This window comes from Phenylobacterium sp. LjRoot225, from assembly GCF_964252855.1.
In the GTDB taxonomy this organism is placed as follows: domain Bacteria; phylum Pseudomonadota; class Alphaproteobacteria; order Caulobacterales; family Caulobacteraceae; genus Phenylobacterium.
This window is the reverse complement of the sequence record NZ_CAXUPL020000001.1, coordinates 2,179,713-2,221,136: the sequence shown is the minus strand read 5'-3', so window position 1 is coordinate 2,221,136 and position 41,424 is coordinate 2,179,713. Positions and strand designations below refer to the sequence as shown.

General features: G+C 69.2%; 36 protein-coding genes and 1 pseudogene (1 of these 37 cut by a window edge). 23 read left to right on the top strand and 14 right to left on the bottom strand.

Annotated elements, in window-relative coordinates; genetic code table 11:
• From ACSQ2B_RS10335 to ACSQ2B_RS10320, 4 genes and pseudogenes are all read left to right on the top strand, one after another.
• A pseudogene (locus tag ACSQ2B_RS10335) lies at window positions 1-795 on the top strand (ice nucleation protein); the annotation flags it as partial.
• 177 nt (window positions 796-972) lie between these two features.
• The gene (locus ACSQ2B_RS10330; RefSeq protein WP_436049537.1) at window positions 973-3,054 is read left to right on the top strand and encodes an O-linked N-acetylglucosamine transferase family protein; all 2,082 of its coding nucleotides are present in this window, start codon (window positions 973-975) and stop codon (window positions 3,052-3,054) included.
• An 11-nt stretch (window positions 3,055-3,065) separates the two neighbouring features.
• Entirely contained in the window at window positions 3,066-4,013 is a 948-nt protein-coding gene (locus tag ACSQ2B_RS10325) for a UDP-glucuronic acid decarboxylase family protein (protein ID WP_436049535.1), read from the top strand.
• An 83-nt stretch (window positions 4,014-4,096) separates the two neighbouring features.
• The gene (locus tag ACSQ2B_RS10320) at window positions 4,097-4,552 is read left to right on the top strand and encodes a hypothetical protein (protein WP_436049533.1); all 456 of its coding nucleotides are present in this window, start codon (window positions 4,097-4,099) and stop codon (window positions 4,550-4,552) included.
• Between the two features lie 35 nt (window positions 4,553-4,587).
• Here ACSQ2B_RS10320 and lon read toward each other — a convergent pair whose 3' ends face one another.
• Window positions 4,588-7,020 carry an endopeptidase La gene (gene lon / locus ACSQ2B_RS10315; protein WP_436049532.1) on the bottom strand — a complete coding sequence of 811 codons (2,433 nt, stop codon included), beginning with the start codon at window positions 7,018-7,020 and terminating at the stop codon, window positions 4,588-4,590.
• A gap of 16 nt (window positions 7,021-7,036) precedes the next feature.
• The gene (locus ACSQ2B_RS10310) at window positions 7,037-7,444 is read right to left on the bottom strand and encodes an Hsp20/alpha crystallin family protein (protein WP_436049530.1); all 408 of its coding nucleotides are present in this window, start codon (window positions 7,442-7,444) and stop codon (window positions 7,037-7,039) included.
• A 222-nt stretch (window positions 7,445-7,666) separates the two neighbouring features.
• On the opposite strand from ACSQ2B_RS10310, the gene pstS reads away from it, so the two are divergent.
• The gene (gene pstS, locus ACSQ2B_RS10305; protein WP_436049528.1) at window positions 7,667-8,755 is read left to right on the top strand and encodes a phosphate ABC transporter substrate-binding protein PstS; all 1,089 of its coding nucleotides are present in this window, start codon (window positions 7,667-7,669) and stop codon (window positions 8,753-8,755) included.
• Window positions 8,756-8,982: 227 nt separating this feature from the next.
• Here pstS and ACSQ2B_RS10300 read toward each other — a convergent pair whose 3' ends face one another.
• Window positions 8,983-9,723, bottom strand: a complete 741-nt coding sequence (locus ACSQ2B_RS10300; RefSeq protein ID WP_436049527.1) for an SDR family NAD(P)-dependent oxidoreductase — start codon at window positions 9,721-9,723, stop codon at window positions 8,983-8,985.
• A 71-nt stretch (window positions 9,724-9,794) separates the two neighbouring features.
• Window positions 9,795-10,550 carry an SDR family oxidoreductase gene (locus ACSQ2B_RS10295; RefSeq protein WP_436049526.1) on the bottom strand — a complete coding sequence of 252 codons (756 nt, stop codon included), beginning with the start codon at window positions 10,548-10,550 and terminating at the stop codon, window positions 9,795-9,797.
• Window positions 10,551-10,920: 370 nt separating this feature from the next.
• Here ACSQ2B_RS10295 and ACSQ2B_RS10290 point away from each other — a divergent pair, with 370 nt between their 5' ends.
• Window positions 10,921-12,480, top strand: coding sequence for a TetR family transcriptional regulator (locus ACSQ2B_RS10290; protein ID WP_436049525.1), 1,560 nt, complete (start codon window positions 10,921-10,923; stop codon window positions 12,478-12,480).
• On the opposite strand, the gene arsH is transcribed toward ACSQ2B_RS10290, so the two are convergent.
• Complete coding sequence (gene arsH, locus ACSQ2B_RS10285) at window positions 12,477-13,163, bottom strand: arsenical resistance protein ArsH (RefSeq protein WP_436049523.1); 687 nt, start codon at window positions 13,161-13,163, stop codon at window positions 12,477-12,479. The two genes, ACSQ2B_RS10290 and arsH, sit on opposite strands and share 4 nt — an antisense overlap.
• Before the next feature lie 70 nt (window positions 13,164-13,233).
• Between arsH and ACSQ2B_RS10280 the strand changes: the two genes are divergently transcribed.
• From ACSQ2B_RS10280 to ACSQ2B_RS10260, 5 genes are all read left to right on the top strand, one after another.
• The gene (locus tag ACSQ2B_RS10280) at window positions 13,234-13,587 is read left to right on the top strand and encodes an ArsR/SmtB family transcription factor (RefSeq protein WP_436049521.1); all 354 of its coding nucleotides are present in this window, start codon (window positions 13,234-13,236) and stop codon (window positions 13,585-13,587) included.
• A 14-nt stretch (window positions 13,588-13,601) separates the two neighbouring features.
• Window positions 13,602-14,144, top strand: coding sequence for an arsenate reductase ArsC (locus ACSQ2B_RS10275; protein WP_436049519.1), 543 nt, complete (start codon window positions 13,602-13,604; stop codon window positions 14,142-14,144).
• Window positions 14,141-14,881: an aquaporin gene (locus ACSQ2B_RS10270; RefSeq protein WP_436049518.1), complete on the top strand. Its 741-nt coding sequence runs from the start codon at window positions 14,141-14,143 to the stop codon at window positions 14,879-14,881. The genes ACSQ2B_RS10275 and ACSQ2B_RS10270 overlap by 4 nt, the downstream gene beginning before the upstream one ends.
• A complete protein-coding gene (gene arsC / locus ACSQ2B_RS10265) occupies window positions 14,878-15,285 on the top strand; it encodes an arsenate reductase (glutaredoxin) (protein WP_436049516.1) in 408 nt (135 codons plus the stop codon). Before ACSQ2B_RS10270 ends, arsC begins: the two co-directional genes overlap by 4 nt.
• Window positions 15,286-15,382: 97 nt before the next feature.
• Window positions 15,383-16,702, top strand: a complete 1,320-nt coding sequence (locus ACSQ2B_RS10260) for a hypothetical protein (protein ID WP_436049514.1) — start codon at window positions 15,383-15,385, stop codon at window positions 16,700-16,702.
• Here the strand turns inward: ACSQ2B_RS10260 and ACSQ2B_RS10255 are convergent.
• On the bottom strand, window positions 16,699-17,304 hold the full coding sequence (locus ACSQ2B_RS10255; protein ID WP_436049512.1) for a TetR/AcrR family transcriptional regulator: 606 nt from the start codon (window positions 17,302-17,304) through the stop codon (window positions 16,699-16,701). The two genes, ACSQ2B_RS10260 and ACSQ2B_RS10255, sit on opposite strands and share 4 nt — an antisense overlap.
• A gap of 216 nt (window positions 17,305-17,520) precedes the next feature.
• On the opposite strand from ACSQ2B_RS10255, the gene ACSQ2B_RS10250 reads away from it, so the two are divergent.
• Window positions 17,521-18,336 carry a TauD/TfdA dioxygenase family protein gene (locus ACSQ2B_RS10250; protein WP_436049510.1) on the top strand — a complete coding sequence of 272 codons (816 nt, stop codon included), beginning with the start codon at window positions 17,521-17,523 and terminating at the stop codon, window positions 18,334-18,336.
• 9 nt (window positions 18,337-18,345) lie between these two features.
• Here ACSQ2B_RS10250 and ACSQ2B_RS10245 read toward each other — a convergent pair whose 3' ends face one another.
• Window positions 18,346-19,446: a helix-turn-helix transcriptional regulator gene (locus tag ACSQ2B_RS10245; protein ID WP_436049508.1), complete on the bottom strand. Its 1,101-nt coding sequence runs from the start codon at window positions 19,444-19,446 to the stop codon at window positions 18,346-18,348.
• A 140-nt stretch (window positions 19,447-19,586) separates the two neighbouring features.
• On the opposite strand from ACSQ2B_RS10245, the gene ACSQ2B_RS10240 reads away from it, so the two are divergent.
• The 6 genes from ACSQ2B_RS10240 to ACSQ2B_RS10215 all read left to right on the top strand — a co-directional run bounded on the left by ACSQ2B_RS10240 (window position 19,587) and on the right by ACSQ2B_RS10215 (window position 27,781).
• Complete coding sequence (locus ACSQ2B_RS10240; protein WP_436049506.1) at window positions 19,587-20,711, top strand: LLM class flavin-dependent oxidoreductase; 1,125 nt, start codon at window positions 19,587-19,589, stop codon at window positions 20,709-20,711.
• Window positions 20,708-21,895: a sulfotransferase family protein gene (locus tag ACSQ2B_RS10235; protein WP_436049504.1), complete on the top strand. Its 1,188-nt coding sequence runs from the start codon at window positions 20,708-20,710 to the stop codon at window positions 21,893-21,895. Before ACSQ2B_RS10240 ends, ACSQ2B_RS10235 begins: the two co-directional genes overlap by 4 nt.
• A 20-nt stretch (window positions 21,896-21,915) precedes the next feature.
• Window positions 21,916-22,728 (top strand): sugar phosphate isomerase/epimerase family protein, encoded by an 813-nt coding sequence (locus ACSQ2B_RS10230; RefSeq protein ID WP_436049502.1) that lies wholly within the window; start codon window positions 21,916-21,918, stop codon window positions 22,726-22,728.
• Between the two features lie 161 nt (window positions 22,729-22,889).
• Window positions 22,890-24,113, top strand: a complete 1,224-nt coding sequence (locus tag ACSQ2B_RS10225) for a DUF1214 domain-containing protein (RefSeq protein ID WP_436049500.1) — start codon at window positions 22,890-22,892, stop codon at window positions 24,111-24,113.
• 435 nt (window positions 24,114-24,548) lie between these two features.
• Complete coding sequence (locus ACSQ2B_RS10220; RefSeq protein ID WP_436049498.1) at window positions 24,549-26,894, top strand: TonB-dependent receptor; 2,346 nt, start codon at window positions 24,549-24,551, stop codon at window positions 26,892-26,894.
• Between the two features lie 128 nt (window positions 26,895-27,022).
• Window positions 27,023-27,781, top strand: a complete 759-nt coding sequence (locus ACSQ2B_RS10215) for a FadR/GntR family transcriptional regulator (protein WP_436049496.1) — start codon at window positions 27,023-27,025, stop codon at window positions 27,779-27,781.
• Between the two features lie 86 nt (window positions 27,782-27,867).
• Here the strand turns inward: ACSQ2B_RS10215 and ACSQ2B_RS10210 are convergent, their stop codons facing one another.
• The 4 genes from ACSQ2B_RS10210 to npdG all read right to left on the bottom strand — a co-directional run bounded on the left by ACSQ2B_RS10210 (window position 27,868) and on the right by npdG (window position 31,281).
• Window positions 27,868-28,779, bottom strand: a complete 912-nt coding sequence (locus ACSQ2B_RS10210; protein WP_436049494.1) for an LLM class F420-dependent oxidoreductase — start codon at window positions 28,777-28,779, stop codon at window positions 27,868-27,870.
• A gap of 38 nt (window positions 28,780-28,817) precedes the next feature.
• On the bottom strand, window positions 28,818-29,681 hold the full coding sequence (locus ACSQ2B_RS10205) for an SDR family NAD(P)-dependent oxidoreductase (protein ID WP_436049493.1): 864 nt from the start codon (window positions 29,679-29,681) through the stop codon (window positions 28,818-28,820).
• 154 nt (window positions 29,682-29,835) lie between these two features.
• Window positions 29,836-30,414, bottom strand: a complete 579-nt coding sequence (gene cofC, locus ACSQ2B_RS10200; RefSeq protein WP_436049491.1) for a 2-phospho-L-lactate guanylyltransferase — start codon at window positions 30,412-30,414, stop codon at window positions 29,836-29,838.
• Window positions 30,415-30,627: 213 nt separating this feature from the next.
• Window positions 30,628-31,281, bottom strand: a complete 654-nt coding sequence (gene npdG, locus ACSQ2B_RS10195) for an NADPH-dependent F420 reductase (protein ID WP_436049489.1) — start codon at window positions 31,279-31,281, stop codon at window positions 30,628-30,630.
• A 211-nt stretch (window positions 31,282-31,492) separates the two neighbouring features.
• Between npdG and cofE the strand changes: the two genes are divergently transcribed.
• From cofE to cofH, 3 genes are all read left to right on the top strand, one after another.
• Entirely contained in the window at window positions 31,493-32,302 is an 810-nt protein-coding gene (gene cofE, locus ACSQ2B_RS10190) for a coenzyme F420-0:L-glutamate ligase (protein ID WP_436049487.1), read from the top strand.
• The gene (gene cofD, locus ACSQ2B_RS10185; RefSeq protein ID WP_436049485.1) at window positions 32,299-33,243 is read left to right on the top strand and encodes a 2-phospho-L-lactate transferase; all 945 of its coding nucleotides are present in this window, start codon (window positions 32,299-32,301) and stop codon (window positions 33,241-33,243) included. Before cofE ends, cofD begins: the two co-directional genes overlap by 4 nt.
• A 73-nt stretch (window positions 33,244-33,316) precedes the next feature.
• Window positions 33,317-35,638 carry a 5-amino-6-(D-ribitylamino)uracil--L-tyrosine 4-hydroxyphenyl transferase CofH gene (cofH, locus tag ACSQ2B_RS10180; protein WP_436049484.1) on the top strand — a complete coding sequence of 774 codons (2,322 nt, stop codon included), beginning with the start codon at window positions 33,317-33,319 and terminating at the stop codon, window positions 35,636-35,638.
• 161 nt (window positions 35,639-35,799) lie between these two features.
• Here the strand turns inward: cofH and ACSQ2B_RS10175 are convergent, their stop codons facing one another.
• From ACSQ2B_RS10175 to ACSQ2B_RS10165, 3 genes are read right to left on the bottom strand one after another with little or no spacing between them, the layout of a single operon-like run.
• Window positions 35,800-37,338 (bottom strand): DHA2 family efflux MFS transporter permease subunit, encoded by a 1,539-nt coding sequence (locus tag ACSQ2B_RS10175; protein ID WP_436049482.1) that lies wholly within the window; start codon window positions 37,336-37,338, stop codon window positions 35,800-35,802.
• A gap of 12 nt (window positions 37,339-37,350) precedes the next feature.
• Window positions 37,351-38,511, bottom strand: coding sequence for an HlyD family secretion protein (locus tag ACSQ2B_RS10170; protein ID WP_436049480.1), 1,161 nt, complete (start codon window positions 38,509-38,511; stop codon window positions 37,351-37,353).
• A 28-nt stretch (window positions 38,512-38,539) separates the two neighbouring features.
• A complete protein-coding gene (locus tag ACSQ2B_RS10165) occupies window positions 38,540-40,036 on the bottom strand; it encodes an efflux transporter outer membrane subunit (protein ID WP_436049478.1) in 1,497 nt (498 codons plus the stop codon).
• Window positions 40,037-40,146: 110 nt separating this feature from the next.
• On the opposite strand from ACSQ2B_RS10165, the gene ACSQ2B_RS10160 reads away from it, so the two are divergent.
• Window positions 40,147-40,776 carry a TetR/AcrR family transcriptional regulator gene (locus ACSQ2B_RS10160; RefSeq protein WP_436049477.1) on the top strand — a complete coding sequence of 210 codons (630 nt, stop codon included), beginning with the start codon at window positions 40,147-40,149 and terminating at the stop codon, window positions 40,774-40,776.
• 367 nt (window positions 40,777-41,143) lie between these two features.
• A protein-coding gene (locus ACSQ2B_RS10155; RefSeq protein ID WP_436049475.1) for a PQQ-dependent sugar dehydrogenase crosses the window boundary here: on the top strand, window positions 41,144-41,424 show its 5' portion. Its footprint extends 1,534 nt past the window's final position; 281 of the gene's 1,815 nt are visible here — the first part of the coding sequence; its start codon is at window positions 41,144-41,146; the stop codon falls past the right edge of the window.

The window sequence follows — 41,424 nt, the reverse complement described above, 5'->3', positions numbered from 1 at the left end:
GCTGGGATCTCTTCGGCCGACCTCGGCGAGCTGAGCTCGACGCAGATCACCTCGCTGAGCGCGACGCAGATCGGCGCCGTGAGCACGGTCGCCCTGGCCTCTCTCAGCTCGGAGGCGATCAGTGCGCTCACCACCACCCAGCTCAAGGGCGTGACGACGGCCCAGCTCGCCAGCCTGAGCACGGAAGTGGCAGCTGCGCTGACCGCGACCCAGATCGCCAGCCTGAACACCTCTCAGATCCGCGGCCTGGGCACGGCGAACTTCTCGGCGCTGAACAGCACCCAGATGGCCGCGCTCACGACGACGCAACTCGGCGGCATCTCGACCACTCAGCTGACCGCCCTGACCGCCACTGACATGGGCGAGATCTCTGCGACCATGCTGGGCGCCCTGAGCAGCACCCAGATCGGCGCCCTGACGTCGACGAACTTCGCGGGGCTGACGGCCGATCAGATCGACGGGCTGCAGACCACCCAGCTGAAGGGCCTGACCACCGGCCAGCTCGGCGCGGTCGACATCACCTTGTTCCGCGAGCTGAGCACGAGCCAGGTGCAAGCCCTGACTGCGACGCAGATCGGGAAGCTGGCGAGCAGCGTCATCGGCGACCTCACGACCACAGACGTGGGAATGTTGACGGCGACCCAGATCGGCGGCCTGACCTCGTCCCAGATCGACGCGCTGACCACGACCAACATCACTGCGATGACCACGACTCAGCTCGACGGGTTCACCACCACTCAGGTCCAGACGATGATGGACGCGGACCAGGTGGAAGCCTACGTCCTGGCGCACTAGTCCGATGGACGCCGGCCGCTCCCGCGGCCGGCGTCACCCCTGCGGCGTGATGGCCCTGAGACCGAAGATCCAGTGCAGCTTGGTGGTCCCGGCCTGAATCGCATGCGATGATTTCTCGAACCGAATCATTGCTTAGGCTCGTCGCAGGACGGGCGGGCGCAGGATGGCCGAGAGCTCATGCCGGACACCGTCTTCCTTGACGCACTCCAGAAGATCACTGCGGGTCCGTTCCTGCTTCGAGACCTGATCGAGGCGGCGAACGCGCTCAACGCGTCTGGGCAGTCGCAGCTGTCGCGTCAGCTCTACAAGGTCTGGATCCGGATCAATTCCACCGATCCGCACCTGTACATCGCCGAGTTCAACTGCGCGGTGCTGGACAGCGATGCCGGCGACGTCGCCAGCGCGGCTGAGCTGCTGAAGGCCTCGATCGGCCGGAAGCCGGACTTCCTGCAGGCCTATATCAATCTCGGCGGCGTGCTCGAGCGGGCCGGGGCGCCGGTCAAGGGCATCGAGACCTGGAAGGCGATGCTGGCCCGCGTCGAGCCGGTCACAAGCACGGCCCTAGAGATGAAGCTCACCGCGCTCAAGCAAATGGGGCGGGTCTTCTCGGACCACCACCAGCCCCCTCTCGCCGAGTCCGCCCTGCAGGAGGCGCTCGAGCTGGTTCCGGCCCAGCGGGACGTCATCGAGCAGTACGTCGCCCTGCGCATGGGGCAATGCGAGTGGCCGGTGATGGCGACCACGGAACGGGTCGACCGCAAGACCCTGATGATGGGGATCAGCCCGCTCTCGGCGACGGCTTATGCGGACGATCCGATCCTGCACCTGGGCACCGCGGTGCGGTTCGTCGAGCAGGCGGTTCCGGATGTGCTGGTCAATCCCTACGACCGTCGGAATGCCGAGATCGACCTGACCGACCGGCGGCTGCGGGTAGGCTATGTCTCGTCAGACCTGCGCGACCACGCCATCGGCTATCTGATGGCCGAGCTGTTCGAGCTGCACGACCGCAGCCAGGTCGAGGTCTTCGCCTACTACTGCGGCAAGAAGGACGAGGGCGCGCTGAACGCCCGCATCAAGGCCGCCGTCGAGCATTGGATCGACATCCGCGACATGAGCGACGACGCCGCGGCCGAGCGGATCGGCGCCGACGGCATCGATATCCTGGTCGACGTCAACGGCCATACGCGTGACGGCCGCAGCAACCTGTTCGCGCGCCGGCCCGCGCCGATCCTGGTGAACTGGCTGGGCTATCCGGGCACCATCGGCACGCCCTACCACCACTACGTCATCGCCGACGAGTGGATCATCCCGCCGGGCAGCGAGCACTACTACACGGAGAAGGTGCTCCGGCTGCCCTGCTACCAGCCGAACGACCGCAAGCGGGGCGTGGCGCCGAACCGGCCGAGCCGGAGCGAGTTCGGCCTGCCGGACGACGCCTTCGTCTTCTGCAGCTTCAACGGCGTCCAGAAGCTGACCCGCTTCACCTACGACCGCTGGCTGGAGATCCTGCGCGCGACGCCGAACAGCGTGCTTTGGCTGCTGGATCCGGGCGCGGAGACGGTTCAGCGCCTGGGCGACTACGCCGAGCAGCGGGGGATCGATCGTGCGCGGCTGATCATCGCGCCGAAGCTGGCCAATCCGTTCCACCTGGCCCGCTATCCGCTGGCCGACCTGTTCCTCGACAGCTTCCCGTACGGCGCCCACACCACCGCCTCGGACGCACTGTGGATGGGCGTGCCGCTGCTCACCATCTCGGGCCGCAGCTTCGCCTCGCGGGTCTGCGGCAGCCTGGTGCGCGCCGCCGGCCTGCCGGAACTGGTGTGCGACAATCCGCAGGCCTTCGTGCAACGGGCGATCGAGCTGGCCGGAGAGCCGGCGACGGTGGCGGCGCTCAAGGCGAAGCTGGAGCTGAACCGCGCGACCTGCGACCTGTTCAACATGGACAAGCTCGTCCGCAGCCTCGAGGGACTCTACGCCGGCATGTGCGCCGACTATCTGCAGGGCGAACTGCCGATCCCGGACCTCGCTAATCTCGACGTCTATCTCAAGGCCGCGATCGAGTTCGACCACGACAGCCAGGAGATGCTCGGCGCCGCCCCGGACTTCGACGAGGTCTATCGCGCGAAGCTCGCGGTCCGGAACCTGGCGCGGCCGCTGCGCCCCGACCACCGGCTCTGGCGGCCGGCGGAAGCCGCGGGCGAGGCCGAACTCGTGGAGGTGGAGCCGCGGGCTCGCCAGCGTCGAGCCGGCGGCCGCTGAGCCGCGCCGAGATGAAACGCATCCTCGTCACCGGCGGCGCCGGCTTCATCGGCTCGCACCTTTGCGAACGTCTCCTCGACCAGGGCCATGAAGTGCTCTGCGTCGACAACTTCTACACGGGCGCCCGGCGCAACGTGGCCCACCTGCTCGACAATTCGAACTTCGAGCTGATGCGGCACGACGTGACCTTCCCGCTCTTCGTGGAGATCGACGAGATCTACAACCTGGCCTGCCCGGCCTCGCCGATCCACTATCAGTACGATCCCGTCCAGACGACCAAGACCTCGGTGCACGGGGCGATCAACATGCTGGGCCTGGCCAAGCGCCGGCGCGCCAAGATCTTCCAGGCCTCGACCAGCGAGGTCTACGGCGACCCCACCGTTCATCCGCAGCCGGAAGAATACTGGGGCAACGTCAATCCGATCGGCTTTCGCTCCTGCTACGACGAGGGCAAGCGCTGCGCCGAGACCCTGTTCTTCGACTACCACCGGCAGAACAGGCTGCGGATCAAGGTCGCGCGGATCTTCAACACCTATGGCCCGCGGATGCATCCGAACGACGGCCGGGTGGTCTCCAACTTCATCGTCCAGGCGCTGAAGGGCGAGCCGATCACCCTCTACGGGGAGGGGCTGCAGACCCGCTCCTTCTGCTACGTCGACGACCTGGTGGAAGGCTTCCTGCGCCTGATGGACACCGGCGACGAGGTCACCGGACCGATCAACCTCGGCAATCCCGGGGAGTTCACCATCCGCGCTCTGGCCGAGAAGGTGGTCGAGATGACGGGCGCGGCCTCGCTGATCGAATTCCGCCCTCTGCCGCAGGACGATCCGCAGCAGCGCCAGCCGAACATCGACAAGGCCAGGGCGATCCTCAATTGGGAGCCGACGGTTCATCTCGAGGAAGGGCTGCGCCGCACCATCGCCTATTTCGATAAACTGCTGAGCAGCGGCGCGGCCTAGAAGAACGCGGGTTCGTCAAAAACTTGCCCGGCGCCACTTTGAGGCGCAACATCCCCAAAATAACAACCATGGGGAGATGATTCGTGCGTACGATCCTGATCCTGGCCGCCGTCTCGTCCTGTCTCGGACTCGCGGCCTGCCAGCAGTCCCAGAGCCAAGCGACCGAGACGGCGCCGGCCCCCAAGTCGCTGTCGCGTCCGGCCCAGCTCTACGCCGGCCAGGCGGTGATCCTCTCGGTGGACGCGGCGAGCGTCGCCCCCGGCGAGGCCGACGGCGGCCTGACCCTCAAGGCCAGCGGCAAGACCGAGACCGCGGGCTACTACGAGCTGGCCTTCCTGCCACGGATCAACGCCGCGCCGCCGCCGGACGGCGTCTATGACGTGGACGTGATCGGCTATCAGCCGCAAGGCCCCGCCGCCCAGGTCGTGACGCCGGTGGAGGTGTCGGGACAGTGGACCAACTATCCCAAGGCCCGGCTGAAGGGCGTGCGCTTCAACACCAAGACCAACGCCGTGGTGGCCATGCTGCCGACGGGGTGATGGCGGCGCTTCCCTTCATCGGGGAGCCGCGAGCCTCAGTGCGCCAGAGGCCTCGCCCGGCCACTGGCGGCGAGCGGTCGTGAACCGTCGCCGCGCGCCGAGACGGCGGCGCCGTCGCCTGACGGCTCCAGCGCGGCGGCCATGGCGTCGTCCACGGTCTCCAGCCAGACGAACGCCAGCTTCTGCCGGGTCTCCTCGGGGATGTCCTCGAAGTCCCGACGGTTGCGGGCCGGCAGCAGGACGCGGGTCAGGCCGGCGGCCTCGGCGGCCAGCACCTTCTCCTTGATCCCGCCGACCGGCAGCACCAGGCCGCGCAGGCTGATCTCGCCGGTCATGGCGGTGTCGCTGCGCACGTTGCGGTCGGTGAGCAGTGAGGAGAGGGCGGTGAACATCGCCACGCCGGCCGAAGGGCCGTCCTTGGGCGTCGCCCCGGCCGGGACGTGGACGTGGATGTCCTGCTTCTCGAAGACCTCGGGCGCGATTCCGAGAGCCGCGGCGCGGCTTTTCACCAGGCTCATGGCGGCCTGGGCGCTCTCGCGCATGACATCGCCCAGCTGGCCGGTCAGGATCAGCTGGCCGCGGCCGGGAATTCGCGTCGCCTCGATGAACAGGATGTCGCCGCCGACCGGGGTCCAGGCGAGGCCGGTGGCGACGCCGGGCACGCTCGTGCGCATGCCGACCTCGTTCTCGAAGCGCGCCGGACCGAGGATCTGGCCGACCTCGTCCGGGCCGATGCGGATCGGGCCGGATTCGCCGCTGGCGACGCGCACCGCGGCGTTGCGCAGCAGCCGGCCGAGCTCGCGCTCCAGCCATCGCACCCCAGCCTCGCGGGTGTAGTCGCCGATCACCTGGGCGATCGCCGCATCGTCCACCACGACCTGTTCGGGCGGCAGGCCGTTGGCCTCCAGCTGCCGCTGCAGCAGGTAGCGTTTGGCGATCTCCAGCTTCTCGCGCGCCGTGTAGCCGGCGAGCTGGATGATCTCCATCCGATCGCGCAGCGGGCCGGGAACGCCCTCCAGCATGTTGGCGGTGGCGATGAAGACCACGCGGCTGAGGTCGTAGGGCACGGCGAGGTAGTTGTCGCGGAAGGTCCCGTTCTGCTCCGGATCGAGCACCTCCAGCATGGCGGAGGCGGGATCGCCGTGGGCGCCTGCGCCCATCTTGTCGATCTCGTCCAGCATCATCACGCAGTCGCGCGAGCCGGCCTTGCGGATCGCCTGGATGATGTCGCCAGGCAGGGCGCCGACATAGGTGCGGCGATGGCCGCGGATCTCGGCCTCGTCATGCACGCCGCCCAGGCTGACGCGGACGAACTTGCGCTGCATGGCGCGGGCGATCGACTGGCCCAACGAGGTCTTGCCGACGCCGGGGGGGCCTACGAAGCACAGGATCGGCGCCTTGCCGCCCGGCGCAAGCTTGCGCACCGCCAGGTATTCGACGATCCGCTGCTTGATCTTCTCCAGGCCGTAGTGGTCGGCGTCGAGGATGCGCCGCGCCTCGATGATGTCGAGCGGGGCGGGGTCCGGCAGCTTCCACGGCAGCTCGGCCAGCCACTCCAGATAGGTGCGGATCATGCCGTACTCAGCGCTGGCGTCCGGCGTTCGCTCCAGTCGGCGGAGCTCCTTGAGCGCCTGGGTCTGCACCTCTTCCGGCATCCCGGCGTCGGCGATCGCCTTCCTCAAATCATCGAGATCGGCGTCGGGCTCATCCTCGCCCAGCTCGCGCTGGATCGCGGCCATCTGTTCGCGCAGCACCGCCTGGCGCTGGCGCTCGTCGAAGGTCGCGCGGGTCTGCTGGTTGATCTCCTGGCTGAGCTTCAGCACTTCGATCCTGTGGGCCAGGAGGCGCGAGACCTTGTCCAGCCGCTCGACGAGATCGAGCGTTTCGAGGATGTCCTGTTTTTCTTCGGGCTTGAGGTCCATGTGGGCCGCGGCGAGATCGGCGAGGGCGCCCGGCGCGGTCACCGCCTCGACGGCCTCGCGCAGGGGCGCCGGGGCGGCTGGCAGAAGCTGCAGGGCTTCCAGCGCGCGCTGCTTCAGGCCGACGAAATGGGCCTCGATCTCAGCGCCTTCGGCGAGCGGCTCGGGCAGGTGCAGGCCGCGCGCCGCCAGAAACGGCCAGCCCTCGAGGAATTCCGTGATGTGGAAGCGCTGCACGCCCTGGCAGATCACATGATGCCCGCCGTCGGGGGTGGTGATGTAGCGCAAGAGGTTCGCGACCGTCCCCATGCCGTGCATCTCGGCGGGCGCGGGATGTTCCGCCGCCAGATCCTCCTGCAAGACGATGGCGAACTGGCGCTGCGCGCGGACCGCTTGCTGCGCCGCAGCGATCGCCTCGGGGCTGCTGAGCGCGACGGGCAGGACGATCTCCGGGAAGAGCACCGTGTCGCGCACTGGGACGATGATCACGGCGTCGGCTGGAAGCGGCGGAAAGGCGGCCGCATCCGTGACGCTTTGGCTTTCCGACATGGGTCTCAGCCTCCGGTCAGCGAAGCTTGCGCAGGCTGACCTGCAGGCAGCCATTGGTGACGATGCGGCGCACGCTGTCGTAGCGTCCGGCGGGCAGGGGGATCCGCCGTTCGAAACAGCCCTGCGGCAGCTCCAGCCGGTGAATGACCGCGGTTTGCAGCTGCGGCGGGAGCACGCGTCGTCCGGAGAGGACCAGAACGCCGCCCTCGATCACGGTCTCCACCGCGTCGGAATCCACGCCAGGGAGGGCGGCGAAGATCAGGACCTCGCGATCGGTCTCCAGAACGTCCACCGGCGGTTCCCAGCAGGCCGCGCCGGGGCGGCGACCTCCGGGATTGAAGAACTCGTGTTGGAGGCGTTCGGCCTGTGACAGCATCTGCAAGGCCTCGGCCCACATCCAGGCCGCCGGATCCTCTCGGCGCATTGATATGCCTCCTCGCCTGTCGTTCCTAACGAGCGGGACGCCTGCCCGGGTTCCCGCGAGCGCAGGCAAAGATTAGCACACGGCTGCGCCGCACGCCTTGACAGGGCGCGCGCGGCGGCCGGAATTCGGTCGCCGCCGGACTCAGTCCGCCTACGGAGCATGTGTCACGCGACTGTCATGCGGCCTCGGCATAAGCCAGGTCGAACCTTGGAAGGTGACCCTATGACGACGAAGCTCGGCGTCTCAACGACGCTCGCCCTGGCCGCCAGCGCCCTGCTGCTGTTCGGCTGCGGCAAGTCCTCGCAACAGTCGCAAGGCCAGCCCCCCTCGGCCGGCGGCGGCGCCGTGATCGCCGGCGCCGGAGCGACATTCCCCGCGCCGCTCTACGCCCGCTGGGCGGAGACCTATAAGGCCGACAGCGGTCTCACGCTGAACTACCAGCCGATCGGCTCTGGTGGCGGCATCAAGCAGATCCAGGCGAACACCGTCGACTTCGGCGCCTCAGACAAGCCGCTGAAGCCGGAGGACCTGGACAAGGCGGGCCTCTACCAGTTCCCGACCGTGGTCGGCGGCGTGGTGCCCGTGGTCAACCTGCCGGGCGTGCAGCCGGGCCAGGTCAAGCTGACCGGCGCGCTGCTGGGCGACATCTACCTGGGGACCGTGAAGAACTGGAACGATCCGAAGATCGTCCAGGCCAACGCCGGGGTGAAGCTGCCCAACCTGCCGATCACCGTGGTCCATCGCTCTGACGGCTCGGGCACCAGCTTCCTCTACACCACCTATCTCACCGCCAAGAGCCCGGCCTGGGCCGAGAAGGTCGGGGCGAGCGACGCGGTGGAATGGCCGACCGGCATCGGCGGCAAGGGCAACGACGGCGTGGCCGCCTTCGTCAAGCAGACGCCGGGCGCGATCGGCTATGTCGAATACGCCTTCGCCACCCAGAACAAGATGTCCTTCACCTCCCTGCAGAACAAGGACGGGGCCTTCGTCTCGCCGACCGCCGCGGCCTTCGCCGCCTCGGCCGGCGGCGCCGACTGGGCGAACGCGCCCGGCAACTATCTGGTGCTGATCGACCAGCCCGGCGCGGCCGCCTGGCCGATCACCGGGGCGACCTTCATCCTGGTGCACAAGCAGCAGGCCGACGCCGCCAAGGCCAAGGCCGTGCTGGCCTTCTTCGACTGGGCCTACAAGAGCGGCGACGCCGCCGCCAGCCAGCTCGACTACGTCCCGCTGCCCGCCGCGGTGAAGGACCAGGTCCGCAAGCAGTGGGCCGACATCAAGACCGCCGACGGCAAGGCCGTCTATCCGTAAGGCCCCCCTACGATTGTCATCCCGGTTTTTCGCACAGCGAAAAGACCGGGACCAGTGAACACGGCGGTGCAGGGCAGGACGCGGCCGCGCCCCGCGAACTCTCGCTCTTCGGTGTGCATGGGTCCCGGATATCCGCTGCGCGGATTCCGGGATGACACGCGTGGATGAGCAAGCGCCCCAAGAAAGGCGACGTCCCGACGACAAACCGCCGGGACGCCGCCCGCCGGCTAGTTCATGTAGCGGCCGCCGTTGACGCTCAGCGTGTGGCCGGTCACGTAGCCGGCTTCCTCGGAGGCGAAATAGGCGACGGCTCCGGCGATGTCGGACGGCTTGCCCGGACGCTTCATCGGCATGGTGGCGGCGTAGGCGTCGACGTCGACCGGCGAGGCCCGCAGCATCGGCGTGTCGATGAAGCCCGGCGGCACGTTGTTCACGGTGATGCCCTTGTCGGCGTACTCGACGGCAAGCGCCTTGGTCAGCCCGATCAACCCGCTCTTGGACGAGACGTAGTGCGCCATCATCGGGGCGCCGGTCTCGGTCGAGGAGGAGGAGATGTTGATGATGCGGCCCCAGCCGGCGGCCAGCATGTCCGGGATGATGGCCTGGATGCAGAGGAAGGGGCCGGTCAGGTTGACGCGCAGCACCTTCTCGAAGTGCTCCTGGGTGATGGTCTGGAAGGCGTCGAAGCCGGTCATGCCGGCGTTGTTCACCAGGATGCTGATCGGGCCGAGTTCGGCGTGGGTGCGCGCGACCGCGGCGGCGATCGGCTCTTTCGCGGCGGCGTCGCCCGCACAGACGATGGCCTTGCCGCCGGCGGCCCGGATCAGCTCGGCGGTCTCTTCCGCCCCGGCGGCGTTGAGGTCCCACACCGAGATCGCCGCGCCGTCGGCGGCGAGCCGAATGGCGATCCCGCGGCCGATCCCGCTGGCGGCTCCGGTCACCACCGCCACCTTGCCGTTCAAAGACATAGAATTCTCCACAATGGGGCCGGCCCAGGGTTGAGGCGGCCGGGGTCTGCAAGATCGTGCCCGGCGTGCGCCTACATCGGCGCAGTGTCGATCGTCGGGCGGATGAGGATTTCCGAGATGTTGGCGCGCGGCGGCAGGCTGGTGACGAAGACGATGGCGGAGGCGACGTCCTCGGCCTTCATCGCGCCTTCCTTGCCGACATGCTGGCGCATCGCTTCCTTCAGCTTCGGATTGGTCATGCCTTCGGCCACCTCGGTGGTCGTCGCGCCCGGCTCGACGATGCAGACGCGGATGCCGTAGCCGCCGACCTCCTGGCGCATCCCCTCGGTCAGGGCGGTCAGGCCGAACTTGCTGGTGGAATAGGGGCCGAAGACGCCGGCGGCTCTGCGGCCCGCCGTCGAGGAGATGTTGACGATGTCGCCGCCGCCTTGCGCCCTCATCGGCCCAATGGCCGCCTTACAAGTGTAGAGCGTGGCCATCAGGTTGATGTCGATGACGCGGCGCCATTCGGCGGTGTCGGCGTTTTCGACGCCGCCGGCCTGGATGACGCCGGCCGAGTTAACCAGGATGTCGAGCTTGCCCAGCCGGGCCACCGTCTCCTCCACCACGCGGGTGGCGACGGCCTCGTCAGAGACGTCGCCGGGCAGGGCGATGGCCTTGCCGCCGGCGGCCTCGATGCGGCGCACCAGATCCTCCAGGCGTTCGGCGCGGCGCGCCGAGACGGCGACCACGGCGCCGGCCTCGGCCAGCGCTGCCGCAGCAGCCTCGCCGATGCCCGATGAGGCCCCGGTGACCAGCGCCACGCGTCCGGCGAGTGCTCCTGCCATGTCGATCTCCCTCTATCGCCCAGTCCGGCGGACTGGGCGTCCGCTCGGGCGGCGGCCATGCTCAACGAATGGCGCCTGTTGGGTTTCATTGTGGCGCCGGCGCAGCCCTCCGCGCCCGCGAAGGTTCCCATGCCCGCCGTGCTGGTTTCATAGGCGTTTCCTCGCCTGAAGGTCACAGTGCAACTCCATGCATATGCAACAGACCTGTTCATTTTTGGCGCGGGAAAGCCATCTGCGATACCGGCGGCTCCTCGGCAGCAGCCGAACCAACCCATGGCAGGATGAGACACGAATCTGTGGGTCGGGCCGCCGCTCATGGGAAAGGGATCGCGCTATTGCATGGTACAGGGCGGCTTGAGGAGTTGCAGGCATGAGCGACGAGACCCTGGAGGCGGGCCTGCGCGGGGCCCGGACGACGGCGGCGATCCGCCGGGCGATCCAGGAAAGCCCGGACAGCATCCGCACGCTGGCCGAACGCTACGGGGTCAATCCGAAGACGATCGCCAAGTGGCGCAGCCGCGCCTCCGTCGAGGATCGCAAGACCGGCCCGCAGAACCCGAAATCAACCGTGCTGACGCTGGAGCAGGAGGCGATCATCGTCGCCTTCCGGCGCTACAGCTTCCTGCCGCTGGACGATTGCTTCTATGCGCTGGGCAGTTTCATTCCGCAGCTGACCCGGTCGTCGCTGCACCGCTGCCTGCGCCGGCACGGCGTCTCGCGGCTGCAGGGCGGCGAGGGCGCGCCGAGCGAGGCGGGCTGTTTCGACCTCCACCTGCTGACGCCGGAGCGCGAGGGCGGCTTCAACCTCTTTCTGGCCGTCGACCGCGCCAGCAAGTTCGCCTTCGGCGATCTGCACGCCCAGCCCACGCCGGCCGCCGCTGCGGAGACCCTGCGCGCCCTGGTGGCGGCGGCGCCGAACCGGGTTCACGCCGTCGTCGTCGAAGCCGAGACGCCGTTCGCCCAAGGTCAGGAATTTGGCGAAGCCTGCGCCGCGGCGGGCGTCGAGCTGCGGACCGCCGAGGCGCGCTGGACGCCCGTCCAGATCGAGCTGATGACCCGCACCATGCAGGCGGCGGCGCGGCGGCGCGCCGCCGGCGACCGCGATGCGCACCTGCGCCAGCTCGCCCAGGTCATGCAGGCCTATAACGGTCGATGCCGGTTGAAGACCCTGGGCGGCTTGACCCCCTCGGCCCACCTGGCCCGAATGTCGATGGAAGCCGACCCGCTGGCCTGCGCCGCCGCCACGCCTCGGAACCCGCCGGCGGCGAGGGCGCGGGGCGCTGCGGTCCGCCGCGGCCGCGATCCGGCGAACACTCGTGAGGTCATTCTGCGGGCCGCGCGCAGCTGCCTGGCCAAGGACGGGCCGGAGGGGCTGAGCCTGTCCGAGGTCGCCCGGGTGGCCGGGGTCAGCCGGGGCGCCGCCTACCAGCATTTCGAGACCCGCGAGAAACTGGTCACGGCCACCGCCGAATGGGTCTCCGACAAGCTGTTCCGGGCGGTGTTCGGCGACTCGGCGCGCGAGCGCTCGCTCGATCAGGTCGACATCGCCGGGATCACCGACCGCCTCGCCAACTACGCCATGGACAATCCCGAGCTCTGCCGCGCCTGGCTGCTGCAGGTCCTGTCCTCGCCCGATCCCGCCGCCGACAGCTTCTGGCGCGAATACGCCGGCTCCCAGGCGCGGTTCGCCCGAACCGAGCTGTCGCAGGCGGACCTCGACGCCGAGGTGCAGTCGGTGATCATGCTGGCGGGAGCCTTCCTCTGGCCGGTCTGGGCGCGGTCCCAGTCCACCGCCCCAGAGGACCTGCGCCGCTTCGCCCGCCGCTTCTCCCAGGAGTGCCTGCGGATCTCGATGTACGGCAAGCTCAAGAGCGAGCGCTATCCGGAGATCGCCGCGCGCCTGAAACGGGAGGCGGCCAATTCCGCCTAGGTGGGCGCCCGTCCCTCGGCCTTCCGCTCGCTGTAGCGGTCGACGAGGTATTCGGCGCGGTCCCGGGTCAGGAGGGTGAATTTCACCAGCTCCTCCATCACATCCACGACCCGGTCGTAATAGGCCGACGGCTTCATCCGGCCCTCGTCGTCAAATTCCTGGAAGGCCTTGGCCACCGACGACTGATTGGGGATGGTGATCATCCGCATCCAGCGCCCGAGCAGGCGCAGGGTGTTGACCGCGTTGAACGACTGCGAGCCCCCGCTCACCTGCATGACGGCCAGCGTTCGGCCCTGCGTCGGCCGCACGCTGCCGACCTCCAGCGGGATCCAGTCGATCTGCGCCTTCATGATCCCGGAGATGGCGCCGTGCCGCTCGGGGCTGCACCAGACCTGCCCCTCCGACCAGAGGGACAGGGCGCGCAGTTCCTGCACCTTCGGGTGGTCGGGCGAGACCGCGTCCGGCAGCGGCAGCTCCCGCGGGTCGAAGATCCGGGTTTCGGCCCCGAGCCGCTCAAGGATGCGGGCCGCCTCCTCGACGAGAAGCCGGCTGTAGGAGCGTTCGCGCAGCGACCCGTAGAGCAGCAGGATGCGAGGCGGATGGGTCGAGACTGCGGGGGCGTTCAGCTTCTCCGGCGTCGGCCTGTCGAGGAACTGCGGCTGCAGCGCGGGGAGCTCGGTCATGAACGGCCTCGGAGGGGGAAGGTGGCGAATACGACTTCAAACTGTCTCATAATTCTGGTATTGTCGAAATATGGAAATGAAGTCCGCCGTCTCGAGCCTCGCGGCGCTGGCCCATGAGGGGCGGCTCTCCGCCTTTCGCCTGCTCGTGCAGGCCGGCGCCGACGGCCTGGCGGCCGGCGAGATCGCCCGTCGGCTCGAGGTGCTGCCGAACACGCTTTCCGCCAGCCTGACCATCCTCAGCCATGCAGGACTGGTCGCCTCGCGCCGTGACGGCCGGTCGATCGTCTACACCGCCAACTATGACGGCATGCGCCAGCTGCTCGCCTTCCTGATGGAGGACTGCTGCGGCGGCGCGCCTGAAATCTGCGCTCCGCTGGTCGCCATCGTCAGCCAAGGCTGCGAGGCCGAGGGGCGCTGCGCGTGAGGGAGGAAAGCCACATGACCAACGCGACCGCCGACAAGGTCTACAACGTCCTGTTCCTGTGCACGGGCAACTCGTGCCGCTCGATCATGGCCGAGGCCATCATGAACCGCATCGGCCGGGGACGGTTCAAGGCCTACTCGGCCGGCTCGATGCCGACGGGCACGGTCAACCCGCACGCCCTCGATCTCCTCCAGAGCCTGCATCATGACACGAGCGGCATGAGGTCGAAGTCGTGGGAGGAGTTCACCCGCGACCAGAACCCGGACGCTCCGGAGCTCGATTTCGTGTTCACGGTCTGTGACAACGCCGCGGGCGAAGTCTGCCCGATCTGGCCAGGCCAGCCGATGACGGCCCACTGGGGAATGCCGGATCCTGCGCTGGCGCACGGCTCCCAGGCCGAGATCGCGATCGCCTTCGCCGACACCTATCGCATGCTCAACAATCGGATTTCCCTGTTCATGAACCTGCCGATGGCGTCGCTCGATCGGCTTGCGCTGCAGAAGCGGCTCGAGGACATCGGCAAGCCGCAGGACGCGCCGGCGCCGACCGCGGAATGAACAGTTCCGTCGAGACGTCGTCGCGGACGCCCCGCCCGCTGGACGCCAGCCTGGAGCCGCCGCTCGAGGCGTTCGGGCCGCAGCAGCGCCTGGCGGCCGAAGCGCTCGGGACGACGCTGCTGCTCGCCGTCGTCGTGGGCTCCGGCATCATGGGCGAGCGTCTGGCGGCCGGGAACGACGCGGTCGCCCTGCTGGGCAACACCTTGGCGACCGGCGCGGCCCTGGTGGTTCTGATCACCGTTTTCGGGCCGATCTCCGGCGCGCACTTCAATCCCGTGGTGACGGCGATGTTCGCCGCCAGGCGCGAGCTGAGCTGGCGCCTCGCCTTCGGGTACATGGCGGTCCAGGCGGTGGCGGCGATCGCCGGGGTCTGGGCGGCCCACCTGATGTTCGCCGAACCGGTCTTGCAGGTCTCCACGAAGGCGCGCGACGGCCTTCCGCAGGGCTTCGCCGAAGCGGTGGCGACCTTCGGATTGGTCGCGACCATTCTCGGCTCGCTGCGTTTCAAGCCGGACGCGACGCCGACGCTCGTGGGCCTCTACATCACCGCGGCCTACTGGTTCACGGCCTCGACCTCGTTCGCGAACCCCGCCGTGACGATCGCGCGAAGCCTCACAAACACCTTCGCCGGCATCTCCCCGGCCTCCGCGCCGCTGTTCATCGCCGGCCAGGTGGTCGGCGCGGTCGTGGCGGTGACCACCTTCAACTGGCTTCTGGGCCGGAGATCCACGACATGACCGGCTTCCCGATCACCATCTTCCACAATCCGGCCTGCGGCACGTCCCGCAACACCGTGGCCATGGTCGAGGCCGCCGGCTACCAGCCCGAGATTGTCGAGTATCTGCAGGCCGGCTGGACCAAGCCCCAGCTGCAGGCGCTGCTGGCCGCCATGGGCGCCAGGCCGCGGGACATCCTGCGCGACAAGGGAACGCCAGCCGCCGAGCTGGGCCTGCTGGACCCGAAGGTCAGCGACGAGGCGATCCTGGACGCCATGGTCGAGCACCCGATCCTGGTGAACCGGCCGATCGTCGTCACCCCCAAGGGCGTCAAGCTCAGCCGGCCCTCCGAGGTCGTCCTCGATCTGCTGGATCGCAAGCCGGCGAGCTTCACCAAGGAGGACGGCGAGATCGTGCGGCGGTAGCGGCTTGGTCCCGGATGCGGGCCGGGCTTTACAAGACAATCGGCGAACGTGATGAGGTGCGCCCGCCCTTTCGACCGCAGCTCAAGGCCCGCGCGAGATGATGGTCTACGACGAACCGGTCCGCCTGGACTTCGTGCGCGGCGACGCGAGCGGCCTCGACATTCCGGCGCATGACGCGGCGCTGCGCGCCGCCGGCGAGACCTTCCTCACCGACGCCTTCCGGGCGTTCGGTTCGCTTTCCGCGGACAATCGGGTTGTCCGGATCACCGGTTGCGAGTCCTTCCCCGGCGGCAACTCGGGCCACAAGCTGTTCCTGTCGGTCGAATATGAGCGCCCGGAACCGGGCCTGCACAGCGACCTCTTCGTGAAGTTCTCCCGCGACTTCGCCGACGCGTTTCGTGACCGTCGCCGGTACGAACTGGAGGCCGAGGTTCGCCTGGCCGCCCTGTCGCGCCACCCCGGCTTCCCGATCGAGGTTCCAGCCGCCTACTTCGCGGACTTTCATCGCGACTCCGGCACCGGCCTGCTCATCACCCAGAGGGTGGCCTTCGGTCGCGACGGCATCGAGCCGCTCCGCCCGAAATGCATGGACCATGAGCTCGCCGAGCCGCTCGCCTACTACCGGGCGACCGTGACGGCGCTGGCGCGCCTGGCCGCCGCGCACCAGTCGGGGCGGCTGTCGCCGCAGGTCGAGACGCTCTTCCCCTTCGACGCGGACGCGGCGGCGGCCGAAAATCCAATTCCTTGGACCGAGGCGCAGCTGCGCGAGCGCGTGGCGGCCTACGCCGCCTTCGCCGAACGATGTCCCCAGCTGCTGCCGGCCAGGATCGCCACGCCGCAGTTCATCGCCCAGCTGGAAGCCGAGGCGGTCCGCCTGCTGCGTCACCAGGCGACCATCCGGCGCTTCCTGCACGCGGACCGCGACTTCATCGCGCTCTGCCACTGGAACACCAATATCGACAATGCCTGGTTCTGGCGCCTGCCGTCGGGCGGTCTCCAGTGCGGGCTGCTGGACTGGGGAATGGTCCGCCAGATGAACGTGGCCTGCGCCCTGTGGGGCGGCCTGTGCGGGGCGGGCCCGGATATCGTCGACGGTCGTCTCGAGGAGCTGCTGCCGCTCTTCGCCGCCACCCTGCACGAGCAGGGCGGTCCGCGGCTCGAGGCGGCGGAGCTCAGGCTCCACCTCGACCTGTCGGTGGCGATGCTTGGGCTCTCCATGATGATGGACGTCCCGGCCCTGGTGCTCTCGCGCCTGCCCGAGGCGGCCGACGCCGAGGGCCCGCTCGACCCCGTCCTCTTCAAGGACGAAGTCGCCCGCGGCTTCCTGCACGTCTTCACCGCCTTCCTGAGCCTCTGGCAGGCCCACGGCTTCGGGGCGAGCCTCGACGCGGTGCTGCGGCGGTCGCCTGCGGCTTAGGGCGGTGCGCTGTCCGGCGGCGGGCCTTCGCCAAATTGCCGAAGGGCGCGCTCCACCAGCATGACCGCTTCGGGATAGCCGTCCGAAACCCCCAGCGCGGTGTCGGTGACCAGGGCGCGCGCAAAGGCGGTGGTGATCGCCACGATGGCGGCGGCGGGATAGGCCTGCTGGTCCACGCCACGCCCCTCAAGCAGTCGCGACACCGCCTCGATCTGCAGGGCGCGGAAATGTCGGGCGGAGCGGATGATCTCGGCGCGGATGGTTTCGCGGTGGCTGGCGATCGCCTGCAGCTCGGACGAGATCACCGCCCCCGCTGGATCGCTGTGCAGCTCCCAAAGCGCCCTCAGCGGCTGAGGCGACGCCATGGCCTGCTCGAAGCGCGCCAGGCGATGGGTCGTGATCCTCTGAACGACCGCCAGGATCAGGTCGTCCATCGTCTGGAAGTAGTAGTAGATCAGCTGGGTCTTCAGCCCGGCCTTGGCGGCGACCTGCCGGGCGGTGAACGCCGAGTAGCCTTCCTCCCGGAGAAGCTGTTCCGCCGCCTCCACGAACAGCCCGCGGTTCTTCGCGCCGTCGACCCCCATCCTGCGAGGCGCTGCCATTCCTGGATCCATCCCCCTGCGAAGACCTCGGCGGTACTACAACAGTCGCCGCCGAGCCACTACGCCCGGCCCACCATAGGGCGTCGGACGGCGATGATGCGCTGTCGACGGTCGATTGACCCCTGCAAGCCGCGAATGCTAATGAAGCGTTCAGCAAAGCTTTTTTGAAGCCGCTCGCGCCGCCCCAGGCGAGGACGCCGGCAGGGAGATCGGCAGATGACGTTCGCCACCAGGGCGCTTACGCCGCGCATCGGAACCGAGATCATCGCCAGCAAGGAGACCTTGCTGGCGGGCGGCCATTCGCAGGAGATCCGCGATCTGCTCGAACAGCGCGGCGTGCTGCTGTTCCACAAGCTCGGCATGACCGACGAAGAGCAGGTCGAATTCGCCAAGACCCTGGGCCAGGTGATCCCGCAGGGCGAGAAGGGCATCTACAAGATCACCCTCGACACCCGGCTCAACGACACGGCGCACTATCTGAAGGGCACGCCCTACTGGCACATCGACGGCGTCCAGGATGACGTCCCAACGCGCGCGTCGCTGCTGACCGCCCGCGTGCTGTCGAAGGTGGGCGGCCAGACCGAATTCGCCAACACCTACGCCGCCTACGACGACCTGCCCGAGGACGAGAAGCGCGCCTATGAAAAGCTGCGCGTGGTCCACACCCAGAAGATGATCCAGAGCAAGGTCAATCTCCATCCCAGCAAGGAAGAGCTGGAAGCCTGGGATCGAACCTTCGCGCCGAAGACGCATCCCCTGGTCTGGACCCACCAGTCCGGCCGCAAGTCTCTTGTCGTCGGCATCCACGCCGCCTCGGTCGAGGGCATGGACGAAGCCGAGGGCCGCATCCTGATCGACCGGCTGCAAGCCTGGTCGACCCAGCCGCAGTTCGTCTACCGGCACGAATGGACCGTGGGCGACATGATCATCTGGGACAACACCGGCGTCATGCACCGGGTCGAACCCTATCCAGCCGACAGCGGCCGTCTCCTGAGCCGCACCACCCTGGTCGGCGAAGAGGCGCTGGCCTGAGGCTAGGCGTCAGACCAGGACGCTGCGCATCACGAAGCGGACGAGGTCGGGTTGGCCGCGGGCGCCGGTCTTCGAATAGATCTTCTTCGAATAGTTGCGCGCTGTTTCGAGCGTCAGGCCGAACTCCGCCGCGGCTTCGGCGATGGTCATGCCGCGGCTGAGCGCCAGCGCCAGCCGCGCCTCGCTGGGCGTCAGGGCAAAGAGCTTGGCGAGCTGGTCGCAGCGATGCGCCGAAGGCGCGTTGTCGCCGTGGACATAGGCGATCACCGCCGGGTTGGGGCCCGCTGAGATCGGCTGACCGTGGGTCGGGGCAAGCAGCATGTCGAACCACGGATCCTGGTTCAGGGTGATCGCCCGAGCCCGGCTTTTCGGGTTCGCCGCCAGTTCGCGGATCGCCATCACGATCTCGCGCTCCAGCTTCGCCGGGCGTGCGGCCAGGCGGCCGTCGGCGTTTCGCCGCAGGATCGAGGACTTCGCCAGGATGTCGGTCCCCAGGGCGTTTGACTCCAGGACCCGCCCTGTCGCGTCCAGGGTGAACCAGCCGAAGTGCAGCCGGCGGATGGCCTCCGCCGCCACCGAGGCGTTGAATCGTTCGTGCTCCAGGGCTGCGAAGTTGCGCAGCGCGCCGCGCAGGGCCGGCGCGATGGCGCTCAGGAGGTCGTCCTCGGCGGCGCCGAAGTCCGTTTCGCGCCGGGCGATCGTCAGCCAGGCGTTCACCCCGCTCGCCTCCTGCACCCGCATCATCCGCATGGCCGCCATGCCGCTCGGCACGACGACATCTCGATAGAAGTCGACATGGGCCGGATCGTCGAACCGAAGCAGTTCCGCAAGCGCGTAGGGGCGACCCTCCGCCAGCTGGTGATAGGGCAGGGGGTCCGTCTGGTAGAGGTCCTCGTGGTAGAGCCGCTCCACCAGCGGGGGCGACGGGGCGCCCGCGAACAGGTGGACCACGGCGTTGAGCGGACGGCCGGGCGGGCGAAAGATCAGGCTGGCGTAGTCCGCAGCGGTCTTACGGCGAAGGCCGTCGAGGAAGCTGGCCCAGAGCGGGGCCTCGAACGCTCCCTCGAGGATGGCGGTCAGGAGATCGGTCTCCAGATGAGCGTCAGGCATGGCGGCTCTCCAACCTCTTACGTCAATCCCCCCGTCATCTGCGATCGCACCTCCCAAATGGGAGGTTTCCTCCGCCGTGTCGTATGACAATCGTGGGTCACTGGCTAGCCGCGCAAGACGGAGAGCCAGGAGGAAACCGCATGACCTTTCAGCCCGCCGCCTTCCTGCGCTCGACACTTCCGCTCGGCCTCTCCGACCTCGAGACCCTGGACAGCGGCCGCTACCATTCGATCTGGGTGCCCGACCACATGGTGAGCTTCTGGCCGGATTCGATCTGGACGCCGGAGTTCACCGACCTCGCCATCTCCTCGCCGTCGCCGCACCGCCACCTCGACGGCCTGGCGGTCGCCGCCGCCGCGGCGGTGCTGACCAAGAACGTGCCGATCGCCACCTGCGTGGTCGACACGGTCCGCCGACACCCCTCTCTGCTGGCCCAGACGGCGCTGACCATCGACCACCTGTCCAAGGGCCGGTTCATCCTCGGCCTGGGCAGCGGCGAGACGGAGAACACGGTCCCCTATGGCTTCGACTTCTCCAAGCCGGTGGGGCGCTTCGAGGAGTCGCTGAAGGTCATCCGGCTGCTCTGGGAGAGCGACGGGCCGGTCGATTTCGAAGGCCAGTTCTACCACCTGCACCATGCCCGCCTGGACACCGAGCCCTACGAGGGCAGGTTCCCCAAGATCTGGATCGGCGCCAATGGCCCGCGGATGCTCGGCATCGCCGGCCGCTACGCCGACGGCTGGTGGCCGGCCGGCGCCTGGACCCCCGAGGAGTACGCGGACAAGCTCAAGGTGATCCGCCAGTCCGCCGAACAGGCCGGGCGCGACCCGATGGCCATCACGCCGGCCAACGTCAACTTCTGCCTGATCGGCGACGATGCCGAGCTGGCGGAAATCCTCCAGGCGCCGCTGGTGAAGGCGCTGGTCATGCAGATGCCGGCCGAGGTCCTGCGCCAGCGCGGCTTCGAGCATCCGCTCGGCGAGACCTGGCGCGGCATGCAGGACATCGACCCGGCCCTGTTCCCGCGGGAGCGGATCCTCGACATGCTGGACAAGGTCCAGTCGGAGGCGATCCTCTCGGTCGTCGAGCACGGTTCGCCCCAGCAGATCGCCCGCAAGTACAAGGCCTACGCCGACGCCGGCATGCGGGTGGCCAAGCTGCTCGACTACAGCGGCATGGCCGGCCTGAAGTTCGCCGCCACCTCCGCGGCCAAGGTGCGGCAGGCCGAGGACGAGCTGATGCGCCTGACGGGAGACGCAGCGTGAACGCGGTCGTCGAGATGAACACGCCCCCGCTGGATGCGGCCGCCATCCTGGCAGAGGCCAGGGCCCGCACGGGCCTGAACGACTTCGGCGACGACAGTCTGCCGGAGCGGTTCCGCCTGGCGGTGGAGTCGATCAAACAGGCCGGCATGGACGCGGCGGGCGAACGCGCCGCCGTCGAAAACTGCCTGTGGCTGCTGACGTCGCGGCTGGAGTTCTTCGAGGACCGGAAGCGCTACCCGATCGGCGAGGAGCAGATCACCGCCCCGGTGTTCGCCACCGGCGAGCCGCGCTGCGGCACGACCCTGCTGCACGCCCTGTTGTCGGTCGATCCGAACGGGCGGTCGCTGCGGTTCTGGGAGGTGATGTATCCCTCGCCGCCCCCGGGGCTGACGGGCGAGGATGATCCGCGGCGGGCGCGCGCCGACGAAGACTGGCGCGAGATCAACACCAAGCTCGCCTTCTGGCTGAGGAGCCATCCCTACAACGACATGCTGGGCGAGGGCCTGCCGGAGGACGAGCGCACCTGGGCCTTCGATTTCCGGGTGATGACGCCGACCGCCTGGTGGCGCGTGCCGATGGGCATGAAGGTCGCCGGCCTGCCGACCGACGCCTGGGCCCAGTACCGGCTGCACAAGATGATGCTGCAGCAGCTCCAGTACGCCCGGCCGAAGAAGTACTGGGTGCTGAAGGGCTTCCACAACGCCCGGCTAGACGCCTTCTTCGAGACCTATCCGGACGCGCGGATGATCTGGACCCACCGCGACCCGGTGCAGGTGATCGCCTCGCGCATCGCCATGGTCGCCGAGCTGATGGAAGGCCTGAGCGGCCACGTGGATTGGCCGGCGGTCGCCAAGCAGCAGCTGGCGATGGCGCGGGCGAGCTTCGAGGCGACGATGACCCACCCGCTGGTCAACGACCCGCGCATCCACCACGTCCGCTATCAGGACTTCGTCCGCGATCCCGTCTGCGTCATCCGCGGCTTCTACGAGACCTACGGCATGGCCTTCGGCGCGGACACCGAGGCGGCGATGCGCGACTATCTGGCGAACAACAAGGGCGATCGGTACGGAAAGTTCGTCTACTCGACGGACATGATCGGCGAGGACATCGAGGCTTTGAACGCTGAGTTCGCCCCCTATCGCGAGCGCTTCGGCATCGACATCGAGCACCGCAAGCCGGCCTAGGCCGCGCCAGGAACACCGACATGCACGAGCGGATCTCCGTCGGCGCCATCTGTTTTCCCGGCGAGCGCGCGCGCGATGTGGCGGCCCACCTGCGGGCGCTCTCGCCGCACCGGACGAGCGTGGTGAGCCCCATGCTGTTCGCCGAGGGCCTCCCCGCCGTCCACGATTTCGTGGCGGGCGGCCCCTGGACGCTTGAATACCTGATGCACCCCTTCCTGGCGCCGCGACAGCTGCCGGAGACGGAGGCCTGGGGCGAGGCGCGGGCTCAGCTCGACCAGGTGATCGCCGCGACCGAGGCCCTGGGCGGCCGCTCGATCTACATGCTGACCGGCGGCCGCGGAGGCCTCACCTGGGAGCAGGCGGCCGAGGCCTTCTGCGAGGCGATCGCCCCTTGCGTCGCCCGCGCCCGGGACGCCGGCGTGGCGCTGATGATCGAGCCCGCCTCCACGGTCTTCGTCGACATCCACATCGCCCATTCGCTGCGCGACGCGGTGCAGCTGGCGGAAATGGCTGGAATCGGCGTCTGCCTCGACGTCTTCACCTGCTGGACCGAGGCTGGACTGAAGCAGAGCATCGAGCGCGCCATGCCGCGCTGCCACCTGATCCAGGTCAGCGACTACGTGCTGGGCGACCGCGCCTCGCCCTGCCGCGCCGTGCCGGGCGACGGGGCCATCCCCCTGGCGCGCATTCTCGGCTGGGCGCTGGACGCCGGCTATGCGGGCGCTTTCGACCTGGAGCTTCTGGGGCCTAGGATCGACGCTGAGGGGCGGGTGGCGGCGTGTCGCCGGGCGGCGGCGTGGATCGGGGACTTCCTGGAGGGGCGGGGTGTTTGAGACCTGCATATGCGCCGAACGCCCCCTCAGTCGGCTGCGCCGACAGCTCCCCCGCTACGCGGTGGAGCATCTACGGCCCAGATCCTCCACCGCGCAGCGGGGGAGGTGGCTCGCGAAGCGAGACGGAGGGGGCGTTCGGCGGTGAGGATTGGAGAACTCTGATGGCGTTCCGCGACAGCCCCGACGACCAGGCCCTCAGCGAGGCCTGGAACGCCTTCTGCGAGCGATTGAAGGCGGCCGGCCAGCAGGTCTTCAAGGACTACAACCCGCCGAACGCGGTGCAGCGGGCGGACGCCTTCCGGTTCATGACGCAGAACCTCGGCCAGGCTTTCGACCTGGCGCTGGAGACCCGCAACACCCGCTATCCGGAGCTGCACACCTTCTGCAATCCGCACCGCAAGCTGGGCGGGGACTGCGCGGACTTCGTCTACCAGCAGGCCTGGATCGACGGGCAGTCGGTCTACAAGATCACCGGCAACCGCGGAACCTGCCGGTTCCTGAACATCACCGTCCAGGGCCCGCGGCCAGACAAGCAGCCGGGCACGGAGTTCCGCAGCCTGCACGAGCCTTTCGGCGACATCCCCGAGGCCAACCTGTTCGGCCAGCAGCTGCAGACCGCCTGGGACGGGAGCTTCGAGCTCTACATCGGCGGGCCCGAGCGTGGCCCCAACTGGCTGCCGACCACGCCCGGCTCGCGCAAGCTCTTCCTGCGCCAGGGGTTCGACCGCTGGGAGGAGCGGCCGGCGACCCTGCGCATCGAGCGGATCGGCATGAGCGAGCCCCGGCCCATGCCGACGCCCGGAGAGATGGTCGAGGCGATGGACTGGGCGGGCCGCTTCGTCGAGGCGGTGATGACCGACTGGCCGGACCACCCCTTCATGATCGGCGCGGTGAACCCCAAGACGCCGAACGTCTTCCCGGGCGCGCTCGGCGATCCGGGCGACAAGAAACGCGGGCGCGCGGCGGCCAACATGTACTGGGAGATTGCGCCCGACGAGGCCCTGGTCGTCGAGTTCGACAGCCACGACGGCTTCTGGATGCTGTCGAACATGGGGGTGTTCTTCAACAGCATGGACTATCTCTACCGGCCGGTGAGCTATACGCCCAGCCGCACCAAGGTCGACGCCGACGGCGTGATCCGCCTCGTCCTCAGCCACGACGATCCCGGCTACCACAACTGGCTGGACACCCAGGGCTTCGTGCGCGGCAACCTGACCTACCGCAACCTGCAGAGCGAGAACTCGGCGGACTTCCGCACCCGGCTCGTCAAGCGCGACGCCCTGGCCGAGGCCCTGCCGGCGGACAGCGCCAGGGTCACGCCCGAGGAACGCGCCCGCCTGCTGCACGCCCGTTTCGACGGCATCCGGCGGCGCTACAAGCTCTGATCCAAGGTCGGGCGCCGCGGCGCTCGACGATCGGTCGGTGAAGGTCGCCGGGGAGAGCCCGGCGTTCGAAGTTGCGTGTCTTCGCGGCGCCGCGCTCCAGTGCGAGCCGCAGGCGTTCACTCCCTCCTCGCGGCGGCCCTGTGCGGCCCCTCCAGTCGTCGCCTCGACGCTCGCGACCTGTTCGCGCGGCCGCTCCCTCCCCGTTCGCCCAAGCCGGCCTTTCGATCGCGTGCCCAGTCCGCTGCGTCAGTCAAATTAGTAAGACAGGTTTGGCGGGCGATCTCAGCCACTCGAAAATCTCCGGAATCTTTTGTGGCTCACAAATGACTGTGTCCTTTCGTTTTTTTAGACTCCGTAGTAGGGCTCGCTCAACACCGCTATCGTCCCAGAAGGGCGAAGATGTCAGGCAACAAGGGGGGATTGATGACAAGAGGTATGTCGCTCGTACTCGCGAGCGTGAGCGTCGCGGCGATTTCGACCGCGGCCATGGCCCAGCCGGCGGCCAGCTCTTCCGACGACGCCATGCTGAGCGAGATCGTCGTCACCGCACGGCGCAAGGCCGAGAGCCTGCAGACGGTGCCGCAGACGGTGAACGCCGTGACCGGCAACACGCTTCAGAAGCTGAACATCCAGAAGTTCGAAGACGTCCAGGCGATCGTGCCGGGCCTGAACCTGTCGTCCGGCAACACCGGCTACACCACGGCGGCTACCATCCGCGGCGCCTCGTTCCAGGTCGAATCCGGGGCAGCGCCGACCGTCGCCTTCTACCTCAACGAAGCCACTATTGGGTCGAGCTTCCTGTTCCAGTCGATGTTCGACGTCGGCCAGATCGAAGTGTTGCGCGGACCGCAGGGCACGCTGCGCGGCGCCTCGTCGCCCTCTGGCGCGATCACCGTCACGACGGCCCGGCCGAACCTCAGCGACGTCGGCGGCGTGGGTAACCTGGCGCTCAGCGACCAGGGCGGACGCAACCTTAACGGGGCGCTGAATCTGCCGATCATCAAGGAGGTCCTGGCCTTCCGGGTCGCCGGGATCATCGACGACAACCATTATGATCAGGTCCGCAGCATCAACAACGGCCTCAAGCCGTCGTCGAAGTCCTGGGGCGTGCGTCCGAGCCTGCGGTTCGAGCCGAACGACAACCTCGCCGTCAACCTGATGTACCAGCACTACAACCGTGATCTGATCGCCTTCGATCCCGTCGAATCGCTGTCGCTCGTCAATCCCGCCGCGCCGGTCGTCGGGCCGGTCATCCACGCCGGGGACCGGCTGGGCATCACCGACGGCGCGCGGACCAATCGCCAGAAGCAGGACATCGTCACCGGCAACGTCGACTATCGGTTCGCCGGCCAGAAGCTGAGCTACGTGGGCTCCTGGAGCAAACAGGACATCGTCGCCTTCTCGCCCAGCGACGCGGGGAACGCCTTCAAGGGCCGGGAATACGGTCAGACCCTGCATTCGCGGGCGAAGCAGACGACCAACGAAATCCGCCTGGCTTCGGACGAGCGGCTGTTCGGCCAGTTCGACTACACGGTCGGCGCCTATCTGAGCGACTTCAACCCGCCCAGCGACCTGGTCAGCCAGAGCGCCATCACCATCGGCAACAACCTGGTGTCGATCGTCAACACGCCGATCCAGCGGCGCGGCAAGTCCAAGGAACGGTCGGTCTTTGGCAATGCGACCTGGCATCTTGGCGACGCCACCGAACTGTCCGGCGGACTGCGGCACATCTGGTACCAGGACAGCGGATCCCTGGTCGTCAATGGCGCCGCCTTGCTCAATACGCACAGCAAGGACGAGGCGACGGTCTACAATGTCTCGCTGTCGCATAAATTCAGCCAGGACGTCCTGGTTTATGCGAACACCGGCAGCGCCTTCCGTCCGGGGCCGTTCTTCGTGGGCGTGTTCCGTCCGCTGACGCCGAGGCTGCAGAAGTACACGGACCTCGAGAACGAGAAGTCGAAGTCCTATGAGCTGGGCTTCAAATCGACGATGCTCGACAAACGGCTCCTGTTCAACGCCGCGGTCTACCACCAGGATTTCAAGAACTTCATCTATCGCGGCCCGGCGATCTGGTACGTCGACCTCAACGCGACCGGCGCGCGGCCGAACACCTTCAACTTCGGCTCGAGCGTCGACGCGAAGATCGACGGCGTTGACGTCGATGCGGCTTTCCAGGTGGCCCAGGGGTTCAACATCACCGCGGCGTTCAGCTACGCCAAGAGCAAGATGAAGAACCAGCTGATCCCCTGTACGGACCTCAACAGGGACGGCGTTCCGGACTCCAATGCGGTCACCCCGACGCTGGCGCAGCTGCAGGCGTCCAGCGGCGGCGAAGCCGTCGCCGAATGTCGGGTGAAGGATGCGATCTCGCAGACGCCGAAGTGGAGCCTGGTGCTGCAGTCGGAATACGCGAGGCCGCTCAACGACAGCATCGACGGCTATGTGCGCGGCCTGCTCTCCTATTATCCGAAGAACAAGCAGGATCCCTACAACCCCTACGACAACGTCAGCGACTACGGCCTGCTGAACGCCTACGCCGGCGTTCGCAGCAAGGACGGCGGCTGGGATGTGTCGCTCTACGCCAAGAACCTCACCAACACGCGAGAGGTCCTGAGCCGAAGCAACGGCGTCCTGACCACCGGGGTGCAGCAGCTGCAGCCGCCGACCTTCCGCACGGCGGTCGGCGGGACGATCTCCAGCTCCTACCTCGGCCCGATCCGGCTGACGCCGGTGCGCGAGGTGGGCGTGAACCTGCGCTACGCCTTCGGCTCGCGCTAGGCGACAGACTCCCTACTTGGCCGGACGGCGTGGGAGGTCGTCCGGCGCCTTTTCGCATGACCTGCCGCCATCTTGTTGCGAGGAGCGCGGCATGCGACCTAGCTTGAGAGCGGTCGCTGATCGTCGCCATGTCGGGATTGCCTGTGAAGCCAGCCATCGCCAGCGACTCCAGGGCGCTGCTGTCCGCAGCCCAGGGCGAGGAGCCCGGCGAACGCCTGGCCGACCGGGTCTACGGCCAGCTGCTCGCCTTCATCCTCGAACAGAACCTGGATCAGGGCGACCGCCTGCCGTCGGAGCACGAGCTCAGCAGGCTGACTGCGGTCTCGCGGCCGATCGTTCGAGAGGCGCTCACCCGGCTGCAGGGCGATGGCCTGATCGAGTCGCGGCGCGGCGCCGGGTCCTTCGTGCGCCAGCGGCCAGCGGAGCGCATGATCCAGCACCTGCTGCCGGCGCAGGTGCGGGCCAGGCTGGACACCTTCGAGATTCGCATCGCCGTAGAGCCGGTCGCCGCCCGGCTGGCGGCGCTGCATCGCACGGAAAGCGAGCTGCTGGCGATCAAGGCCGCGACGGCGGACCTGGTGGCCGCGCTCGCCGCGGGCGAGCCGGCCGGCGATCATGACCTTCACTTCCACCGGGCGATCGCCGAGGCGTCGCACAACCCGATGTTCCGCCTGACGCTCGACGCCCTCGACGCCCGTGTCGAAGGCCTGATCGTCCCCAGCCTCGCGCTGGCGGCCGACGGCGCGAAGGAGCGCGCCAAGCGCGTCGAGCTGGAGCATGTGGTCGTCGCCGAAGCGATCGAGCGCGGCGAGCCCGAGGTCGCCGAGGCCGCCATGCGTCTGCACCTGCTCCGCGCCCGCAGCCGCGCCATCGCGATGCGCTGGTGAGCGGCCCCCTGCCGGCCCCGAGCCCCCTCATCCGACCCGCTTGGCGGGCCACCTTCTCCTACATCGGGAGAAGGGCACCCGCGGCCTCAGCCCAGCTTGGAGATGACCTCGGCGCTGAACCTCTCGGCCCGATCGATCCATTCGGCCCGCGTGCTGACATGGAAGTTGGTCGCCGCCGTGCTCACGCCCAGCTCCGCATAGCCGCTGAGCTTGTCGATCAGGTACTGCGGGCTGGTGTCCTCGCCGGTCTGGTTGATGCTGGCGAGCACGATCTCCGGCGGCGTCTCGCGACCGATCTTTTCGCAATGGGCGCGCATGTAGTCGATGCCAGTCGCCAGATCCATTTCGTCGGTCATGGCGGTGGTGCGGCTGGTCGAGGAGATGGCGGCGGGCGTGAAGAAGGGGTTCCAGCCGTCGGCGAGCTCGACGGCCCGGCGGATCGCGCGCTTGGAGTTGCCGCCGATGTAGATCGGCGGGTGCGGCTTTTGCAGCGGCAGCGGCACGATGCGGTTGCCGAGCGCCTCGTAGCCGCTGCCCTTGAAGGTGAATTCCTCGTTGGTCCAGGCCGCCTTCATCGCGAGAATGTACTCGTCCATGATGTCGTTGCGGCTGTCGAAGTCGGCGCCGAGCGCCTTGTACTCGCCCTTCAGATAGCCCGCCCCGACGCTGAGCGTGACCCGGCCGCCGGAGAAGACGTCGAGGCTCGCGATCGAACGCGCGGTGATGAAGGGGTTGCGGTAGGGCAGGACCAGGATGCCGGTCTGCAGCCGCACCCGCTTGGTGTGGGCCGCGATCAGCGACAGCATGACGAAGGGGTCCTGGGCGTGGTGGCCGCCCGCCTCCAGCCAACGGCCGGTGGGGCAGGGGTGGTCGGTCACCAGGGCGGCGTTGAAGCCGGTGCGATCGAGGACCGCGCTGACCTCGGCGACCGCTTCCGGCCGGACAAACTCCTCAGGCGCGTCCGTCCGGTCGAACGGCATGGTGACGTTGATCTTCACAGGCGCTTCCTCGTTTTTCTCTGCGATAATTCTGTCGTTCAGGCCGGATCTGCGGCGACTTCGCTCAGAACCCACTTGCCGGTGCTGCTTCGCACCCAGCCGCCGGACGCCCAGGTCCCACCGTCCACCGGCAGGATGACGCCGGTCACATAACTCGCCATCGGCGAGCACAGATAGAGGGCGGCGTCGCCGCACTCGCTCTCCAGGCCGCCCCGGCCGAGCGGAATGCGCCGGGCCATGGTTTCCTGCTGCCGCGGCGTGAACGGGATCCAGGTCGCCGGATCGACCGGGCCCCTGTGATTGCCCCGCAGGCCGGGCGTCGGGGTGAAGTCCGGGGCGATGGCGTTGACCCGGACACCGTGGTCGGAAAGCTCGATCGCCATCGTGCGGGTGAAGTTGTTCATGCCGGCCTTGCAGGCGGAATAGACCGCCGCATAGGGCGCGGCGCGCGAGGCCTCGATGCTGGTGACGTTGAGGATGGCGCCGCCGCGGCCGCCCTTGATCATGATCGGAACCGCCGCCGAGGTGGCCGCGAACATGCTGATCAGGTTGAGGTCGACATGCTTGCGCCAGGACCGTTCGGACTGTTCGAGGAACGGCCGCATGGTCACGCCGCCGGCGTTGTTCACCAGGATGTCGAGCCGACCGAATTCCTCGACCGCGCGCGTCACCAGGGTCTCGACCTGGGCGGTGTCCATGACGTCGGTGGGCAGGCCGATCGCCCGGCGGCCGAGTTCGCGCACGCGCTCGGCGGTCTCCTCGCAGCGCTCGGGGACGATGTCGCCGATGACCACGTCGGCGCCGGCTCCGGCGAAGGCCAGCGCGATGGCCCGGCCGATGCCGCCGCCGCCGCCCGTCACCACGGCGACCTGGTTTTCCAGGAGCTTATCGCTGGGAACCATGTTCTCACACCTCGCGCATTGGGCCGCCCTTGCACGAGCGGTCTGGCGCGGACCTCCCCTTGGATCCTCGCGGGCCGAACTATGTGGGCCGGTCTGAAGGCGGTCAACGCTGGCAGGCCCCTGAGATCGCCGCGGCGATATATTGATCAGGTGTTCAAGTCTTTGCGGCCTCGGCGAGGTCCTCCGGCTCGTCGACATCCAGCCCGAGGGTCTCCGAGCGGATCACCTCGAGCGCCAGGCCAAGGCGCGCGGCCTCGGCGCTGTGCCGCGCGAAGCTGTCCGTCCCGTACTGGAAGTGGAAGTCCTGGGCCGCCGGAAGGGGCAGGGACAGGGCGTTGGTGCCGGTTCCCCTCCGGTCCGGGGCGACGCCCAGACGTCCGGGCGCCAGGCGGGCGAGCGCCTCGACGTCCGCCACGCTGACGCGCGGCAGGTCGCCGGCCAGGATCACCAGCCGGTCCACGCCCGCGGCCGCGGCGGCCGGCAGGGCGGAGGCCAGCGCTGCGTTGAGGCCGCCGCCGGGGTCCGCCAGCCGCCGCATCGCGCCGGCGAGGCCATGGCTGGAGGGGCCGAGCAGCACCACCTCGTCCACGTCGGGCGCGGCGGCGGCGGTCTCGACCACATGGCGAAGCATGCGCGCCACGAGCTCCCGCCGCGCGGCCTCGCTGAGCACGGGGCTCAGCCGCGTCTTGCAGGCCTCGGGCGCCTTCACGGGCGTCAGGACCCAGCGGCTCATGGCGGCGACGCGGTCATCGGTGGGGATGTCTCTTCCTTGCTCAACACCCTTCTCCCCTTGTGGGAGAAGGTGGCCCGCGAAGCGGGTCGGATGAGGGGTCTCTCAGAACTCTCGGGTGGCGGCGAAGCTTTCGAGGCGGAGATCATCTTCGACCCCTCCTCCGTCGGGCTTGCGCCCGACACCTTCTCCCACAAGGGGAGAAGGGCCTGCGCCTTACGAAATCGGCGGCGCCGTCGTCAGGCCGGTGAAGCGGACGCCGGCGCCGTCGGCCTTATAGGTCTTGTTGAAGAAGATCAGGATCGACGTCAGGGCTTCGGCCGCGGCGGAGTTGGCGAGCGAGCCGGCGGCCAGCCCGCGCAGGCCCATGCTCGCCACCAGCGAGACCACCTCGGTCCGCGCCTCGACGTCGTCGCTGAACACCAGCACGTCGCAGTCGACGCCATGGCCTTCGGCGAGCTTGTGCGCGGCGACGTTGTGGAAGGCCGAGACCAGCCGCACGTCCGGCCCAAGGTGCTCACGCGCCTCCAGCGCCGCACAGCCGGCGGCGGGCAACTGCACCCGCATTACCTTCGGTGGGACCAGCGGGACAGTGGTGTCGATGACGATAGCCTGGCCGACGGCGTCCTTGATGTCGCGCAGGGTGCCGGCCTGGGCGGCGTAGGGCACGGTGACGATAACGAAGTCGGCGCCGGCCGCGACCTCGGCGTTCACGCCGTGGCCGACCTGGCCGCCCAGCTCGGCGGCGTGTTGGGCCGCGGACTCGGCCTTGCGCGAGCCGATCGAGACCTGATGGCCGGCCTTCACCAACGACCTGGCGATCGCCGAGCCCAGATCCCCGGTGCCGCCGACCACAGCTATCTTCGCCATTCCCTGTTTCCCTCAGTCTTGTTCGTTGGTGCGATGTCTCCCGCCATACCCTGGATCGGCGGGGAGGCAAGGTTGCATTCGCGCGACGCATCGGTCATGCCTGGACGCAACTCGCCGTGCGATAGGCCGGCCACGCGAAACCCCGGACGTTGAAGCTGGCCGAAAGGGCCGTCCGCTCCACGTCGCAGCTCCCCCCGGGTCTGAGACCATAATGGACGACGTGAACGCCAAGGAGACGGCGCGCCGCAGCGCCCGGCCTCTGAGCGTCCTGCCGCTGGAAGGCCTGCCGATGTTCGGCCCGGGCTTCAGCGTGGCCGGCGAGGTGGCCGCCGCCGCCGCCCGCCAGGGGACCCCGATCGCCGCGGGGGACGTGGTGGTGCTGGCCCAGAAGATCGTCTCCAAGGCCGAGGGGCGGATCGTTCGGCTGCACGACGTCGAAGCCGGCGAGGCGGCGCAGACCCTCGCGGCCCAGACCGGCCGTCCCGCGCCGCTGATGCAGCTCTTGTGCGACGAGAGCGAAGCGCTGGTCCGCACGACGCCGATGGTGGTGATCACCCGGCATCGCACCGGCCACGTCGCCGCCAACGCCGGCATCGACGCCTCCAATGTCGAGGGCGGGGACGAGGACACGGTGCTGCTCTGGCCGGTCGATCCCGACGCCAGCGCCCGGGCGATCCGCGCCGAGCTGAAAGCCCAGACCGGCGTCGCGCCGGCGGTGGTGATCGCCGACAGCCTGGGCCGCGCCTGGCGGATGGGCACGATCGGCACGGCGATCGGCGTCAGCGGCCTGACCGTCATCGACGACCGGCGCGGCGAGACCGACCTCTTCGGCCGTACGCTGCAGGCGACCCTGGTGGCGGTGGCCGACAGCCTGGCGGCGGCGGCGGTGCTGGTGATGGGCGAGGGGGCCGAAGGCGTGCCCGCCGCCATCGTCCGCGGCGCGGACCGCTTCGTCAGCGATGCGGACGGCCCCGGCGCGGTCGCGGGTCTGCGTCCGCTGAAGGAGGACCTGTTCCAATGAGCGGGCGCCATGTTCTCGCCCTGTGCGGCGGCGTCGGCGGCGCCAAGCTGGCGGCCGGGCTGGCCGCCGTGCTGCCGGCCGAGCGGCTGACCATCGTCGTCAACACCGGCGACGACTTCGAGCATGTCGGGCTGGCGATCTCGCCGGACATCGACACCGTGGTCTACACCCTGTCCGGCCTCTCCGACACGGTGCGCGGCTGGGGCGTCGCGGACGAGAGCTGGCAGGCCATGGCCCAGCTGGGCCGGCTGGGCGAGCCGCAATGGTTCCAGCTCGGCGACCGCGACCTCGCCATGCACATCGCCCGCACGCACCGCCTGCGCGAGGGCGAAACCCTGTCGCAGGTAACGGCGAGCCTCGCCGCCAGCCTCGGGATCGCGGCGGCGATCATTCCGATGACCGACGATCCGGTGCGCACCAAGGTCGAGACCGACGACGGCGTGCTGGACTTCCAGCGCTATTTCGTCGCCGAACAATGCCGCCCGGTGGCCCGCGCGATCGGCTTCGCCGGCGCGCTCGAGGCCCAGCCGTCGCCGGGCTTCGCCGCCGCCCTGGCGCGGGAAGACCTGGGCGCGGTGATCATCTGCCCCTCGAACCCCTACCTCAGCATCGATCCCCTGCTGTCGCTGCCTGGCGTGCGCCAGCGGCTGGCCAGCCTGGCCGCGCCACGGGTGGCGGTCTCGCCGATCGTCGCGGGCCAGGCGATCAAGGGGCCGACAGCCAAGCTGATGACCGAGCTGGGCGCGAGCGTCGACGTGGTCGGGGTCGCCCGGCACTATCACGGCCTCATCGACCAGCTGATGATCGACGAGGCGGACCGCGCCGAGGCGCCCGCCATCGAGGCGCTTGGCCTCGCGGCGGTCGTTGCGCCTACCATCATGAGGTCGCATGCCGATCGCGTGGCTTTGGCGGAGGCGACGCTCGCCGCGGCGGGCGTCTGATCGAAGTGCGGCCGCACAGAGCTGAAAACAGCCGGTCGGCCGCGGAATTGAGGACAGGGTGGGAGCCGTAGGAATGAGCATGGACGAACAGCTGAAGCGCCGCCTCCTGGGCGCCCCGACCGAGAGCCTGCTGGCGGAGGCGCGCGCGCGCCGCGACGCCCGCGGTCCGGCGCGCACCACCTATTCGCGCAAAGTCTTCATCCCGCTGACGCAGCTCTGCGCCGACGTCTGCCACTACTGCACCTTCGCCAAGGCGCCGCGGGAACTGGCCCAGCCCTACCTCTCGCCCGACCAGGTGCTGGAGATCGCCCGGCAGGGCAAGGCCATGGGCTGCAAGGAGGCGCTGTTCACCCTCGGCGACGCGCCCGAGCGCCGCTACCCGGCGGCCCGTGAGGCGCTGGCGGCGCTCGGCTTTACGCGCACCGTCGACTATCTGGAGCACGTCGCCCGCCTGGTGCTGACCGAGACGGGACTCTTGCCGCACATCAACGCCGGCATCCTGACGCTGGAGGACCACCAGCGCCTGCGTGCGGTCTCGGCCTCCACCGGCCTGATGCTGGAGAGCAGTTCCGAACGGCTGTGCGAACGCGGCGGCCCGCATTTCGGCTCGCCGGACAAGCTGCCGGCGGTGCGGATCGCCTCGCTGGACGCGGCCGGCGAGGCCCGCGTCGCCACCACCAGCGGCATCCTGATCGGCATCGGCGAGACCGAAGACGAGCGGATCGACTCTCTCTTCGCCCTGCGCGACGTCCACCGCCGCCACGGCCACCTGCAGGAAGTCATCGTTCAGAACTTCCGGGCCAAGGGCGACACCAAGATGGCGCTGGCCGTCGAGCCCACCGACGAGGACCTTTACCGCGCCATAGCCTGGGCGCGGATCATCCTCGACGACGAGGTCTCGGTTCAGGCCCCGCCGAACCTCAACGACGACCGGCTGGAAGCCCTGCTGGACGCTGGCATCGACGACTGGGGCGGGATCTCGCCGGTCACCATAGACCATGTGAATCCGGAGGCGCCCTGGCCGCAGATCGAAGAGCTGGCCGAGGTCTGCGCCCGCGCCGGCCGGCCGCTGGTCGAGCGGCTGACCGTCTATCCGCGCTTCGTCCACGCCCGCGCCGCATGGCTCGACGCCAAGCTGCGCGCGCCCGTGCTGAAGCTCAGCGACACCGAAGGCCTGGCCCGCGACCATGACTGGTGTCCGGGCTCCGCCGCCCATCCGCCGGGCTCGGTGAGGTCGCCGCTGGGCGCGCCGGCGATCGGCCCGGGCGGCTCGCTGGACAGGCTGCTGGACCGCGCCGCCTCCGGCGTCGAGCTGGCGGAGACCGAGATCACCGCCCTGTTCGCCGCCCGTGGGGCGCATGCGGAGGCGGTGGTGCGCGCAGCCGATGCGCTGCGGGCCGAGGTGCGCGGCGACATGGTCACCTACGCCGTCAACCGCAACATCAACTACACCAACATCTGCACCTACAGCTGCAGCTTCTGCGCCTTCTCCAAGACCTCGACCAAGGCCGGAACCCGCGACAAGCCCTATGTCCTCTCTGACGAGGAGGTGGCCGAACGCGCCGTCGAGGCTGTGGCGAACGGGGCGACCGAGGTCTGCCTGCAGGGCGGCATCCACCCGAGCTACACCGGCGACACCTATCTCGGCATCCTGAAGGCGGTGAAGCGGGCGGTCCCCGACCTGCACGTCCACGCCTTCTCGCCGCTGGAGGTCAGCTCCGGCGCCGAGACGCTTGGAATGAGCGTGCGCGACTACCTTTCGATGCTTAAGGACGCCGGCCTGGGTTCGCTGCCCGGCACGGCGGCGGAGATCCTCGACGACGAGGTCCGCGCAGAGATCTGTCCCGACAAGGTCAATACCCAGGAGTGGCTGGACGTGGTGCGCGACGCCCACGAGGTCGGCCTGCCGACCACCGCCACCATCATGTTCGGCCACCTCGACCGGCCGGAGCACTGGGCGCGCCATCTCCTCGCCATCCGGCGTCTGCAATTGCAGACCGGCGGCTTCACCGAGTTCGTGCCCCTGCCCTTCGTGCACATGCAGTCGCCGGTCTACCTGCGCGGCAAGGCGCGGCGGGGCCCGACCTGGCGGGAGTCGGTGCTGATGCACGCAGTCAGCCGGATCGTGCTGCACGGGGCGATCGGCTCGATCCAGTGCTCCTGGGTGAAGCTGGGCGTCGAAGGCGCGGCGGCCTGCCTCAACGCCGGCTGCAACGACCTGGGCGGGGTGCTGATGAACGAGAGCATCAGCCGCGCCGCCGGCGCCGAGCACGGCCAGGAGGTCAGCGTCGTCGAGCTGCGCGCCGCGGCGGAATCCGCCGGCCGCACGCTGCGCCAGCGCACCACCCTCTACAAACTGATCGAGCCGACCACGCCGGCGTGCGAGTTGGCTTAGGGACTGTCCCCGACGCCGCAACGCCCCCTCCGGCCCTTCGGGCCACCTCCCCCGCTGCGCGGTGGAGGATCTGGGCCGTAGATGCTCCACCGCTTGCGGGGGAGCTGTCGCGAAGCGACTGAGGGGGCGTTCGGCGCCGAAGGTGGCGGCCTCCTCCTGACCTAGTGCGACGCGCTGAGGTCGACCGGGCCCTTGGGACGCGGGGCGAGCCAGACCAGGGCGGCGGCCAGGATGAAGACTCCGGCGCTGGCCATGAAGATGTTGTTGGCCGCCAGGGTGAGCGCCTCGGTCTGCACCAGCCGTTCGAGCGAGGCGCGCGCCTGATCCAACGACATCCCCGCGTCGACGGCCCGCGCCATCGTGGCCTCCGGTTGGTTGAGGACTCCGACCAGCTCGGCGCGCGCCGCCGTGCCGCCCTGTTCCCAGGCGGTGGTGGCCACCGAGGTGCCGATGGCGCCGGCGAGCGTGCGGGTGAAATTCTGCAGCCCGGCCGCGGACGCGGTCTCCTCTGGCCGGACGGCGCCGAGCGCCAGGGCGGTCGTGCCGATGAAGAAGAAGGGCATGGCGACGCCCTGGAGCAGCTGCGGCAGCGAGACGTTGAAGAAGTCCATCCCGGACATCCAGCCGGTTCGCATGAGGGACATGGCCGCCAGCCAGACGACGCCGAACGCGACCAGCGCGCGCACGTCGAAGCGGTTCACCATGCCTGCGACGAGCGGCGACAACGGCACGGCGAGAACGCCCATGAAGGCCGTGGCGTATCCGGCCCAGGTGGCGGTGTAGCCGAGGTTGGTCTGTAGAAGCAGCGGAACCAGGACCAGGGCGGCGAAGAAGGGGGCGATGCTGAGGCTCTGCACGGCGACGCCGATGGTGAAGCCGCGATGCCGCAGCACGCGCAGATCGACGATCGGGTGCTTCTCCGTCATCTCCCAGAGCACGAAGGCGACGAAGCCGACCGCTGCGACGACCGCCAGCTGCACGATCAGCGGGCTGGCGAACCAGTCCTCCTCGCGTCCCTTGTCGAGCATGATCTGCAGGGCCGCCACCCAGACCACCAGCAGGCCGAGGCCCACGAAGTCGATCGGCGCCTTGGCGATCCGGGTCTCGTGGCCGCGGATCACCCGCCACGACACCGCCACGCAGAAGGCGACGACCGGCAGGTTGATCAGGAAGATCCACGGCCAGCTCCAGTTGTCGGAAATCACGCCGCCGAGGATGGGGCCGGCGATCGGGGCGACGACCGTGGTCATGCTCCACAGGCCGAGCGCGGCCGCCGCCTTGTTCTTGGGAAAGACGCGCAGCATCAGCGTCTGCGACATCGGCATGATCGGCCCGCCGCACAGTCCCTGCAGCACGCGGAACAGCAGCAGCGAGCCCAGGTTGGGGGCGAGGCCGCAGAGCAGGGAAAAGAAGCCGAAGCCGATCAGGCCGACCATCAACACCCGCACCGCGCCGAACCGGGAGGCGAGCCAGCCGGTCAGGGGGACGCTGATCGCCTCGGCCACCGCATAGGAGGTGAGCACCCAGGTGCCCTGGCTCGGCGCCGCGCCGAGACTGCCCGAGATGTGCGGGACCGAGACGTTGGCGATGGTGATATCGAGCACCACCACGAAGTTGGCGAGAGCCAGGGCGATGCCCGCCAGCGCGAGCTTGGCGCCCGAGAGCGGCGGCGGGTCGTCGTAGGGCGCGGCAGCGGACAAGGCGGGATCCTCCTACCGCTCGGTCGTGTCGACGACGGCGTCCATCGAAAGCCCGATCCGCAGGGGATGCTCGGCCAGCTCGCGCGGGTCGAGCGTCACCCGCACCGGCAGCCGCTGGACGACCTTGATCCAGTTGCCGGTGGCGTTCTGCGCCGGGATCACGGCGAAGGCCGACCCGGTGCCGCCGGAGAAGCCCGCGACGCGGCCGTGGTATTTCACCTTGTCGCCATAGAGGTCTGCGACCAGCTCGACCGGCTGGCCGGGACGGACGCGGGCCAGCTGAACCTCCTTGAAGTTCGCCTCCACATAGACCTGGGAAATCGGCACGATCGTCATCAGCTGGGCGCCCGGGGCGACCCGCTGGCCGACCTGCACCTGGCGGCGCGAGACCACCCCGTCGAAGGGGGCGCGGATGACGGTGCGCGCCAGGTCCAGCTGCGCCCGGTCGAGCTGGGCGCGAGCGGCCAGGATCTCGGGATTGGTGTCGAGCGTCGTACCCTTGACCAGGGCGTCGTTGGCGGCGAACTGCCCCTCGGCCGAGGCGCGTGTCGAGGTCGACGCCGTGAGGTCGGCCTCGGCGGCCGCGAGCCCGGCCTGGGCGGCGGCGAAGGCGTTGCGGGCGCTCGTCAATTCCTCGCCGGAGACCGCGCCGCCGTCCCTCAGCGCCTCGCGCCGCTGCAGGTCGATGCGCGCCTTCTCGAGCTCCGAGCGCGCCGTGGCGATCCGCGCTCGAGACCCGGCGATCTCGGCGCCGCGGGTGGTGACCTGGGAGGAGAGCGACTGGCCAGTGGCCATGGTCTGCTGGACCCGCCGGCTGGCGCGCGCGAGTTCGGCCTCCGCCTGCCGGACCGCGATGCGCGCGTCCGCCGGGTCGACCACCACCAGGACATCGCCCTTTCGCACCGACTGGGTGTCGACGACCCGGACCTCGGCCACGGAGCCCGCAATGAGCGGGGTGACCTGGGCCACGTCGGCGTTCACATAGGCGTTGTCGGTCGAGACATGCGACCCGCCCGTCGCGAAGGCGTAGGCGCCGTAGCCGAGCGCGATCACCGCGAGCGACGCGCCGAAGATCGTGAAGACCCGCTTGCGGTTGAGCGGGGGGCGGGCGGCTTCGGCAGCGGGGGGCGCCAGGGGCTTGCTCCCGGCGAGATCAAGAACGGCGTCGTTCATCGGCAAGGCTCCTCGTCGTCGGTCGGGGTCAGGCGGCGAAGCCGCCGCCAAGGGCGCGGATCAGCTGGACGTCCAGCGTGAAGGCGCGCGTCTCGAGCTCGGCGAGCGAGCGCTGATTGGCGAGCAGGGCGTCCTCGGCGGACAGCACGGTGAGGAAGGTCGAGAGCCCGCCCTCATAGCGTTGCCGCGAGATCCGGTAGGCGTCCTCGGAGGCGGCGACGGCCGCGCGGGTCTCGCCCAGTTGCAGGTCCAGCGCCCGGCGGCTGGTCGCGGCGTCCGCGACGTCGCGCAGGGCGCGGGTGAGCGTCGCGTCATAGAGCGCGACGGCCTCGTCGTAATCGCCGCGCGCCTGCCGGTACTCGCCCCTCAGGCGGCCGCCCTGGAAGATCGGCAGGCTGATCGCCGGGCCGACGCTGCCGATCGTCGATCCCGTCTCGAACAGCTGGCCGAGGCCGAGCGACTGGTAGCCGATGAAGGCCGTCAGATTGATGTTGGGATAGAAGTTGGCGCGGGCGACGCCGATGCGGGCGGCCGCCGCCTCGGCGCGGATCCGGGCCGTGACGATGTCCGCGCGGCGGCCGACTAGGTTCAGCGCCAGATTGGCGGGCAGGCCGCCGGCGCGCGCCGGCGTCTTCGCCGGTCGGGCGATGGCCAGCCCGCGGTCGGGACCGGCGCCCAGCAGGGCGGCGATGCGGTTGCGGGTCAGGCCGATGGCCTCGTCGCTGGCCGCCAGGGAAGCCCGCGCCGTACGCACCGTGGCCTCGGCCTGGCGCTGTTCGGCCAGGGTGTCGACGCCGTTGGCGACACGACGCGCGACGAGTTCGGCGGTGTCCGTTCGCACGCGAAGGGCGGTCTCCGCCACGTCGCGCTCGATCACCTGGCGGGCGAAGTCCGCGTAGGCCTCGGCCACCGCGCCTGCGACGGTCAGACGGGCCGCCCGCGCCTCGATCCGCGCGGCCTCGCGATCGGAGGTCGCCGCGCGCAGGGCGGCGCGGTTGCGGCCGAAAAAGTCGAGCTCATACGAGAGGTCGAGACTGGCGCGGCCGGTGTCGTTCCAACCCTTGGGGACGAAGGCCGGCGGGATTCCGTTGTTGTAGCTCTGCCGAGCCTGAGCGGCCTCGGCCCTGGCCGAAACCGACGGCAGCAGAGCCGCGCCGGCGGCCTGGGCCAGGCCCTCGGCGCGCCGCAGCCGCGCGTCGGCCGCGGCGAGATCGGGGGAGCCGGCGACGGCCTCGTCGATCAACGCCGTGAGCTGAGCGTCGCCGAAGCCGACCCACCAGCGGTCCGCGGGCCAGGCGGCCACTGGGCCGATGAAGCTCTGTGATGTGGCGAAGCTTTCGACCGCCGCCGGCGCAGGCTTGGGACCCAGGTCGGGCGTGCTGGCGCAGGCCGAAAGAAGGCTGCCGCTCGCCAGGAGGAGGAGGGCGAGCGGCAGCAGCGTCCGGTCCGCTTGTCCTGCTCGGACGGGGGAGAGTCCGGCAGGCGAGGCGAGGTCAAGCGGGCGCGGGCACGTCGAATTCGGCATCGGGTTTCGGGCGCCAGCAGCGCCGTCTCCATTCTTTAATGACCGTACAGTTCGGTCACTAATGCCAAATGCCCGCTTGCCAATCCGCGGTCAAGCGCTAACTGTACGGAATGGTCACTAAAGCGCGTCTCGGCCGCTCCGCGCCGGAGCTGCGACGGGATCACATCCTCAGCGTCGCCCGCGACGTCTTCATGGAAGACGGCTTCGCCGGCGCCTCCATGTCGACGATCGCCGCCCGCCTCGGCGGCTCCAAGGCGACCCTCTACAAATACTTTCCGTCCAAGGAGCAGCTGTTCGAAGAGATGATGGCCGAGACCTGCCGCGAGGTGCTCGCCTCGCTCGCCGACGCGGAGCTGCCGGACGACGACGTTCGTGGGCTGTTGCGCGGCTATGGTTTGGGCTTTCTGCGCGCCCTCTACAGGCCCATCCCGCTCAGCCTCGCCCGGCTGGTGCACGCCGAGGGCGAGCGCTTTCCCGAAGTGGCGCGGATCTTCTTCGCGAAAGGCCCGGACGTCGGCCATCGGCAGCTGGCCGATCGTCTCACCGGGATGGCGGAGCGCGGCGTGATCCGCTGCGCCCAGCCGCTGCTGACGACCGAGCAGTTCCTGGGCATGTTGCGCGGCGATCTGCACATGCGCGTGGTCTGCGGCATCGCGCCCATTCCGTCGGACGCGGTGATCGAGGCCCACGTCGACAATGCCGTGGCGCTGATCGCGCCGGGGCTCGAGGCGAAAGGCTGAGGCGCATGGTTCCGGCGAGCGCCGGCGACCCCGGTGGGGCGGCTCCCCGCGGGGGAGCGCAGGGAGCCGCAGGCCGTAGAGAGAGGAGGGGAGAACTCTCTCGGCAGGTGCGCGCGGAGCAGGCTGGGAGGCTGGAAACGCCCCGTGCGCAGAGGGACATTCGCCGTCTCGCCAGGCGCTCGTAAGGCGTGCTTGGCTCTGCCTTGTATCGAAGCGGCGACCATTTGCGGGCGCGGAGCCCGTGGGTTTCGGACAGCTCACTTCCTTGTGACCGCGGCGACGCTTCCGATCCGCTGTCCGTTTGATTCGCGAGAGCCCTGGAGGGACCGTTCGGGCCCGTCTAGCCGGGCGAGCGGCGGAGGCGACGGTGGCCGATATCGTAGGAACTGGCGCGCGGGACACGCTCAGCGGCACGACGGTCGCCGATGTTCTCTCCGGAGGCGACGGCAGCGATCGCATCTTCGCCGGGGCGGGCGACGACCTGCTCCTGGGCCATGGCCCGGCGGACCTGCAGGCGGGTTCGGAGCGGATCGACGCGGTGCTGGTGGCCCAGGGCCTGTCGAACTCCCTCTTCGCAGCCTCCCCTCCCGGCGACCCCGACCGCTTGTTCATCGTCGAGCAGCATACCGGGCGGATCCGAATCCTGGA

Coding starts and splice junctions, on each gene's coding strand:
- ACSQ2B_RS10280 (WP_436049521.1), top strand. CDS start 13,234: ATGGAAATGAAGTCCGCCGTCTCGAGCCTCGCGGCGCTGGCCCATGAG.
- ACSQ2B_RS10310 (WP_436049530.1), bottom strand. CDS start 7,444: ATGCGCCGAGAGGATCCGGCGGCCTGGATGTGGGCCGAGGCCTTGCAG.
- ACSQ2B_RS10275 (WP_436049519.1), top strand. CDS start 13,602: ATGACCAACGCGACCGCCGACAAGGTCTACAACGTCCTGTTCCTGTGC.
- ACSQ2B_RS10205 (WP_436049493.1), bottom strand. CDS start 29,681: ATGGTTCCCAGCGATAAGCTCCTGGAAAACCAGGTCGCCGTGGTGACG.
- ACSQ2B_RS10300 (WP_436049527.1), bottom strand. CDS start 9,723: ATGTCTTTGAACGGCAAGGTGGCGGTGGTGACCGGAGCCGCCAGCGGG.
- ACSQ2B_RS10255 (WP_436049512.1), bottom strand. CDS start 17,304: ATGGCAGCGCCTCGCAGGATGGGGGTCGACGGCGCGAAGAACCGCGGG.
- ACSQ2B_RS10240 (WP_436049506.1), top strand. CDS start 19,587: ATGACCTTTCAGCCCGCCGCCTTCCTGCGCTCGACACTTCCGCTCGGC.
- ACSQ2B_RS10270 (WP_436049518.1), top strand. CDS start 14,141: ATGAACAGTTCCGTCGAGACGTCGTCGCGGACGCCCCGCCCGCTGGAC.
- ACSQ2B_RS10250 (WP_436049510.1), top strand. CDS start 17,521: ATGACGTTCGCCACCAGGGCGCTTACGCCGCGCATCGGAACCGAGATC.
- arsC (WP_436049516.1), top strand. CDS start 14,878: ATGACCGGCTTCCCGATCACCATCTTCCACAATCCGGCCTGCGGCACG.
- ACSQ2B_RS10325 (WP_436049535.1), top strand. CDS start 3,066: ATGAAACGCATCCTCGTCACCGGCGGCGCCGGCTTCATCGGCTCGCAC.
- cofE (WP_436049487.1), top strand. CDS start 31,493: ATGGACGACGTGAACGCCAAGGAGACGGCGCGCCGCAGCGCCCGGCCT.
- npdG (WP_436049489.1), bottom strand. CDS start 31,281: ATGGCGAAGATAGCTGTGGTCGGCGGCACCGGGGATCTGGGCTCGGCG.
- ACSQ2B_RS10225 (WP_436049500.1), top strand. CDS start 22,890: ATGGCGTTCCGCGACAGCCCCGACGACCAGGCCCTCAGCGAGGCCTGG.
- arsH (WP_436049523.1), bottom strand. CDS start 13,163: ATGACCGAGCTCCCCGCGCTGCAGCCGCAGTTCCTCGACAGGCCGACG.
- ACSQ2B_RS10330 (WP_436049537.1), top strand. CDS start 973: ATGCCGGACACCGTCTTCCTTGACGCACTCCAGAAGATCACTGCGGGT.
- cofD (WP_436049485.1), top strand. CDS start 32,299: ATGAGCGGGCGCCATGTTCTCGCCCTGTGCGGCGGCGTCGGCGGCGCC.
- ACSQ2B_RS10295 (WP_436049526.1), bottom strand. CDS start 10,550: ATGGCAGGAGCACTCGCCGGACGCGTGGCGCTGGTCACCGGGGCCTCA.
- lon (WP_436049532.1), bottom strand. CDS start 7,020: ATGTCGGAAAGCCAAAGCGTCACGGATGCGGCCGCCTTTCCGCCGCTT.
- ACSQ2B_RS10170 (WP_436049480.1), bottom strand. CDS start 38,511: ATGAACGACGCCGTTCTTGATCTCGCCGGGAGCAAGCCCCTGGCGCCC.
- cofH (WP_436049484.1), top strand. CDS start 33,317: ATGAGCATGGACGAACAGCTGAAGCGCCGCCTCCTGGGCGCCCCGACC.
- ACSQ2B_RS10165 (WP_436049478.1), bottom strand. CDS start 40,036: ATGCCGAATTCGACGTGCCCGCGCCCGCTTGACCTCGCCTCGCCTGCC.
- ACSQ2B_RS10245 (WP_436049508.1), bottom strand. CDS start 19,446: ATGCCTGACGCTCATCTGGAGACCGATCTCCTGACCGCCATCCTCGAG.
- ACSQ2B_RS10215 (WP_436049496.1), top strand. CDS start 27,023: ATGTCGGGATTGCCTGTGAAGCCAGCCATCGCCAGCGACTCCAGGGCG.
- ACSQ2B_RS10220 (WP_436049498.1), top strand. CDS start 24,549: ATGTCGCTCGTACTCGCGAGCGTGAGCGTCGCGGCGATTTCGACCGCG.
- ACSQ2B_RS10230 (WP_436049502.1), top strand. CDS start 21,916: ATGCACGAGCGGATCTCCGTCGGCGCCATCTGTTTTCCCGGCGAGCGC.
- cofC (WP_436049491.1), bottom strand. CDS start 30,414: ATGAGCCGCTGGGTCCTGACGCCCGTGAAGGCGCCCGAGGCCTGCAAG.
- ACSQ2B_RS10260 (WP_436049514.1), top strand. CDS start 15,383: ATGATGGTCTACGACGAACCGGTCCGCCTGGACTTCGTGCGCGGCGAC.
- ACSQ2B_RS10160 (WP_436049477.1), top strand. CDS start 40,147: ATGGTCACTAAAGCGCGTCTCGGCCGCTCCGCGCCGGAGCTGCGACGG.
- ACSQ2B_RS10290 (WP_436049525.1), top strand. CDS start 10,921: ATGAGCGACGAGACCCTGGAGGCGGGCCTGCGCGGGGCCCGGACGACG.
- pstS (WP_436049528.1), top strand. CDS start 7,667: ATGACGACGAAGCTCGGCGTCTCAACGACGCTCGCCCTGGCCGCCAGC.